This window comes from Ketobacter sp. MCCC 1A13808 (genome assembly GCF_009746715.1).
Lineage (GTDB): Bacteria > Pseudomonadota > Gammaproteobacteria > Pseudomonadales > Ketobacteraceae > Ketobacter.
The window spans coordinates 1-57,671 of sequence record NZ_VRKW01000015.1; the positions used below are offsets into that span (position 1 = coordinate 1).

Sequence of the window (57,671 nt, forward strand, 5' to 3'; positions counted from 1 at the left end):
AACAAGGTAATACTTCAGGAAAAGGCGATGATCCAGGGGCAGTTTAAGCAACTCCAGGGCTCGCTATGATCGTGTTAGAGCCAAACTTGTCAAATTTGTCGGTTCTTCCACAGAACCCCTATAATTGATCCCACTTGGGTTGAATATGCAGTAAACGAGCTACGCGGTAACAGTCCTACGTAGTTCATTACAGTTATTAATCCTGCCAGAAGCAATACTGTCCAGGCGAGGCAGAAGTAACGAGCTTGAGCAAAGCCTTTGAACCAGGCCCAGTACCCACTAATTAGAGCTAAAATGCAAACGTAGCAAACCAGCAAACAAACAAGCACCGCCGCAACATGAATGCTGACTGCATAAGGTATAAAGAAAGTCGTCACCATAAGAAGTATTGACGCGTAGACTGCCCAGTTACAGAGCTTATAAAGCCTAGGGCTGTGGGAACGGTGATCCAGAAAATGCATTTGAAAAAGCACTATCCCAAACATCATTAACCCGACGAAGAAAGCTCTGCAGACGGAGTTCCACCAGACACTGTCTGGCCACAGATACTGGAACGATAAACCCTCTATGGAAGCCTGAAAAAATGCAAATGCAATTACATAACATACATACCAAAGATAGGCCTGATTGCGAACCGCGAAGAATATAATCAAGTTATAGGCGGCCATTACCATCAATACCCCAAAGTACATTCCATACCAGGCATGCCGGCCTATCTCAGCCTTGTAATAGGCCTCGGGTTTCCAAATCTTAAGCGGAAATTGCATAGCGCTGTCAGTTTTTATACTAAAAAAGTATGTAATTTCCTGATTTGGTGTCAACTTCAAGGGGATAATAAAGGTTCGTTTATCCATAAGGCGACTCCCGAAGGGCTTCAGGTCCCCCAATGATAAAACATGAGAGGTAGCAGCCAGACTCGATTTGTAGACCTCTACACTGTCGAGCAGCGGATAGGTAATTTCGAGCATAACAGGCAGTTCAGAGTGGGTATGGTTGGTTATTGCAACACGGAAGACATAACAATCAGAAGTCAAACCAAAGCTATTAGAATGCCCTTCCATCGTCAACCATTCTGAATCGTCTATTGCAGAATGGGAAGTGCAATCTGGTGGTAAAGTTATATAGTGAACTTCATAGGAGAGCTGCGCAGCACTATAGTTTTCCACAGCGCTAGCTACACTCCACGGCGAGAACAATAATACTATGACAAACATTCTAGATAAGCGGGCTAGAAGTATTGCCAATGAGCAAACGTTAGGAACGACTCGAGTCTTCAGTCACATCAACTCTCTTTGAATTAGATATTATCTTAGTGTAGGCCAGATTCTTTATCGTATCACGCCGATAAAAGTGAGCTGCCAATGAACCAAGCTATTAAATTAGTATAGACCGCAACCATCCGCACGCACAGGCCCAGCAGATTCATAGCCGTAAAAGCCACCCCTCGCTTATCTTTAAGAAACCTGTTAGGGTCGACGGGCGTGTTACCACCTGCATTATGAGCCTTGTGAATCGGCTTATATGGCACTCATCCACACTCGGCGATGAATACCACCCTAAGGAACGAGTACTGAGATGAATGTAGATACCCACAGTTACCTGGCAGGGAGCGACTTCATTGACATCCAGGCCTTTGCCCGAAATCGCGCCGACCAGCTCTACTATGCCGTACGCGATGACATTCGCTATGATCCCTACAAGATCCCGCTTGACCCTACACTCTTCGCGCCAGAGCAACCCTAGTCGGCGGGTAGTGGCTATTGCGTGCCCAAGGCCTGCCCCCTAGCCCGAATATTTCACCAAATCAAGCAAGGACATCAGGATCTCAAGTTGTTGGCTAACATTGCCTAAGTTTTTTAGATTGAGCGTATATCATACCGATTTATAAATTTTGGGCGTACTTCCCCTTACCCCATTCATTATTCCGTGCCGGGCCAGCACCCTTTCTTCTATCCACTATTTAAATTGGCCAGCGCTTTCTCAAATTGATCCCTATGCGGATAACGACTCTGCAACATAAAGTTAATTCGTCGAGTGTTCTGCACTACAACGGCTGCAACTTTGAATAACTTAGTTCGGACGGTGTTAACCTGAGCACTACCCAATTCCGTTCCATGCAGTGCCAAACGACGCAGCCTGTAAACCAATGTATAGGCCATAACAGAGAGTAAGAGCCTGAATTGGTTAGGCCACCAGTGGTGACAGGACGTTCGATCAGAAAATAAAAACTGCTGTTCTTTGATCCGATTTCCCATGTCGCCCCGGGCGCAATACCATTTTCTATAAATGGCTTTTGGTGTGTCAGACAGGCTGGTGACGACATAGCGAGGGTTTTCGCCAGGATGTGGTTTAAGGTTGTTTTGGAACCCATCAAACTACGTGCCCAGTTGTGTTTCAACAACTGCCATGAACTAACCATGCTAAACTCTGTAGTTCAATTAGCCGCGCGGTAAGGTGCCCGTTTTCTTGCAGCTTAAACGCTGATCATGGTAGACGCAGGACACTGGGTTATCCCACATGAAGCCCATACCTCCCCAATACTGCATACAGGCGTCTGTGACTTCACGCACCAAACTCCCCCCTTTCAACTTCGCCATGGAGGCTTTCAAGGTCACTTCCATGCCATTGATGTAGTCCTCTACCGCCCCATAGGTCAGCGCACGCAGAGCTTCTACTTCGGTTTGCAATCCCGCCAGATGGAAGTGAATTGCCTGCTGATCCAACAGCGGCTTATCAAGTACATGGGCTCGCGGGTATATTCAAAGGAGATTATCGTCACCGCTTACACTGTAAAACGCGGGCGAGAACTCGTTTTTTCAGAAGTGAACATCAGCGAGGAGAATTCTGGGAAACTGCTTACAAACGGCACGATGATTTACCGCATTACCTGAAACCATAATCAATCTAAAAGAAATGCCTTCAATATCACGGTTGCGTCGCATCTGTCTCGGTCTTGTTACACTTTTGATTATCTGAACGGTGACCGATGATCAACTTTAAAGGATACGCCTACCCACACAGGATGTCATTTTGCAATCAGTTCGACGGTATTTGGCCTACTCGCTGAGCTACGGTGATATCGAGGGAATGCTTCGGCATCATTTGATGTATTTATCAGTGTACTTAAAAACTATATGACACATATCAATTAAATGTTCATTGAATTGTGCAAGAGTTTTATTGGTTGGGTGTACATACAAATAATTTCAGGCACTTGGTTTTAGCCTTCTACTCAGTAGTCTAGCGGAGAAAACATATGAATATTAAACCGTTGCCGGTGAACAGCAAATTCCATGACAATTTCGAAAAATTTGAGCGTGTGTTAAATAGCGCGATTCGTAACTACGACAAAGCTAAGGGTTTGATTGGTATCGGTGGAAGAAAGGGGCGTTATGACGATTATAATTTCGAATTTGTAGGCGGGGCTAATGATAAGCTTCGAATTAAACATTATGACAAGAGTTTGCGCATGCTTTGGAAAGCTGAGCAGCATGCCCCTCATACTGGAACTGATTTTAAAGATTTAACAAAAGATGAAAAAGCGTTTCTAACTCAAGCAAAAGATTCGTTAAGTGTTGCTGAAAAGAAAGAGCTGGACCGCTACTCAACAGAAGAATACAAGGCACTAATAAACGCTCATTACACTCAAGAGCAAAAGCAGGCGATCGTTAATGTCTTGTCACTGATTGCTCATGGCGAAGCGTATGCCTGGATGGTGTCAGCGGAAGTGTTGGTTGATGCGGAGAGCACGGGCGGTAAGGCTGCTGTTACTATGCAAGTTCTTGAGGAGGCGAAACACTTTGTGGTTTTGCGTGAGTTGCTATTGGCTTGGGATTGTGAAGTGCCAAGATTCCTTGTTTGGGAATACTTAGTAATGGAGCGTACGCTAAAGTCCAAGGGGCTCGAAAAGTTCTTTGGCATGAACGTCCTTGTTGAAAATATAGCAATGGGTCTTTTTGGTATGTTTGGAGAGATGCCAGGGCTAGAAATTCTAAAAATGTTCCACTTGGACGAATCCAGGCATTGCGCACTGCCAGTTAATTATTTTGATGAGTTGCCGATGTCCTGGTGGCAAAAATACAGCCCTTATGCTCAGTTGCGCCGATTATCTATGGTGCTTCCTGCTATTCCTTTGTTGGTTTCGATTGAAAAAGACATGGCAGTATTAGGTGTAGATTCTCTAGAGTTTGGAGGATCGTTGGTTCGAAAAGTTTTTCATATGACGGATCGAGTTGGATTTCATATGGTAATTCCTCCCGTCGTATTAACAGAAATGCTAAATGATGCCTTCAACATGTACGCTAAACTTACGCGGAAAGGCCATGATTACATTGATTTTATGAGTTCGGAATCGGTTACTGGTGATGAGATGGCAAGGATCGAAAAGGAGGTGTTCGATCTTTATAGGGCGGGTAAAAAAGTCACCTCTGAGACTGGTGGAAAAATTCTAAATTGGGGCCGTAAGGTGGCATAATCTAAACTGCTTTATATAAGTCTAATGATCGTTTTTTGTGCCACTCTTTAGAGTGCATTTTCTGAAGCCTCCTTTAGATAAAGGAGGCATTTTTTGTAACAGAAAAACCATAAATGCTAGTTTGGTTGAGCGGAATGCAGCGGCATTTGATTTTCTCACCATGTATATGTTGGCAATTACTACAAGTAAGTTAATGAATTTTTCTATCAACAATTCCCATGAACTAACCCTGCTAATAACCCTGTTGCTAAATTAAGCGCGGTAAGATGCCCATTTTCTTGCAGATAATGCCAAGCATTACTTCGTCGGCACCACCACCAATAGAGCTCAAACGCTGATCACGGTAGGCGCGGGAAACTGGGTTATCCCACATGAAGCCCATACCTCCCCAGTACTGCAGGCAGGCGTCTGTGACTTCACGCACCAAACGCCCCGCTTTCAACTTCGCCATGGAGGCTTTCAAGGTCACTTCCATGCCATTGATGTAGCCATCTACCGCGTCATAGGTCAACGCACGCAGAGCTTCTACTTCGGTTTGCAACTCCGCCAGACGGAAGTGAATTACCTGCTGATCCAACAGCGGCTTACCAAACGCCTGGCGCTCGCGGGTGTATTCAATAGTGGTGTTAATGCAGTGTTCCATGGACTTCAGTAATCCCGCAGCGCAATACAAACGCTCTTCCTGGAACTGAATCATCTGATAGGTAAAACCCATGCCCTCTTCACCAATCAGGTTCTTCTGTGGGACGCGCACCTCGTCGAAGAAAATCTGTGCAGTATCGGAAGAACGCATGCCCAATTTGTCGAGCTTTTCCGAGAATGAAATACCCGGGGTGTTGGTAGGCACGACGATCAAAGATTTGCTCTTATGAGGCTTGTCACCACCGGTATTGGCCAGCAGGCACAGATAGTCCGCTTGGGTGGCGTTGGTGATCCACATTTTGGTGCCGTTGATGATGTAGTCGTCTCCGTCTTTTACAGCGGTGGTTTTAATATTGGCCACATCAGAACCGGCGTGAGGCTCACTCACAGCAATTGAGCATACTGCATCACCTGCAATGGCTTTTGAAAGAAACTCTTCCTTGATGTAGTTGCTGCCAAACTTGGCCATGGCCGGTGTAGACATATCGGTTTGCACACCGATGGCCATGGAAACACCGCCACTGGCAATGCGACCTAGCTCTTCAGAGAACACAATTTGATAACTGTAGTCCAATCCCATGCCGCCGTACTCGGCTGGCTTGGCGATCCCCAGAAGACCAAGGTCGCCCATTTTTTTGAACAGCTTATGAGCTGGGAAGATACCGTCTTTTTCCCATTGATCACAGTAGGGGTTGATTTCTTTATCAATAAACTGGGCAATGGTATTACGTATTGCTTCGTGTTCTTCAGTAAATCTCATAATTATTCTCTCTCGCTTAATTGTCTGTGGCTACCTGCTCTACTTACGGGAAAAAACAATTACTTAAATGTAGGCAGTTTCATTGTCATTGTTGTTATCCTTTATATTTTTGTGTGCGCTTTAGTTATCTGCGTTATTCCGGTGTTCGCGGGAATGAGGGGCCATTTATAAGGCTTTTCGTGATTAAAACCCATACTGACGTGACGCTAGATCACGCATAATTTCTTCCGATCCCCCGCCAATGGCATTGACGCGCACTTCACGGTAAATACGCTCCACGCGATTGCCACGGATATAGGAAATACCCCCCATAATCTGCATGGCCTCACGAGCACAAAATTCCATGGTCTGACTGGCCTGCACCTTACACATTGCGATATCGCCAGCATTGGGCTTACCATCCATCAACTGTTTTGAGCATACTTGGATATAGGCTTGAGTGGCGTTTATGCGTTGTTTCATATCAGCAATTTTGTGACGGATCACCTGATGCTGGGACAAGGTCTTGCCAAAGGTCTTACGCTCCTGGGCCCACTTTACCGCATCTTCGAGACAGACGCGGGCGAAGGCTTCCATGGACACAATCAACTGCATACGTTCCAGATTGAAGTTGCCCATAATGGCTTTAAAACCTTCGTTTTCATTGCCCACCAAGTTGCCTACAGGCACTCGCACATTGTCGAAGTATAAGGTCGCGGTATCGGATGCCCACCAGCCCTGTTTTTTATCCAGCTGCGTGCGGCTAACGCCCTCGGCATCGAGAGGAATCAACAACAGAGAGATACCGCCCAACCCTTCTCCACCGGTACGAACGGCGGTGGAGGCCCAACTGGAGTACATGCCGCCAGTGATAAAGGTTTTGGAGCCGTTAACAATATAGAAATCTCCATCGCACACAGCAGTGGTGATTAATTGCGCCACATCAGAACCTGCACCGGGCTCGGTCACCGCCAAAGAAATACGCTTTTCACCACTGATTACAGCGGGGCCAACCTCTTGCTTAACTTCCTCGGAGGCCAGTTTCAAAATGGTAGGCAGTGAAATACCATGCACGGTGAGAGCGGCACCGACACCACCGGCACCAAGACGCGCCAACTCTTCATAGATGATATTGCCGTGCCATACATCCAACCCTTCAGTCAGGCCGCCGTAGGCCTCGGGATAACCCACGGCAAACATGCCCACTTCAGCAGCCTTGGGGAAGATCTCATCGGGAACCTTATGATCCTCCTCCCATTGATTGGCATAGGGCATCAGCTCGGAATCAATAAACTTACGCAGCTGATCGCGCCAGGCCTCGTGATCTTCGGTCAAATAGGGGTTGGGTAAACGTGCTCCATCGAAATCCAGGGACATACTGACCTCGTTTATTATTTTTCCACCGATAGTAAAAGGAGAGTATTGGTTAAGGGAAATAACCGCAACACCACTACATTAACCGTATACTTAAATAGTAAAGCCACCATGAATTTCCATTACATCGCCGCTTAGATAGCTATTTTCAAATATAGATTCTACTGCTTGAGCAATATTTTCTGTGGCTCCAATTCGACGTAGTGGAACCATCTTCGCAAAGCCTTCCAGAATATCCGCGGGCATACTTCTTAATAATTCAGTTTCAATAGTACCCGGTGCAACAACCATAGAGCGAATATTGTATGGACCAAGTTCTTTCGCCCAAACACGACTCATGGAAACAATGCCAGCTTTGGCTGCAGAATAATTTGTTTGACCAAAATTACCGCGATAAGCGATAGAAGACATGCTAACAATACAGCCTTCGTTTACGCCTAGTTCAACCATGTGTGCAGCCGCTTCGCGGGCACATAGGAAAGTGCCTTTCATATGCACATCTACAACAAATTCAAAATGGTCAGCACTCATCTTATTAACCACTTTGCCTTCTTTAACTTTGATCAACTGAGCGTCACGAAGAATACCTGCATTATTCACTAGGCCTTCAATGGAACCAAAATCCGCAACGATTCGATTAAAAGTGGATTCTACTCGTTCTTCGTCAGCAACATTACATTGATATACACGGGCTTCGCTGCCCGCTGCCTCCACTAATGCCTTCGTTGTAGCCATAGCATCTTGATCCAAATCTAGGATAGCAATCTTGGCACCCTTCTTAGCCAAACCCACTGCTACTGACTGGCCAATGCCGCGACCACCACCTGTAATTGCCACTATCTTACCGTTTAATTCCATAATATACCTTTGATTTGGGATGCCGTTAAACGAGTCACCGATATTCAATTATCAAATCACATGGCGTCCCAAAGAATAAAACCAGCCGCTTTCTCTCCAATCATCATAGTAGGCGCGTTCGTATTACCACTGATTAATAACGGCATAACGGATGCGTCGGCAACGCGCAAAGCAGATACGCCTCTGACCTTTAACAAGTGATCTACTACGGACAGATTATCCCTTCCCATACGGCAGGTGCCCACCGGATGATAGATGGATTCAGCACGCTGACGTATATCAGCGTCTATCTGGGCATCAGTGACGACATTGCTAGCCGGCAGATCATCACCTCCATAAGCTCTTTCGAAAGCTTTGGTGTGGAATACCCGGCGAGCAAACTTGACACCCTCACGTAGAATTCGGAGATCACCATCGTCGGACAGATAGCAGGGATCGATTAGGGGTGCGCTGCGAGGATCGTTATCGATCAGACGAATCCATCCTCGGCTTTTGGGTCGCAACTGGCAGACGTGGATAGTGCAACCAAAGCCAGGGGTCAGCTTTCTACCGTGATCACGTAAAAACGTAGGCAGAAAATGCAACTGCACATCCGGACAAGAGCCGCCACCCACATTGACAAACGCCCCCGCTTCCGCTGCATTGCTGGCAAGAAACCCGCGCCGATGGCGGAAGTAATCGTAGAACGCACGCAGCAAACGCGGTACGAAGTAAGGGGAAAAGCCAATCGACTGCCGGCTGCGATCATGAATCGATATAGTCATGTCGAGGTGATCCTGGAGATTGCGACCCACTTCAGGGGAATGAACTAGACAATCAATACCAACACTTTGTAGATGGTCACGATCACCAATGCCAGAAAGCATTAGCAACTGAGGGGAGTTGATAGCGCCCCCGGCAAGGACAACCTCACGCTTCACCCGCAGCATGTGCGAAGTACCCGACGCATCAATATATTCGACCCCCACCGCACGCTCTTTCTCGATTAAAACTCGGGAGACCATTGCACCGGTCAGAATACTAAGATTCTTTCGTTCCTTCGCCGGATCGAGAAACGCCCGTGCCGCGCTCCAGCGTCGCCCGTCTTTTTGCGTCACTTGGAAACGACCAAAGCCGCGCTGGGTTTCGCCGTTGAAATCATCGTTACGTTTTTCGCCCAGCTCCTGGCCAGCACGAATAAACAGCTCAGTCAGCGGGTTCGGATCCCTGACGCGGGTGACATTCAGCGGTCCTCCGTTACCATGCCATGTGTCAAACAAGTATTCCTCATTATGCTCGTGAGCATTAAAGATCGGTCGCACATCCTCCCAACCCCAACCTTCCAAACCTAAATCGCGCCAGGCATCGTAATCCTGAGGTTGACCACGAATGTAAACCATGGCATTGATCGAGCTACTCCCACCAAGGGTTTTTCCGCGAGGCCAATAAAGTTGTCTGTTATCAAGCGAATTCTGCGCTACAGTATTATAACCCCAGTTGCGCTTTCCCTCCTTGATCAGTCCGATGACTCCGAATGGCACGTTCACGAACCCGCTATTGTCATGTGGACCTGCTTCCAGCACGCATACCGAGAACTTCCCCGACTCACTCAATCGATTGGCTAAGACACAGCCGGCGGACCCCGCTCCGACTACGATGAAGTCATAATCATCCAAGACCATTCACCTCGCTCAAGGAGGCCAAACGATCAAGGTGATAGTCACGATGACCATGAGTCAAGGAACAGTGGGTCATAAGACGAAAGTAGTGACCTATGTCCAGCTCTTCGGTGACGCCAATACCACCGTGAATCTGGATGGCTTGCTGAGCGATCTTTACCGCCTTGTCGGCATAGTAGGCCTTCGCCGCCGAGCACGCACGATCTCGTTCTTGCGCATTTCCTAGCTCGGCTTTCACTGAGACCATGAATAACATTGACTCCAATTGCTGGAGGTCAGTAAACATATCCACAAGATAGTGTTGAATAACTTGAAAACTACCTATGGCTGCGCCGAATTGCTTACGCGTCTTTGCATATTCAAGGGTACGCTGGTAAAGCGCATTCGCAGCGCCATACATCCGCGCACAATCAAGGGCCTGAAGCCAAGCAACAACCTGGCTGATAACACGGCTAGTCTCCGCGCCACGCAAGAGAATCATTCCGTCCTCAAACACGATATCATGAAACACCAGATCTACGTATCGACTACCGTCTAGCGCCCGATAACGCGTGATCTTGCAGCTTTCAAGCGGCACGACGAGCAATACTAACTCTTCTCCGAGCCTCGCCGTCACTAGAACCTTGCTCGCGCAGCCGCCATCCGGAACAAAACTCTTCTGTCCTGACAGCTTACCTCCTCTGATGGACGAAGTCGGTTTATGAATGTTGTAACCGGCACGACACTCATAGAATGCGCACGCCACCTTTTCATTGTTTTCGACAATGGATTGCAATAGCCCGATCGCGCGCTCGGATCCAATATATTCGAGCAATTTTCCAGGGGCGACCACCAAATCAACATAAGGATCCAGACACAAGGCCGCTCCAAGCTCCCTGACAATCATCGCAACATCAATCAGCTCGCCACCGTAGCCTCCAACGGTCTCGGGAAACGGGAGACCCAACCACCCAAGCTCCATCATTAGCCCCCATCGTGCCGGATCACAATGACTGGTCTGGTTTAGCTGTTCATTATAAGTGACAAAACCATAGTGATCCTTGAGATAGCGCCGCGCTGTATCCGCAACCATTGTCGTGTTTTCAGAAAGATTGAATTCCACTATCGCCCCCTATAATCCCAATAGCATTTTGGCAAGCACATTCTTTTGAATCTCATTTGAGCCGCCATAAATCGTACAAGCACGCAAAAAATTGTAACGCCGGGGAGCATTATTGAAGCTTTCGTTACCCACCTCCATAGGACTATCCCAGGCGAGCGACATCAAGCCTCCCATTTCAACCATGGCTTGAGACATTTTTTGCTGCAGTTCCGTACCCTTAATTTTCAATCCAGAGGACTCCGGTCCGAAGGGTTTACCCTCGTCTGTGGCTGCAACGGTTCTAAAGTTGGTGTACTCCAGCGCCATCAATTCGACTTCGAGTTCGGCCATACGCCGCCTTGCCGATGGTTTGTCGGTATAATAAGGTACATCTTCAATCGCCTGCTTCATCCGTGCCAGCGCATAATAGCTGTCGGCCACGCCAGCTATCGTGGTACGCTCATGTGTCAGTAGAAACTTGGCTATGGTCCAGCCCATACCCTCCTGGCCAACCAGGTTTTCCAGAGGTACCTCGACATCGGTGAAATATACTTCGTTGAGATGATGGTGCCCATCAATGGAATAAATGGGGCGAATTTCGATGCCCGGTGTCTTCATGTCAATAAGCAGAAAAGAGATGCCCTGTTGCTTCTTTGCCTCGGGGTCGGTTCTGACGAGACAGAACATCATGTCTGCCCAATGCGCTTGCGTGGTCCAGATCTTCTGTCCATTGACCAGATAGTGATCCTGTTTGCGTTCAGCGCGGGTTTTAAGCGACGCGAGATCCGACCCGGCATTGGGCTCAGAATACCCCTGGCACCAGAGAGTCTCGCCGCTGGTAATCCCAGGCAGCCATCTCTCCTTCTGTTCCGGCGAGCCGAATGTATAGATAACTGGGCCAACCATGGCGACACCGAAGGGGCTGGTTGGCGGCGCTCCGGCCATCGCCCTTTCGATATCGAAGATATAGCGCTGCGTCGCCGTCCAGCCTGGCCCTCCGTACTGTTCTGGCCAAGTTAGCGCCAGCCAGCCCTGTTTCCCCAATTTCCTTTCCCATAGCTGCTGCTGCGACTTGGTTGGCATATTACCGAGTGCTGACACGCGTTCAATTTCTTCAGGTACGTTTTCCCGCATCCAAGCGCGTATGGACTTTTGAAAATCCAACTCTTCCTGTGTAAATTCAAGATTCATGGTTTATTCCGTGCTAGTAATTGATCTTAGCGAAAGCAGTGGCTCAGTTGACCCCCCGCACCTTCTGCTGCCAGTAAGGTGCTCGAAGTTCGTTTTTGAGAATCTTACCGGCACCACTTATGGGCAATGGTTCGCTTCGAAACTCGACGCTTCGAGGGAGCTTGTAGCCGGCAATCCGTTCCCGGCAATGGACCAACAGCTCGTCTTCCTTAAGAGTATGACCTTCGCAAAGCACCACGATGGCATGCACTGTTTCACCCCATTCGTCGTGAGGAATCCCTACTACTGCACATTCCTGCACCGCAGGATGGCTGTAAATGGCGCCTTCCACTTCGACAGAAAAGATATTCTCTCCACCACTGATGATCATGTCCTTGCTACGATCGACGATAAAGACAAACCCATCTTCATCCATATAGCCCAGATCACCGGTATGCAACCAGCCGTTGCGCAGAGTTTCGGCCGACGCCTGCTCCATTCCCCAGTAACCGAGCATAACGTTTCCACCTCTGGCACAGATCTCACCGACTTCGCCACGGGGTAGTTCAACATCATTTTTGTCAAGAATGGCAACCTCGACACCCAGCGCAGCCCTGCCCGCACTTCGTAGCTTGTCGCCTCCTGGCACATGGAACTCCGGGGCCAACGCGGTAATGATGGGTGAAGCCTCCGTCTGCCCATAACCCTGGGCAAACATGGCGTTCGGCATCTGCTCCATAGCACTGATCAATACTGCCTCTGGCATCGGCGACGCGCCATACAGCATACGCTTTACGCTGCTGACATCGAAATCCTTTATTTTTCCGGACGACGCGAGAAGGTTGATCATTGTAGGTACGAGTAGCGTGTGTGTGACTTTCTCGCACTCAATGAAGCCCAGTACATCGCCGACTTCGAAACGTGGCACAATCCCGTGGGTTCCACCGGCCAGGGTTACTGCAAAGGTGCTTGCCATATCAGCCAGATGAAACATCGGACCCGCATGCATATAAATAGTGTCAGGCCCGTAACTCATTTCCGGCACCACATTAAGCGCGTTGAAAACGAGGTTGTCGTGACTCAGCATCACCCCTTTGGACCGGCCGGTGGTACCCCCGGTATAGAAAAGTCCGGCGAGCTCCTTTCCGCCTTCGCTGAGATCCCGTAAAGGTTTTGACGCGTCAATCAACGCCTCGTAGCTAACACAACCTTCCGGTAACTCCCCGTCGCCCATAAACACCACATGTTCGACACTATCAAGCAGCGGACGCAACTTCGGTAGCATCACACTGAAGGTGTCATCCACAAACAAGATTGACGAGCCTGAATCATTAAGAGTAAAGGCGATTTCTGGGGGAGCAAGCCGAATATTGACGGGATTTAGGGCCGCGCCAGCCCAGGGCACCGCATAGAAATATTCGAGATAGCGGTCGCTATTAAGAGACAAGATCGCAATGCGGGTGCCCCTTTCTATCCCCAATGACAGCAGGCCTGCAGCAAGTCTAGCCACGCGGTCTTCAAACTCCCGCCATGACTGCTTTCTATCTTTATAGATCGTCGCAGTACCATTGGGATGTTGCTGCACGGCACGGCGCAAAGTCTGTGATATAATCACAATAAGCTCCTTATATTAACGGGTGTAGATAAAACGTCCAATCGAGACAAGTTTCTTGTCCAGATAGATATCGACAGAAACAACGATAAAACGTCTGCCGGCACGAATAAGGCGAGGCTCGGCACGAATGCTCCCAGCAAACGCGGGACGGAGATAATCAAAGGTCATACTGTTACATGAAGGTTCTTTATCCAGATCAAGCGATTGCACCAGATAAAGGGCTGCTGTGATTTCCCCAAAACTAGCAAGAATGCCTCCGTGAAAAGTGCGTAGCAGTGTATTGCCGATATGCTCCTCGCGGAAAGACAATTGATAAGCAATACCTTTATCCGAATCCACCGATTCAAGCCCCAGAAACTCCACAAAAGGGGTATTCTCAAGCATCTCTTTCTGCACTTTATTCATTCGTGGAGCTTCAAACACAGTTGGTTCACCCATTTTTTAGCTCCTTTCTTTCATCGCTGAATCAAACGCTGGACCAAGAGTACCAACAGCAAAGGAGCCTGACACCGTAGCTAACAAAGAGTGATCAGAGCACGCGTAAGCGCGCCCGCGGACGTAAGCTATATCACCCTGCACCGCATAGCACTCCACCTCACTGAAAATACCCTCCCCGCTAGGCACTTCCTTGATAAAGTCGACGCGAAGATCAATAGTGGCAATCGGGCGCATATCACCGAGTCGCGAAAATATCGCCAGCCCACAATTGGTGTCTAGCAACGTGACCACCACTCCGCGATGAACACCCTCAACTCGATTACAAAGGACAGGACGGCAGGCAAGACTCATCACTGCTCGCCCCTTGCCGATTTCTTCCACCTGTACACCAAACGCATTGAACAAGGGATGAGATGTTCCAAAAAATGTTTCCGCGATGGTCATATTACGATCCGCCGCCAAAGAATCTTCCTCAATCATTGGTAACTTCTTATATAATTAATTGCATCCAAGAACCTACGGATTTGCTGTGACTTAGGCCAGGACATCCAGCGCATACTTCACGTAATGTGACTCGCGCATCTTTACATGATTAATGGCGCTCTTTATTTCAACTAAAGGGAAGACCATTGACTCGGAGCCCTGTTTCAAAGTCTCAGCCAAACCAGACCAGCTCGCTGCCGCGCTGCGCATTAATTCTACTAAATTCGCATGAATTACAGCGGGGAGCATTTCCCCCGCCTCTTCCAAAAAATCGGCATACATGGCACGGAATCCAGCGCCACCTGTACCGCGCTTTTCGATCACCTGATAGGCAAAGCGCAACGACCAGCGCCAGTTTTCGTCCGCTGACCAGCGTGGTAGCGCATCAACCCAGGTATCCAAAGCCGCAAGCCCGCTAAAACGGTTTCCATTAGCCAACGCGTAGGCATTGTCGAAGATTGCTTGCCGCACACGTTCTGGAGATACACTGGAATCAATGGCGTGAGGCGCGAACATGTTACCGTGATGAATGAAGGGTGGCGCGGTCGAGAAACGTGCATCAGCCAGGTTCTTCGCCGCAACAGCAATTAAGTCCGGGCGCTCCGTATCGCTAACCAGCACCTCGTTACGCTCCTCGTCGAGGTGCCATGCCACGATGGCATGTCCAGGAAAATGCGTGCTACTGCCAAAATAAGGCAGATGATATATATCCGTTAAAAGCAATGCAGGCCGATTTTCATGCAATGCCTGATATAAATCAGCGCTGGCGGACGGCTTGTCGCTGTAACTGGTCCAACAAAAAGGAACCTCTAAGGTATTAAACACCTTCTCCTCGAACCCCATTGAGCGCACATGAACAATGAAAGGGGTGCTGGTACCTGGTATCTCCACGTAAGTAATACCGAGTCCAGCCCCGAGACCGAAACAACATGCTTCGCTCATCAATAAGCCATGGTACTCAAGTAAGTCACGTATTGCTGAACTGCCACAGTGCCTGCCCGGCCTATGGCAGTGAGTCATAACCGCCTTTTCGCCATCCACTCAGGCTGCCTCGCTCATCGGCGAGCTTCCGTAAACGGCAGCGGATGCACGCATTGGGTCGCCATGATCCCCATACTCTTCCAGCCATGCCGCCACTTTCTCTGGCATGCCCGTATCCCAAGGATGAAAGCCGGGGCGAAACCAGGCCAAGAATTCAGGCAACATTCGAGTTAGAATACCGCGTCGGCCATAGAGACGATTCAGCCCACGCATCAACACCCCAGGCTGGCGCATGGCGCCATCTAGACGCAACATGTTCACGAACACTGGCCCGACCACCAGATGAATCATTAGCATGGTCACTACCAACGCCGAGACCCGTGACAGATAACCGCCGCCCGCCGCCGTTTGGTAGACGTCGTAAGCTACTGCCTTATGCTCAACCTCTTCCACACCATGCCAGAGAAACATCGCCCTCATCACAGGGTCTGCTTCGGTAAACATGTCAGTTTCATCCTTAAGCATTGCCTCGCCCAGAGTGGCCGTAAAATGTTCGAATGCCGCAGTCATCGCCAGCTGATACTTCTCTGGCAAGTACTTTTGTGACGAGCGAATGAAACGCCGCAGATTGCTGGTAATCTTGTCAACATCAACACCCTGCCCAACCATCACCTCATTGAAGCGATCGTGGACAATACCATGCTGCCCCTCTTGACGAATAAAGTGGCGAATATCCTCACGCAAACCTGGCTCCTTTACCCGATCCTGGAAATTCCGTACCGACTGGATAAAAAACCGTTCACCCTCGGGAAAATGCACTGACAGGGCATCAAAGAAACGAGTTAGCACAGGGTCTCCACCATTCCAATGTCGTGGAACAGTTGATACATCAAAGGTTACTTTTCGTGGTTTTATTGGTATCGCGTTCATAAAGAGCCTCCGTACAAGCCTTCACAGGGTGTTAACCTTTGAGGGTATATTATTGGCTAGCCAACCAAACTTCAATACTATACCAGGACATTTTAGTAAGAAACAAAATTCCTCTGTCAGACTCTGCGACGGCATAACGGACCAGCGGGGGTGGACATCTGAACGAAAACATACGGCTTTGAGCCAGGTGGCCTTGTAGCGTAGGTGTCTGCTTATTTGCCCCTTCTTCTCCTCATCCTCAACACTATAGACTTGTTTTGCACGGACATTGGGTGGTTGACCAACCTATGGATGTGCGCTACTTTACGTTTATCTTTAAAGGGGGATCATTGTGCTTGAGTTCATTGCTATTCTGGGCTGCTTAACAGCGATAAACGTATTTCTTGTTAGTGTTGTGAGTGAATCAAATGATTCGAAGCCAAATAATGTATATTTAACCAACCGGCAATTAGTGGAGGACCCCCTCTTAGAGCTAGAGCTTAAGGACGCTAATTGTTCCTCGATGTCTGATATTTCACCTTATTGCCAATAGCGGCAAACATGAAAGTTAATGCGCATTATTCAGATCGACCTCCCAGGATGATTTGCAATTATTAACGCATTCATGGCGGCACGGCTATCTGTGTGTGTTTTCTCTGCTTACCATGGCCCGTTATGCTATGTGTACGCTTACGTTCATTAATTGCCGGGGTTTTACTCTTCATGCGTCTAGCTCTCTTTCTTACGTTATTAACACTGTATGGCTGTCAGGAATCGTCTCACTTAGATACTGTACTGAACAGACCCCATCCAGTATACACTGCGGTAGTGTCAGAGCATTCTACGACCGTGCCTCAAGGTATTACAGGCACAGTAGAGGCGCGTACAGAGGTTGCTATAGCCTTTCAAGTAAGTGGCCGAATTCTGAAGCGGTATGTGGACTCCGGTCAAATTGTAGCAACCGGCGAGCCATTATTCTTGTTGGACGCAAGGGAATTTGAACAAAGCCTGGAGGCTGCAAAGGCCCAATTGACAGCTGCTGAAGCTGAATTGATACACGCGGAATCCAAACTCGCTCGGGACAGCCGCTTGATCGAACAGAACAGTATTAGCCAAAGTATATTTGAAGCGTCCTTATTGTCCAAACGTGCAGCGCAAGCGCGAAAAGAGGCTGCCCAGGCTAGACTTCGACAAGCAGAAATTGCGCTTCAGCATACGTCCCTAACCGCCACAAGGCCAGGCATCTTGGTGAATGTCACAGGGATGCCGGGGCAAGTGGTAACGACTGGTCAACCCCTAGGAATATTGGCTGATACTCGCGAGTTAGAGATCGAAGTTTTCCTAGCCAGGAGCGTTTTTCCGCCGACAGAAGCGCTGGCCTATATCGATGATGCCCGCATACCACTAAAGCTTCGTGAAACCGCTGGCGCCGCTAACGAATACAGCAGAACCTGGCGTTCTCGTTATCAGATTGAGTCCTCTGGTAGCGAGTTAAAGTTGGGTATGCTGGTCAGGGTCCGCATGGTGGTCCCTGATTCTCCCACACAGGTCTATTCAGTTCCACTGTCGGCTCTGGATGAGCGAGGAAGTGATACCCAGATCTGGCAAATTGTGGATCAACAGGCCCAACCCCAGACCGTTGCGGTGGTTGGGGTTACGCCTATCTCAGCTCAAATTCATGGGCAAGACCTTAAGACTGGTGATCGAGTTATCGCCTTAGGTACTCATCTGCTAGTACCAGGGATGCCTGTTAAAGAATACGCACAATGAGCTTTCCTAATCTATCGGCACTTGCAGTACGAGAGCGATCAGTTACGCTGTATTTCCTGATTTTATCCGTGTTCGCAGGGGCTTATGCTTTTGCCTCATTGGGACGTGCGGAAGACCCTTCTATTACTCTGCAAATGTTGATGGTTTCCGCAGTCTGGCCTGGTGCCACTCCTGCAGAGATCGAACAGCAAGTGGTTCACCCAATCGAGAAGAGCATCCAGAGAATTGAGTATCTTGACGAAATCAAAACGACGGTCCAGGCAGGCCGGGCTGATATCCAAGTCCAATTTCATAGTTATACACCACAGGAAAAAATGCCGGAACTACAGTTTCAGGTTAGAAAGCGCATGTTGGATCTATCCTCACATTTGCCTGAAGGGGTTGTAGGGCCCATCGTCAATGATGACTTTTCCGATGTGTATTTCAGCCTATTTAGCCTTTCTGCGCCCGGCCTTCCGGTGCGAAAATTAACACGTTACGCCGAGCGGCTCCGAGATGAATTACAACTCATTCCCGGTACCCGCAAAGCCGATTTGATCGCCGAGCGCGAAGAGAGAGTCTATGTCGATTTAGACAATGTTGTTATGACTAACAGCGGCATCTCATCCCAAGCCGTATTCGAGGCGATAAGAGCATACAATACGCTTATCCCCGCCGGTCAGATCGACACGACTGGTCCGCGCCTAAGGTTTCGGCTCGATTCAGATCTGTCTGATCCTCAGCGATTGGCACAGGTCCCTATCCGTGCCGGTGACCATCTAATCCGGCTGGGAGATATTGCCGTCATTACCCAAGGTTACGAGGAACCACCGTCGTATTTTGCTCGAGTCAATGGAGAAGATGCAATACTTGTCGGCGTAGTCATGGGCAAGGGTGAAAACGGATTAGTATTTGGTGAACGCCTTGACGCGTTTCTAAGCAAAACGAGAGCTGAGCTTCCCTTGGGTATGGAACTGGATCAAATCACCAATCAGACGGATGCCATTAAAGCGGCAGTTAATTTGTTCCAGGTGAAGTTTTTGGTGGCCGTAATCGTGGTGATGAGCATTGGATTTTTATCATTAGGGCTGCGCGCCGGTTTGATCGTGGGTATCGCAGTTCCGATCACCCTTGGGTTAACGTTTGTGCTGATGAAAGCCGCCAATATAAATCTGGATCGTATTACCTTAGGGGCACTAATCATCGCGTTGGGTTTATTGGTCGATGATGCCATCATTGCGATTGAAATGATGTTGGTAAAGCTGGAAGAAGGTTGGAGTAAAGTAAGCGCCGCCACTCATGCTTGGAATGCGACAGCTTCGCCTATGCTTTTCGGCACTCTGGTTACCATGTTCGGCTTTGTTCCGATTGGATTTGCCAAATCTGGGGTAGGTGAATACGCTGGAAATATATTTTGGGTTTTGGCTTTTTCACTCATTATCAGTTGGTTGGTGGCCGTTACTTTTACACCTTATTTGGGCGTAAAGATTTTGCTTGCACCCAAGCTGAAACCCGGCAATATGGGCGATCACTACAAGTCATCCCTGGTGTACGAGTATCTACGGGCCTTGATTACGTGGTGTGTTCGCCATCGGCGGACCGTGGTCTTCATTACCTTTGCGATGTTGGTGCTAAGCGTCGCAGGCATGGCGGGGCCGGTGGAAAAACAGTTCTTCCCAGGCTCGGATCGGCCCGAAATTTTGATTGATGTGAATCTAGCACCCGGTACATCGGTCACGACAACGGACACGACCGTCAAGCGCCTTGAGGCACTATTAGATTCAATGGGAGGTGTTGAAAATTACGCCAGTTATGTAGGTGGCGGGGCGCCACGTTTTTTCATCTCGGTTAACCCTGAGCATCCGGACTCTTCGTTTGCTAAAATAATCGTAACAGCGACGGGGCCGATTGAGCGTGACCGAATTATTGCTGCATTAGACCAACATGTTGCCAATGGTGCTTTTGCCGAGGCGCGTATTCGTGTCACACGCCTGTTGTTCGGGCCGCCAGTTGACTGGCCTGTCAGCTTCCGTGTCATCGGACAAGACCCTGCGACCTTAAGGAAAGTGGCCCACCAAGTCAGGGAGGTCATGTCCCACAACCCTCACGTTGTCAATCCTCATTTGGAATGGGATCAACGTGTACCGACATTGAAGCTGGAAATGGATGAACAGCGCCTTCGACTAATGGGATTGACACCACTTTCAGTTGCTCAACAAATGCAATATCGAACAGATGGAGTTCCAATAGCTGAGGTCAGACAAGACATCAGAACTGTTGATGTCTACGTTCGCGGCCAGGGTGCCAAGCGAGCCCAAAACGAGCCACCCATTTATGAGCTCCGCAATGAACAGGGTCAAAAGATACCACTTTCACATCTGGGCGAGGTGAAAATTGCTTACGAAGATGCCATGATTCGACGCCACAATCGAGAGCTCTTTCTGGCTGTTCGCGGGGAGGTAAAGAATGCGCAGCCACAAGATGTCACCAAAACATTATGGGCGGATCTGGAATCAATTCATGCAGCGCTCCCTGATGGTTACAGGATTGATATTGCAGGTAGTCTGGAACGTTCACAAGAAGCAGAGGACTCTATAAATCAGGTTTTCCCACTGATGATTGCCCTGATGGTAACTTGCGTGGTGCTGCAAATGCGAAGTTTTCCTGGTGTTGTGATAGTGCTTTTAACAGCACCCTTGGGCGTCATTGGCTCTGTCGTAGCACTGCTGGTTTTCAAGCAGCCTTTCGGATTTGTCGCCTTACTTGGGCTGATCGGATTGGCAGGCATATTAATGCGCAATACTTTAATTCTAACTCAGCAGGTCAGAGATAACCTTGAGGATGGCATGCTGCCGTCAGATGCGGTCGTCGAGGCGGCTGTCAGACGCGCAAGACCGGTGGTGCTAACCGCTTTGGCTGCTGCGCTTGCGTTCATCCCTTTGACGACCGATATTTTCTGGGGGCCGATGGCGTATGTTCTGATTGGTGGTGTCATTTTAGGCACCGCCATTACGCTTTTGTTCGTGCCAGCGCTTTACGCATTGGCGTTTCGTTTGGAAAGTAGATGAGGAACTATGCACCTAATCCTTAAGCACCGCGTCGCGAATCACTCGCCAGACGAAATCACCTATCTCCTCAAGCGAATAGCGACCATCTTCACGAAACCAAGTTGCTACCCAGTTGAGTGCTCCAAGACCAATAAGGCGCAGCAAATCCTGATCAACGTCCTCACGTAGCACCCCTACATCTGCAAGAGACCTAAGCATAGCGCCCCATAATGCCTCGTAGCGGTCACGCAGTTCGATCATTTCCGCTCGTGCTTCACCGCGCAAGGAGCGCCATTCGAACAGCAGCACGTAGACCAAATCCGAGCCACTGACTACTAATTCCAGGTGCGAATTTATGCCTAGCCGTAATTGCTCTACAGGATCTGTTACGCTTGTCACCGCTCTGTAGACAGCGCTCGAAGCATGCTCCAAGCCCAGTCGCATCAAATCAACAAGAATGTCTTCCTTGGCTTTATAGCGATAATGAAGGCTTCCGGGCAGTAAATTGCATGCTTCGGCAATTTCTTTCACCGTCGTCCGATCATAGCCCTGCTCTCGAAACAGCCGAGCGGCTGAATTTAACACAAAGTCGCGGTCAGACACTTTTACTTGCTGGGGTTCATTTTTCTTTTTCACTTAATCCTCCTGCGTATGCAAGTCGATGATATTAGTCGATATGTTTCCGTGGCGCACCTTTTTCAATTCTACAACCCAGCTCCGACTTGATCAGCAACTCTCAAAGCGATCCTTCTTTTGTGCCAAATACATACATCTTCCACCCTTTTGTTTAACACCTGCTTGACCATTAGGTCACCAAGACACATAATATGGTTGGTTGTCCAAACAAATAGCATGAAGAAATCTACTAGGAGAACAGACAAATGGCGCTGGCAAGTCGAAAGATCGGTTATGACGAAGTTGTAACGCGCGACATCCATTTCCCAATGAACCGTGAGACGGTCGCGCGCCACTGGTTTAACAAAGACCCCTGGTGTACGCATTGGATGAATGCCATTCTGGCCGCAGTGCCGGATGGTGAGCGCTGGGTAATGAATTCAGCACGGCGTCAGCTCGATAAATTGCGCGACCCGGAAGTGCGCAAGGCCGCGCTGGAGTTCATCCGCCAGGAGCGCATCCATGCCCGTGAGCATGACGAGATGAACGCCATATGCGTGCAACAGGGCGTCCCTATCGACAAGGTCGAGGGGATCTTCAAGCACATTCGCAAGGAGCTCCAGCATCGCCTGAGCGATGACATGCAAAGCTCTATTGCGGCGGCGTTCGAGCATTTCACTGCTATCATTTCCGCGGTGATGCTGGAGCACCCGGAGCTATTCGATGAAACACACCCTGAATTACGTGCCATGCTGTACTGGCACTTCGTTGAGGAAACTGAACACAAGAGTGTAAGCTTTGATGTGTTCGTCGACGCAAGCGGTGGCGGCCTGCGTAGTTATCGACTGCGCACCAGCGGCATGCTTCTGGCTATCGCTCTTGGTTTTCCCCTCATGCTCGGTAATCAGGCATTCTTGCTCTATAAGGACAAGCAGATCCTCAACCTGCGTTCAGCGGCCTCTATGACCAGGATTCTGTTCCTTAAACCAGGCATTCTGTCCAAAGTGCTGGCAGGCATCTTTCCCTACTTCTCCCCCACCTTCCACCCTTGGGATGATGACAATCGTGAGATCATCAAGGTCTGGAAGCGTGTTTACGAAAAAACCGGCGACACCCACAAGGCGTTCGAGGCGGTACGGAAGCACCAGTCCGGCCCTCGGATAGGCGACGGTCTACATCCAGTGGCGCAACCCGCCTGAGGAGTTCTTATGACGAAGCAACCTTTACCACCTTCCCGCAACGCAGCCGCTGTTGTCACTGGAGCTGGCAGCGGTATTGGCCGTAGCTTTGCGTATGAATTGGCGCGCCGTGGAGGTGTGGTGATCTGCTCAGACATCAATGAGGCACGAGCCGAACAGGTCGCCGCCAGCATACAGGCGCTAGGAAGTAAGGCCATTCCCCATCGCTGTGACGTCGGCGATGCAAAAGAGATGGCCGCCCTCAGCGATGAAGCCGAGAAACTACTCGGCCGTCCGGTGACGCTGGTAATCAACAATGCCGGCGTGGGCCTGGGGGGTCCCATCGGTGAGGTGCTCTTGGACGACTGGCGCTGGTGCATGAACGTCAACCTTTGGGGTGTCATTCACGGCTGCCATTTCTTTGCGCCGAAACTGCGGGATCTCGGCTATGGCGGCATCATTAATGTCGCTTCCGCCGCCGCATTTGGCGCTGCGCCGGAGATGAGCACCTACAACGTCACCAAGGCAGGTGTACTGGCGCTGTCGGAAACACTGGCCGCCGAGCTGGCTGGCACTGGCGTAAACGTCACAGCACTGTGTCCTACAGTGGTACCCACCAACATCGTCAATGATGGCAAACTGCCGGAAAAGCGCCGAGAGTTTGCCCGTGCCGCCATGACCCGCTTCGCCCTGACCACAGCCGACAAGGTCGCCCGACAAACACTCGATGCGCTGGATCGAGGGGAACTTTATATGCTGCCGCAAATTGATGGCCTCATGGCTTGGCGTTTCAAACGCCTCATGCCTCGCTTGTACACCCGTATCGTGGGTGAGACCTATCGCCTGCTGGCCGACTGAATTAGGAGACACTAATGGCATCCCTTCCTGCAAAAATTATTAAGCCCCTTTTCCGCGTTATGATGAAACGCGATATTCTGGATCCCGAACATCTGGTTCGTCATTTGCGTAAGGTTATGAATGCGCCTTTGTTACCCTCACTGCTGCCAAGCGGTGTTAGCCTTAGGTATGCGCGTGTCGCCGATATCCCAGGACAGTGGCTGACCACCGCCACTCCGACCGTAACGCTGCTTTTCCTGCACGGTGGTGCTTTTGTCGGTGGCCGCCTCGACACCTACCACAATTTTTGTGGCAGGCTGGCCCAGGCGCTGAACGCGCGTATTTTTCTTGCCGATTACCGGCTAGCCCCGGAGCATCCCTATCCGGCCGCACCGGACGATGCCTTGAGCGTGTACCGTGAATTGATTGATGACTCTCGGCCATTGGTCGTGGCCGGTGACTCTGCCGGTGGTAATCTGACGCTGGTGACACTTCTGCGCGCCCGCGACGAGGGACTTCCGATGCCGGTATGTGCCATCGCCATCTCTCCAGGTGCCGATGCCACCGGCGAGTTGATGTCCCGGCAAGCCAACAACGACTCCGATCCGATGCTTTCCCAAGCAATGATCGATGGTGCCACAAAGCTCTATCTGCAGGGCGCCGATCCGCTGCACCCCTACGCTTCCCCGTGCCGTGGCGATTACCGACAGCTACCACCATTGATGCTGACGGTGAGCGAGGAGGAATGCTTGCGCGATGATGCCTATGCCGTGGCCGAACGCGCACGCCAGGCAGGCGTGCCAGTGAAACTGCTATCGCGACCAGACATGCCGCATGTCTGGCCGATCTTGCGGCTACTGCTGCCGGAAGCACGAAAAGACACCGAACGGCTGATCAACTTCGTACAAACGCAGTTACGCAGTGCCCCGGTTAAAGCTCAAAATCGCCACGATTTTGGTAACGACATTCCGGCTTGCTCCAACGTACAGGAGACCGTCGCATGAACATGACTGCCTTTGCACCTGAGGAATCGATGCATTCGGCGCGCCCTGACCACGAAGTCATCATCGTAGGCGCAGGGATCTCTGGCATTGGCACCGCTGTACAACTCAAAGCGGACGGTATTGACGACATCCTTATCCTTGAGCGCAGCATTGATGTTGGTGGCACCTGGCGTGACAATCGATATCCGGGAATTGCCGTGGATATCACCTCGTTCACTTACTCATTCTCATTCGAACAGAACCCCAACTGGTCGCGGGTATTCGCGCCGGGCAGCGAACTTTATCAATACACTCGCCGGGTAGCGAGCAAATATGGGATCTACCCGCACATCCGCTTTGGCGTCGAAGTGCAACAGGCCAGATTCGATAAGCACAATGACCTATGGGTGCTGACATTAAAGCAGGGCAAAACCCTGCGGGCACGACATCTGGTTTCCGCAGGGGGGGGGCTGATCTCGCCCAAACTACCCGACATCGAGGGTCTCGACAACTTCGAAGGCGATATCATCCATACCGCCCGCTGGCCAAAGGGCATCGACCTGAAGGGCAAGCGTGTCGCGGTCATCGGCACCGGAGCTACCGCCGTGCAACTGGTGCCAGAAATTGCTCGACAGGTCCGCCAACTTGATGTTTACCAACGAACACCTATCTGGGTGCTAAAAAAGCCGGATCGAACCTTGCCGGGCTGGCTAAAAACCCTATTTCGCGCCTCACCTGCTTTACAGCAAGGTATTCGCAGTGTAACGGACGCTTCCAGCGAAACCCTGATGGTATTGTCCGCAATCTACTACCGCCAAGCTCCCTGGATCGTGCGTGCCTGTGAGAAGGCTGCCCTCCAAAACATGTACGAACAACTTCCTGATCGGCAGGATCTCTGGGAGAAGCTCAGCCCTGCCTATGGCTTTGGCTGCAAGCGCCCCACCTTCTCCAACGAGTATTTCAAAACCTTCGCGCAGGACAACGTCGAGCTGGTGACAACACCGATTCGACACATCACCCGCAGGGGAATTACCACTAACGACGGCAAGTCACGCCCCATTGACGTACTTGTGCTCGCCACCGGCTACAAGACATTCGAGAAAGGCAATATCCCCTCCTTCGAACTGATCGGGAGCAACGGCACCGACCTTGGACAGTTCTGGCATGACAATCGCTACCAAGCCTACGAGGGATTGACCATACCGGGCTATCCGAACTTCTACATCATGCTCGGCCCTTACGCCCTGATCGGTACGTCTTATTTCAAAATGGTGGAGGGTAACGCAATTCACCTGTCGAGGTGTATTCGTGAGTCCCGAAGGCGCGCAGCAACGCGAGTCGAGGTTCGGCAAGAGGCGCATGATAGTTACTTCCAGGACATACAGAAGCGCCAGCAGGGGACTGTTTTCCTGAACCACAACTGTGCTACCTCGAACAGCTATTACTTTGACCGCCACGGTGATGCACCCATGCTGCGACCCTCAACTTCGCTGGAGATGCTTTGGCGTGCGAAGCACTTGCCGATGACACACTACAAATTCAGTGGAGGTGACGATCAACAAGACGTGACCCAGCCTGAGGCCGACTCGGTGAAGGGTAAGCTGGAACTAACCGCATTTTGAGCGGCTGGAACCGAAAATATCTACCTAATGGGGAGCCTTCCCCTCATTAGCCCTAAACTGGGACAATTTTCTTAATTTTGCCGCGATCGTAGATAGGCACAAAACCTTCGATGTGCTTTCGAATCGCTTGTAACGCGACATCGATTTTTTACTATGCTCAATCTTCTGAGTATAACTATGATCTTGCGTAAGGCCTGCGATACCTAGAGCCAGCGTCCTACTTGAATTTATTGTGACTTTATTGACGCCATGAACTGCGTAGCTTTTTCCAGCAGGTACAGAAGAAAAGGACATCGGCGAAATTGACCACTCTGCTCTTGCCATTATTTCTGTGAAGGAAGTTTAGTATTACAGTCGCATAAACCTCAATGCTTTTGTTATTTTTAATACTATTGATGGCCCAACTTCCCTTTTGCTCAATTAGGGTAAAAATAGGAATCTCGAAAAAAGCAATATCCTCTGGAGGCCACGGATGGCGAGGCTTATAGGGTACTTTGTCGTTTTTGGACGGAAAATCCCTAGAACCTCTAGGAGAAATAAATTACTTTGAGCAACGTAGACCGGAAGATAACTTTGGCCCGGCTGCAGGTTTTAGTTGAGCAGCTATGCCGAATCAGTAGATCCTGATTTAGTGTGACTGTAACAACGTCTCTTATTGTGGTGCTGATAATAGCAAAAACACACTTGCTTGACATTTGTTTGTGCGACCAAATACCATCTGGATTGTTTATTGCCAGTGAGTACGCACAATGAATCAAGCTGCTAAAAAAAAATACCGCCATATGGATGGAATTGGTCCCTATGACATTCCTCTAGAAGATTATGACATGAGCCAACGGGAACCCTTTCAAAATAATACGTTTTGGAGTTTCTTTGATCGAATGAGACAAGAAGATCCGATACATTATTGCAAGGATTCCAAGTTTGGTCCCTTTTGGTCAGTTACCAAATTCAAAGATATTGTGGAAGTTGAGAATAAACCTGATATTTACTCTTCAGAACCCACAATCGCATTCTTGGATCCCAATGAGGATTTTAACGTACCAATGTTTATTGCGATGGACGAGCCCAAGCACGGTGTGCAGCGACGCACAGTGCAGGGTGCAGTCGATCCACGTAACCTTGCGGGTATGGAGAGCCTGATACGCGAGCGCGTATGTAATATACTAGATGATCTACCAATTTACGAAACCATTGACTGGGTAGACAAAGTTTCAATTGAGCTGACGGGACAAATGTTGGCCACCATACTCGATTTTCCCCAAGAGCATCGTCGAAAACTAACCTATTGGTCCGATGTGGCAACCGCTGTTCCAGGCCCTATGTCGATCGTTTCTTCGTATGAAGAATCCAGGAAAATCCTGATGGAAGAATGTGTGCCTGCTTTTTTTAACCTATGGCAGAAAAAAAAGAACTCCCCACCCGAAACCTCGCTTATCTCCATGCTGGCACACGCTGAAGAAACCAGCCGCATGGCGGAGGAAAACCCGATGGAATTTCTGGGTAACCTAATACTACTGATTGTCGGCGGCAACGACACTACTAGAAATTCAGTTTCGGGAAGTGTTCTATTCCTTAATGAAAACCCGAAGGAATACGATAAACTTCGTGAAAACCATGGCCTTGTTAATACAATGGTACCAGAAATTATCAGGTACCAAACTCCCCTAACGCACATGCGAAGGACGGCCACGAAGGACACCATTCTCGGTGGAAAGCAAATTCACAGGGGCGACAAAGTGATTCTCTGGTTTGTCTCAGGAAATCGGGATGAAGAAGCAATTGACAAGCCTTATGAATTTATCATCGACAGGAAAAATCCGAGGTACCATCTTTCATTTGGTTTTGGCATACATCGCTGTATGGGCAATCGCCTTGCTGAAATGCAACTTAGAATCGTATGGGAGGAGATACTTAAACGCTTCCATAAAATCGAAGTAATGGGTGAACCTCAACGAGTTTATTCAAACCTCATTAAAGGGTATTCAGATCTACCAGTACGCCTTATTCCAGCTTAATAGACTAACAGCCTGTTGAAAATAAAAATCACATTCGGTATTGAATCGGAAAATTCTGGAGAGAAATAATGGTTTCCGTGAGGGTGTTCAAAATTCTGTGTCAGCCTAGTGGCTTTAGTAAGCTGATGTATTCTTCTAGCCGTTCCGGGAAGTGGATCGTCAGTTGCGACAACGTCTAGACGAACCCGTCAGATTCTAGTTCTGAATCGGATGGGTCCAGCGCTCAGTGGCTTTCAGTATACCGGCATACAGCAGCTTCAGTAAGCTGTTTTCATTGGCGAAGCCACCTTTGGTTTTTGTGAGCTTACGGAACTGGCGATGAAAGGCCTCGACCGCATTGGTGGTATAGATCGCTTTCTGCACATAATCCGGATATTTGAAGTAGGCCGACAACGTGTGTCATTTGCTGCGCCAGGACTTTAATTCCGTAGTAATATTTACTACCGTTTGGATAGAGTAATCCACAATGCTCATCCTGGTGCAGTATAGTTGTACCTTTGTCCATGAAGAATCTTGCGACAGTTTTCAAAGAGTAGGGCTTTAATTTTACCTGTAGAATTCGTTCTCTAAAAGTACAGAAGAATCCAGATAGAGGGGTTCTAGGTACTTAGCCGCAAAATATACCACAGAACCCCTATAGCTCTGTTGCGGCGGCCTCTAGCTCGATTTCACTTTTCTAAATCCGTGTCGAGAATACCGATCGTTGACGTGGTGGCACGAAATGCCGCAAACGGATCGGTGCCATCGATATAGCGTAACGCTGATTGCACGTCGCGCCATCCAACATACTGCATCAACGTTTTCACATCCCATTGATTAGTATTGGCCCATCCGGCAAATCCGCGGCGGAGCGAATGGCTGCTGTACTGCTCGTATTCCGGTAACCCTGCCCTGGAAAGCAACTCGCGCAGCCATTTATTGATGCTACCGGGATTCATTGGAACTTCTGACAAGCGCCCCCAGCGGTCGAGACGCGGAAACATTGGCCCCTCAGTTTTGTCGATCTTTGTCAGCCAGGTATTGACTGCTTCCACCGGACACAGCGCTCGTAATGCTGGTGCTCGAAAGGTGCGACCCAGGTTGTCCCTATCGCCTTTACTGGATGGGAGAAAGAGCGTCAAACCTTCACCTGGTGTCAGCTCGACATGTTCAATCCGCAAGCGACACAGCTCATCGCTGCGAAAGCCCCGCCAGAAACCCAGTAACAGCAGTGCCCGATCTCGGAAATACCGCAACTGCATCACCGCATCGTTTTCTGAATTCTCCGCCTGGTGACGCAGCCACCTATCGACAATCTCCAACTGCTCAAGCTGCAAAGGTTTGGCCTGTTTCTCAACGGCGGGGTGCAGGCGCCGAATGCCCTTAAGTATGGTCTTCACCAGTGGTGCCTTGGTGGGATCAGGGAAGCCTTGATCGTTATGCCATTTAGCCAGCGCCGCCAGACGCTGCTTGAGGGTGTTGACGGACAATGTATCCGCATGATCGGTCAGGTAGCGACTGATGCTGTCAGCGGTCGCGGGCAGCAATCCGCCCCATTCCTCTTCGTAATGCCGAAGCGAGGCTCGGTAGCTCCGCCGGGTTATTGTCCCGCGTGGCGGCTTCAATGTACTGGGCGCGGGTCGGCATGGGGCCCCCCTGTTCAGGCGCTGGAAAACCAGGTTTCGTAATGGTAGCGCCCGAGTTTACCGTGAAAAATTGGCAACCGATAGGATAAATCATCATTACCCGATCTATGTATAGTACGGTTATTGCGGGAACAAACCCGTCTATATAGAATGTACTTACATGGTATGTAATATATTATCTTAAAATAGGAGGCCGGGATGGCGCGGGCGGGCTTGAACAAGTTCAATGTGCAGCAGGCACGGGACACGCTGTTGGCGCGGGGTATCAACCCATCGGTGGATGCGGTGCGCGTCGAACTGGGCAATACCGGCTCGAAAACCACGATCCACCGCTATCTGAAGGAGTTGAAAGCGGAGGATGCTACCCAACTGGGCGATGAAGCTTTATTGTCTAACGCCCTAAAGGACATGGTTGTCCGGATGGCTGCCAAGTTACGGGACGAAGCCCTGCAACGAGCGGAAGCCGCCAATCATGCCTGGCAGAACGAGAAAACCCAGCTGGTGGTCCAGTTCAGCGCTGCGCAGGATCGGCTCAAAGATCTGGGTGCTGACAATGCTGCCCTTACGAGCCGCCTGGAACGCGAAAGCGTCACGCACGACGAGACCAAAGACCGACTCCACCATGCGGAACTACGGGCTGGACGCTGCGAGCAGCAAGTGAAAGGGTTGGAACAGCAGCTCGACGAAAACCAGAAACACCGGGCATCGTTGGAAGAAAAGCATCGATGCGCGGGACGCATTAGAACACTTCCGCACGTCCTCTCAGGAGCAACGGCAACAGGAACAACTGCGCCACGACACCCAGGCCCAGCAGCTCCAGGCCGAGTTACGCAACCTCAACCAAACCTTGATCGTCAAACAAAGCGAACTCACCCAACTCAATCGGGACAATGCCAGCCTGGTCGGCGAAGTGGGTGAACAGCGGAAGCAGGCGAAGTTGTTGGAAAAGCAACTTCGCGAAGAATCCAAGATAGCGGAACTCGCCAGTGAAACCAACGCAAAGCTCATTGCCGTGACCGAGGAAAAGAACGCGCTTGATGCTCGGCTTCAGTCGTTGTTACAGGCACATGACGCCGAAGTCGAAAAAGCCAGGGGACTGGAACTGACTCTGGCCAAATTATAGACGGAGCTGGAGGTGAAAAACGGGCTGCTTGAGAAGCTCTCCATCCGATGAAGTATCGAACCCGGTCGACTGCAAAAGGGCGAAAAGCGGCCCTTCCCTTTGGAGAGAGCTGAATACAAGCTGGGCATTTAAAACAGACGATCAGCCTGTAGGGTCTGACTCCTATTCGCCATCACTACGCAAACATTTAGCCATATAGCTGCTTTACCCGAGCCAGATCTGAAGTAAACATTGTCTCCCGCTTCACGCGGTTTAGACGTAAAAAATCAAATCTGGGTACTTAGCCTAATATGAGTACCAAGAAAAACCACTTACCAGAACGATAAAAACGCGGCACGAACATACCAGCACACTTTGCAGGTTATCACGCACCAGGCGAGAGTGTAGGTTAAATCCGGCGGCAGAAATGGAGTCATTTTGATTTCCTGCGAAGCAACGTATGGAGCAGCAGCGGCACGACTATCAAGGTCAGCACCGTCGCGGCAAGGGTGCCAAAAATAAGTGAGATGGCAAGCCCACTGAACATGGGGTCCTTCAGCATGATGGCGCTGCCCAGCACAATGGACAAAGCGGTCAGCAGGATGGGCCGCAACCGCAAGGTCCCTGCTTCCAGAATGGCCTGCGCCAGTGGCATGCCCTGACGCAGGTGTTCCTGTACAAAATCGATGATCAGCAGGGAATTACGCACCACAACCCCCGCCAGTGCGATGACGCCCACCATGGACGTAGCGGAAAATTGCGATTGCAGCAGCCAGTGGCCGGGAAATATTCCTGCGATACCCAGCGGCACCGCCGCGAGCGCCACGATGGGCAGGCTGAAACTCTGGTAGTACGCCACCAAACACAGAAAAATGAACACAATGGCAATCGCCAAAGCGCCCAGCATGTCCCGATAGGTGTCCAGCATCTGCCGCTGGGCGCCATCCCACAGCAATGTATAGCCGTCCAGGGGATTGGGCTCCTGAGGCATAATCGTCAGGTTGCCGGTGAGCAATTGGCTGCCATCCGGCAAAGCGAGGCCGTCCAGTTTGTTGTTCATTACCAGCACAGCATAGACCGGGGCGGTGCGCGTCATTTCGCCAGTGACATAGGTGACGCGCGCGCCGTTTTTATGGTGAATGGGCCGATCCACCACGTCAGACTCAACCTTTACCAACTCAGATAGGGGCACTTTTGCACCTGCCGGATTGCTGACGTAAGCGCGGGAAAAGTTGCTCATATCCAGTTGATGGCGCCGGGGGATCAGCAGTTGCAGCGGCACCGGATTTTTTTCCCCATGCGCTTGCACGCGCCCCATATATTCACCTTCGATAAGGCGCCGCAGTGCCATTGCCACATCTGCAGTGGTTAACCCGGACAGGGCTGCCTTTTCCCGGTCCACAACCAGACGTTTGCGGGCAACGTCTTCCGGTTCGGAATCATTCACTTCTGCCACATCCCAGGTTTCGGCAAAAACCGCTTTGACCCAGGTCGAGAGCCAGCGTAGCGTATCTGCGTCGGGGCCATAGATTTCCGCCAACAAGTTGGCCCGCACCGGCGGCCCAGGGGGATCTTCCAATACCTGCACAGTGGCACCGGGAAACGCCGTCGCCCGCGCCTGCAAACGGGGTCGCAGATCCCGTACGATGGCCATCGAGGTGAGCTCGCGGTGATCCTTGTGACGCAAGTTGACCCGCACTTCGCCTATGTAACTGCCCGCGCGTTCGGCGGTGCCACGAAACAGGCCGCTGAAATCCGCGACACCGGACTGACCGATCCAGAGCTGGTAATCGGCAACCTCCGGATAGCGACGAAGCTCTTCTGCCAGCTCACGCATCAACTGGTCAGTGGTCTCCAACGGCGTCGACTCCGGCATGTCCAGCGTGATCAGAAAACTGTTTTTGTCATTGAGAGGCATGACGGTGGTTTCCACTCCAAACCAGGCCTGCGGCCCTTCGATCCCGGACGGGCGCAGGAACTGCCAGGCCGGTTGCAGCAACGCCAGCAGGATACTCAGCACCACCAAGAACATTGCCACCACACGCCGTGCGCGCCGAGCCAGCAACCAGGACAACAGACGATGGTAAAACCCACCCAAGCCACGATGATGACCCGGTTCGTCTGAGTCGTCGTGACTCGCATGGGAAGGTAACCAGTGCCAGGCGGCCCAGGGCACCACCGTGTAGGCGATCACCAGCGACGCGGCCATGGCCACCGGCACCGCGAACGCCACCGGGTAAAAGTACTCGCCAATCATACCGCCCACTGTTAGCAGTGAACCGAACACGGCTATAACGGCCAGGGTCGCCAGGTTAGTTGGATTACCAATTTCCCGTGCCGCTTCCACCGTGGCAGCGCGCTTGTCTGCCTTACCAAGACCGGCGTATTTGCGGTGCACGTTTTCGATCACCACAATGGCATCGTCCACCAGCAAACCCAGGGACAGTATCAGGGCAAACAGCGACACCCGATTGATGGTCATGCCGGCGAGGTAGAGTGCTCCCAACGTCAGTGCCAGCACCAGCGGAACGCTGAGCCCCACGATCAACGCTTCTTTGCGGCCTAGAAATACCAGTGTCACCAGGAACACCACCAACACGGCGATACCCAGGTGGTGAATCAGTTCATTGGCGGTATCATCGGCGATCTGGCCATCATTGCGGGTTACCACCAGATCGATGTCCGCCGGCACGAATTGCTGCCGCATGGATTCCACCCGCGCCAACACATCCCGCGCGACTAACACGGCGTTGGTGCCCCGCTGTTTGGCGACCGCCAGCGTCACCGCCGGCACATCGCCATCCACATAGCGGCCAAAGCGGGCATCCGCCGGGCCGAAACCAAATCGACTCAGATTCTGGCGTTCCTGTTCTGGACCATCGACGATCTCGGCAATGTTGCCCAGGTACAGGGTTCTGCCCTGCACCTGATCCACCACGAGGGTTTCCAGCTCTTGAGCCGTTGCAAGATAGCCCTCCAGAAACACCTGCTGCCGCTCACCGGCCTGCACGACATCGCCCAATGTCACCGATACATTGGATGCGGCCAAGACTTGCCGCACCTGATCCAGGGTAATACCAAACGCCTGCATCCGATCTGGATTGAGCTCCACCCGGATCTGACGATCCCGCCCCCCTTTTACATACACCGCCGAAACATCCTGCATGGTTCGCAAGCCATCGGTGAGGCGATCGGCCACCCGTTTGAGAGCGTAGTCGTCGTATTTTTGAGAGGCCAACGTCACGGTGACAATGGGCACATCGTCCACATTCATACTACGAATGATCGGGGCACCGGCGTCTGCCGGCAGCAAGGGTCTCACCTCTGCCAGGCGATCGTGGAGTTTTACCAGCGATTCCTCCTGATCCTCTCCCACTTCAAACTGTACAGTGAACCGGGCCACTGAATTGCTCGCGGTGGAGTAGAAGTCGTCCACGCCGGAAATAAGCCGGATTGCACTTTCCACCGGACGCACCACTAACTGCTCGACTTCTTCGGAGGAGGCACCCGGCAATGTCACCTGTACCGATGCACCGGGAATGACAATTTGCGGGTTATCCTCCCGCGGAGTTTTGCTCAAGGCCAGCATCCCCAGGAGCAGGCAGGCCAGTATCATGAGTGGTGCCAGCTTGGAGGTCACGAACATATCCGCCAGCAGGGCGGCTAGGCTGAAGGGCGGTGAGGAGCGGTTTGCCATACTTACTCCCTGCCCTGCCCGTTATCCTTAGGCTGAATCCGATCCCCTTCTTTCAGGCTGGCCGCAGGGGATGCCACTACCTGTTCGTCCTGCTGCAGGCCAGCAATCACTTCCACCTGTGCTGGCCACTCACGCCCCAGCCGCAGCCAGCGAAAATGCGCCAGATCATCCTTGTCCACTACGAACACGCCTTTCAAACCACCCCGCTCCACCACGGCGCTACGCGGCAACAAAATGTTGTCCGTCTGCCCCAATTCAAACAGCGCCCGCCCAAACATGCCGGGCATCAGGTCCGCGTTTTCCGGCACGGATATCTTCACGGGATAACTGCGGGTCACCGGGTCGCCGGAGCGCACAATCCGGATCACGGCACCGGTCAACGGATGGCTCAACGCATCCAGTTGCAACTGCACCGGCATGCCGATGTCGATCAGGCCAACCCGCTGCTCCGGTATAAAGGTTTCAAAGATCAGGGCTGAATTGGATTCCAGGGTGAGAATCGGTTCTCCCGGCACCAGCATGTCTCCGGCCCGCACATTGAGAGCCACCACGCTGGCAGCAAAGGGACTGCGAATACTGGAGTAGTCGCGCTGGGCAACGGCAGTGCCCAGTTCGGCCTGCGCCTGATTGTGTGCCTCGGTAGTGGAATCCAGCCGTAGTTGCGCCTTCCGCAGGTCGCTCTCGGAAATGCTGTTCTGCTGATACAGTTTTTGAAAACGTTGCAAATCGGTCTGCGCATCTTTCTGTGCGGCCAGCGCCGCGCTTACTGCCGCCTGCGCCTGCCGAATGGCGCCTTCCACATCGGCCGCATCCATCTGCGCCAACAAAGCGCCTGCCTGCACCTTGTCACCTTCTTTTACTTTGAGCTGGCGCACATAGCCGCTCAGGCGGGACGAGATTTCGATACGCTGATCGGACACGACGGAACCGGTACTGATGAACTGACGGGGTGCTGCCTGATCCAGCGGTAACAGGTCACTTTGGTAAATGTGTGGTTCCGGAACTGCCACAGGATTGCCGGACTCCCCCTGACACCCCAGCAGCACTATCCCGCATGCCATCAACAGGCTCGTTGCTATCCCCTTCATCCCGTCACGCCCGCTTTTAACAGTTTCAGAATGTGCTGTACCAGTTGAGTTGATACTTGGGATGGGGGCTTGTAACCGGGTAGCCACTGTCGCGCCACCTGCGTTTCAAACGGGAATACCATCAGGCCCATCACCGACACTGTCAACGCATGTCGCTCCTCTTCGCCCAACGTCACGGGCAAAAGATCGGCAACGCCAAGAAAGAAGGGCTCAAACACACGCTCAGTCATCTGGCGGGCACGGGTTTCGTCTCGATCCAGCGCCACCCACTGCATCAGGCGTTGAAAACTGGGAACACGCACCAACAGCGAAACGAACGCAGATACGAATGCTTCCAGGTGAGCCCAGGGATCATCTCCAGGGGACTTCGGCCCTGGCATCAACGGCGTCACCCGCTGAGAAAAACAATCTTCCACCACCGCCAGGAACAACTGCTCTTTGTCTGGGAAGTGGTAGTACAGCGCCGCGGTGGTCAATCCCGTTGCTGTCGCCACCTGGCGCATAGACACCCCATCGAAACCTGCAGCTGCGAATAGCGGCAAGCACTGGTGCAAAATGCGCTGTCGAGTTACGTCGGCGCTTTCTTTGGCCATACCCGGCTCCCATAACAAATCTTGGCTATATACTTAACGAACGTTTAATAGATTTCAAGTGCATAATTTGAAGGCTGGCGACAAAAGGCTCGGGAGTCAGCCGATTCCAACGTAACCTACTGTTTTAATGCGAAATATATGGATACCCATTAATCGAAAAGTTGCCTAACGTTTCGTTTCAGTGGCAAGTTAATGCAACAGGACTTGTATCTTGCGTATAGAAGAATCTTTGGGCTAACACCCGGCACTGGAAATCAAATAAGAGGGGTTTCCGGGATTCCTGCGCCATTCAGCTAAGAACGATATAACTAATTGAATATAAAAATTTATTTTAGGTAATTATTGTTAAGCCACACTGACTTCAAGGTTAAATAATGATCTCATTTAGAGCAACCACTTCTTCAAATAGATCATCCACGACATTATCAAAGCGGGCATACCGGGGAGCGAAGGTCCAGCCTGCCAAATCCAGTAAGGCAAAATTAAAACGGTTCACGCCATGGGTATCCGTGGACAGAACATCCGGCTGCAGGTCCGACGTATTGTTGTGCAGCATATCGAACACGTAGTGGGATTCGTGTTCATTTAAGCCAATCACCCCGGCATTGACGGGCACGTGATGGACGTTCAGCGTCACACCAGACAAACCGGGGCCGGTCTTGATGTATTTGGTGGAAAAGCGGGTGCGAATGGTATTGCGGCGACTTTCGAATTTCTGACCGTCGAAACTGCCGTGGATCTTGTCCGGCTGAATCGCATAATGCTGAAAAATGGGTAACTGAGCGATGGCGTTGCTGATCACATCATTGGCTTCAGCCAGGGTTTCCATCCGCAACAGGTTGGCCTGAATGGAGTTCAGTTTATCTAGTTTGATATTACAGATCTCGGCCATCTTGTAGTGACCGAATCGGGTGGCATTGGCAATGATGCAGGCCACCAGGGCGGCAAAGTCGCTGTCCTCCACCTTGCCCCTTGGCCGGATATGGCGGAACTGTTGAAAAAAGCCGGTCTGGTGATTCACGTAGTTCAGCAGATCCGCGATATGCGTCTGAGACATACGGGCAAAGAAAGGATTGTTCACTTCTTCTTTTTTGTGGGTGTATTTGATGACCCAGCGGATCTGGCCATTTTTGGTTTTCAATACCACTGACTCATTGGCGCCGGTATTGAGGCGGTCAGATACCAGTGCCAGTTTATCGTGGAGCGCGTCCAGTTTTTGCTGCACCAGTAACTCCACAGATATCTGTAGCGCGGACCAGCGGGACTCCCGAATCAGCCGGTCTTTATCCAGCCATTGTTCGTCGCTGACCACCGGAATATCCTGCTCACCCAGCAGCTGATAAGCACGTTTGCGAACTTTCTGGAACGGCGTGTCACCGGCGATCTTCTCATCCACAAACAGTCTCAGCACAGGACCGGCTTGTTTCACTTTCTCCTCAATGGAAGCCAGAGCTTCAAACACTTTGTCCCGGCTCGCCGCTTTGCCCTCGGCAGCCAGTTTGCGTACCTGAAAAATAAACGCCGCCACCAGCGTATCCTGAATCTGGCTGAGACGGGATTGAAGATAGCAGACCAGATACAGTGCAACGGTCTCAAAATTCTTTGCTCGCAATTGGGTGATGCTGTAGTACTCCACCATGGAGCCGTAGTAGGCCACATTCCCTTGCGACAGATTCAACTTCTCCATCACGGAGTGGGTGTCAGCAGCGATATCCCGCACCCAATCGAACAGTTTGATCTCGCGACCGATCTCGGATTTGCTGAAATCTCTGGGCAGCTTCTTGAGACTAGCCAGTGACTGTGGTCCCGTAGCGGCCAGCAATTGGTGCAGCTTGGTGTTGAGCATAGGGGAAAGATGACGTTGCAGCAGCTTGGTGAGTCGATCGGCTTCCACGTCTGCAGCGTGGGAAATCAGTTTCTGAAACTTGTACAGTGGTGGAATCACCGCATTCAGGTGCTGCAAGTAATCGATCTATTCATCAAAAATCGCCAGCTGATCGGCCTGGCGGGCGGCAATCTGGATGGCTTCTTTCTGCAGCTTGGATTCCACCTTGTCCGTAAAAGGACTTAACCTCAACAAGTCCAGCACACGGTCATAAAGCCGCTTTTTTCGGTTGGGGGTCAGGGCAATCCTGCGAACCTTTTTACCCTGAAAATGCCGTTGCAAGATGTAGGCGATATCGACCTTACAGGTTTCCCATTCAATATCCCGGATCACATTGCTGTGGCGGGTATACCCCAACAGCAGGACAAAATAGACCTGGATGCCGGGGACGCGAAAACTGTCAAACACCTCCTGCTCCAGGTCATTAAGGTTAAAGTAATGATCCTGTTCCTCGGGTCCGAAAACAGGCACTCCATACAGCGCGTCATACTGCACGTCCGTCAGCAGTTGCCGTCGTTTGCCCTTGTTGGTCGTCGCCATCTTCCTGCTCTCCAGTTGGCCCGAAAGTTGGCGAGTTTACCAAGTGGCTGATTTATAAGGCGTTACATTGCCAGGTGTTCCTGTGTCGTTTTGTTTCTAATATTTCGCCTGTATTCGAATATTGCGAATATGTACCTAAAGGGTATAATTACCTGATGAGTACACAGCGACACGAGGTGTCCGCCATGGCGACACAACAGAACCATTTTTACGACATGCCCAGCGAACAGGAAGCCGAACTTGCAGCGGCCAGTGGACGCATTCTGGCAGCCTGCACAGGCCAAGGCGACCAGACCACGCTGCGGCTGATTGATGACAACCAGGAAATCACAGTACCGATCAAGGCCATCCATATGCTGGCGGATATTTTGAATCAGATGGCGTTGGGCAATGCAATTTCCATCATCCCGATCCATGCGGAACTGACTACCCAGCAAGCGGCGGCTTTTCTGAACATCTCCCGCCCGTATCTGATCAGTCAGGTTCTGGATACTGGCAAGCTGCCATTCCACATGGCGGGCAATCGCCGAAAAATCTATTTCAAGGATCTGATGGAATACAAAGCCCAGCAAAAGGCCGAGAGCAAAAAGACCATGGCGCGGCTGGCGCAACTGTCTCAAGAAATGGATTTAATGGAATAGATGGCAACCTTCACGGTCATTTACGATGCCAATGTGTTGTACCCGGCACCGCTGCGCAGCGTGCTCATGTTCCTGGCGCAAACTGATCTATTTCGTGCCCGTTGGACGTTGGATATTCACGAGGAATGGATTCGGAATCTACTGCTTAAGCGTCCGGATCTGAGCCAGGAGAAACTGGAAGGGCTACGGGATATGATGATCGACGCCATTCCGGATTCGCTAGTCACCGGTTACGAACCTACAATCGACGGTCTGATATTACCGGACCCAGATGATCGCCATGTGCTGGCAGCTGCTTTACGCGCCAACGCAGAGATCATCGTGACAGCCAATCTGAAAGATTTTCCGGCTGAAAGCCTGATGCCTTACAACGTTGTTGCCCAGCATCCTGATGACTTCATCCTGGATCTGATCGACTTACAACCGCCGCTGGTGCTGACCTGTTTCGAGGAAGACAGAACTCATTACCGGAATCCACTGTACACGGTCGAAGAATACCTTGAAAACCTGCAACGGCAGGGGCTCAGTAAGACCGTTGCGTACCTATCTGAATACCATCATTTGATTTAACCAAACTAAGGGTCACCAACAATATAGGGAGGTTTTTGCCACACTTTGGCCTCTAACCCTATGATATCGTTAAATATCTCTCAGTCGTTTTTCTCGCCCTGAAGCATGTCTTTCGCGCAAATCGGAATCAATATATCGATCTGTGGTAGCGATGCTGGCATGGCCAGCATCATCTCTTACATGCTCTCTCGGGCGAAACTTCACGTCCTCTGAAATGCCCGTGTGGCGTAGCCAGTGAACAGTTGCCGAACGCAGATCAGCCGCGTCTTCTTCCAGCCCATCCGCTTTCATTTTCTCATAGGCGGCATCGAAGCAATCTTGCACTAACCGGCGTATTTGACGTGTACTCGTGACCGGGCCTTTACCTTTCAGCTTCGCAACCAACGGTGTTTGTTCATTAAGGGTTGGATAGGTAGAAAGTCCAAGGTATTTACGATAATGTTTTAAGGCACGCAACATGGCATTACATACCGTAATCGTCCTGGTTTTGTTCCCTTTACCGGTTACATGTAACCACCAGTACCATCATGGTCTTTTCTGAAATCACCCATTACAGGGCTTGAACGTTCATCTGCTACCAATTCTGAAATTCTTAAGTACATCGCAAACAGGCAGTTCATCACAAATAAGGTGCGTTCATATTGTTCCGGATCTTCGTCTGCTAGCACTTCAGCGACTTCTAACACATAATCCCATTGCAAATTGCTGATGCGTCGCACCATAGATTTGGTTTGATCTTTCCCGATGAATTTGTTCTTTTGCTTAATAAGGGCCACAGGATTAGACTCAACCAAGCCCTCTTGCATTAAGTATTCATAGTTTTCATGGATGATTGCGATGGACAGAAGTCTTTCGTATCCGATAGTTTTCCTGTTTTGATATCTGATTTTGAAATGGCGACAACATATGGATGCCAATCGGAATTACTAACACGCAAGCCGTCTTTCGATTTAAAGCGAGAAACGTTTTTGGTATCAATCCACGCTTTCGGCGGGTTAAAGCAAAACCGGATAAACTCTTCGATATGCTCCCGCTTTAACATCATGACCGAGCTTTCGTTGATCCGCCAGCTCCACTGCAATAACCTTTCGATTTCACGCCGATAGCTATTGTACGTTGTTGAATTGCGTTATAGCTGAAGAGAAATTTCAAGGCGTATTCTAGATCCAGATCTGCGCCTGGTATCTGGGTTTCGAGATAACAAGATGACGAGAACCCGTTTGTTTGAACGGTTGCCCAATATGATCCAGGTTATCGATGTTGGGCTTTGGTGGCTTTCTTTTAGGGTTCATTGGGATCGTGGTAAATCGATTTCGGCCGGCGGGTGTTTTCCAGGGTGCTTGCAGGTTTCATCGATGATTGCCCTAAGACGTAACTTTAATACATCACTTTCGGTTTTATCTAAATGAAAACTCCGGTGATTCAGTTTGATATCTTCCGGAAACACGCCGGAAAGCGCGGCAATAGAATCAATAAAGGGCCTTCTGGGCATCGTCACGCCCATAGTGATTCGACTTTTCGAATGAAAATGAAAACTATCCGAATCACCTGTCATAAAAAAGAAAATTGGCTCTCGTTGATTCCACCCCGAATCCGTTTCGAAGCATGCCGATACTACCAACTGTCGCCATTCGGAGAGCTACTTCGTGGTCCCCCCGTCCAATCTGGATTAAATGAGATTCTTAGCCCGTAGATCATCACCGCGTAACCATAACCGCTCATCGCAGTCTTCAGATCCCGCCCGTGATCAGCGTACAGCACTGGCGCGAAATGCAACTGCAGTGCAGCAGACCCCGCAGCCCAGTGAGCCATGGCGGCCGCTCTCGGAGAGCCGATTGGCAACAGCGCAACCGGCCGAACCCGCACCGACCACAACATAGTCGAATTGTTCGGACGACATACTGGTTACATGCTGTCTCAACGTTTAGGGGTCAGTTTGACCATCAACTTGGAATAGCCCCGCACGAAGTTGGACTGCACACGTTCCGGCTCGCCAACAACTTCAATATTGTCGAATCGTTTCAGCAGCTCCTCCCATAAAATGCGCAATTGTAGTTCGGCCAGACGGTTGCCCATGCAGCGGTGGACGCCGTAGCCAAATGCCATATGATTTCGGGCGTCCTTACGATCAATAATAAACTGATCTGGGGCTTCAAATTTCCGCTCATCCCGATTGCCCGAGGCGTACCACATCAATACGCGATCACCCTTTTTGATGGTCTGCCCGCACAGCTCCACGTCCTGCGTGGCGACCCGGCGCATATACGCCAGCGGGGTTTGCCAACGGATGATTTCCGAAACCATGTTCGAAATCAGATCCGGATTTGCTTTCAATTTTGCGAATTCCTCGGGGAACTGGTTCAAAGCCAACACCCCGCCGCTCATGGAGTTACGCGTGGTGTCATTGCCGCCCACGATAAGCAACGCCAGATTACCAATAAACTCCAACGGACGATTAATCAAATCTTTGGTGTCTTCGTTGCTCTGCAGCATGCTGATCAAGTCGAAACCGGGTGCCTCGCCTGCCTTGCGACGTGCCTCCTTGTCGCGCCAAAGGTCGGAGAAAGCTCGAGCCATATCTGCAGCGTCATCAAAAAACACATCTTCACTGGTAAACTCGCCACCAGTTGCCGATGATGCGCCAGACATCCGATCAGACCAGTCGACTAATTTATGGCGTTCTTCATAAGGGAAATCCAGCAGTGTAGCCAGCATACGCCCTGTGAGTTCCTTTGATACTGCTGGCACCCAGTTGAAGGGTTTATCCAAGGGCAGGCTACTGAGCACCTCTCTAGTACGACTGCGAATCAGCTCTTCCATTTCCTTCAGGTTCTTTGGCGCCACAACGCCCTGAACCGCCCGACGTTGCACGTCATGCTTGGGCGGATCCATGGCGATGAACATTTCTACCGCCAGCCCCTCCGGGGGATCACCCAGGATGATTTGCGGCTCCGAGGAAAAAAGCTCATGACTCTTGTCCACGAACAGAATGTCTTCATAGCGTGTCACCGACCAAAATGGCCCGAAGGGACTGTTCTTCTGATAGTGAACCGGCGCCTCGTCACGCAGCCGGGCGAAGTAAGCACCCCATTGGCCTTGCCTATAGAGAAAAGGGTTACTGGTGTCGATGTCTTCGAGCGCCAGTGTTTTGACGTCAGGCAAAGGTTTTTCGACGAAGTTGATCTGGGGGCGCTTTGTGCCGATGATCTTCTTCTTGGTCTTCATCAGCACCTTTAGAGCCTTGATTTGCGAGTACATCGGCACCACTTTAGACGTGGTGTTGATCACTTTTTTCTGAATGTTATCAATTGTAATTATTTCTGTTGACATAGTTCGTACGCTCCGAGATTACATCTGAAATTCTGGCAAGTGAACGGTCATACCATCCATGGCCTCTTTGGCCTTGACCTGGCAACCCAAGCGTGAGGTTTTCGCCCTCTCCGGAGTCATGGATAGCATTTGTTCTTCGGCATCGGCCATCGCACCGGTCTCGTCAAACCACTCCTCCGCAACGATCATGTGGCAAGTACCGCAAGCACACTCCCCACCGCAATCCCCGTCAATACCCGGAACTGCATTATTAACGGCGATTTGCATCAATGTATCTCCTGCCTCCAATTCCACGACATGTTTGGTGTTATTATGTTCGATAAAGGTAAGCTTACCCATTAATTCTATTCCTCGGTTAATGTCTAGGCTTTAGGCTGACATTTTACCGCCACCTCAACGAGGACATTTGTTGACATGACGGGGACATTTAAAGACACTTAAACACGTTCCCTGGAAGCGCATATTACGTGGACTCAACAGGATGGTTTAGAAACTGTGGAAACTGGTATTCCGTCAAACTATTCACGACTTATTGCCCGCGAGCTAGATCTGACCTTCAACCAATTGCCCAGATTACTGCATGGCACCGGCCTCCCCATCAAGCAGTTCCTGAGTGAGGACAGCCTTCTTACGCCAGGCCAGCAGATACAGATTCTGCGCAACGCATTGGCGCTGTCCGGCCAGCCAGAATTCGGTTTACGGGTGGGCAAGCGCCTGACGCCAGCTACTCACGGTGCGATGGGGTTCGCCGCCTCCAGCAGCCCAGACTTGCTCAGTGCGCTCCAGGCGATACACACCTTCTTGCCTACGCGCGTCAGCGTTATTCAGCTGCATTTGCAGCAGATTGAAGACCACCTGGAATGCAGACTGGTTTTCCTGATGCAGCTGGACGACGATCTCCAGCGCTGCGTGGCAGAGACGATCATTATGACGCTGCTTGCGTTCGGCGAATTCATTGTGGGCCGCCCCCTGCACGAAGCTGAAATCGGCTTTGCCTACCCGCCTCCTCAGTACCAGGAGATCTATTCAAAGTGCATGTCCGGGCGGATTCGCTTTGGTTGCGATCACCTTATGCTCAGATTGCCAATGATGCTGTGCCGGGAACCCAACGCCTCTGCCAATAATGAAAACTATCGTCTAGCATTGCAGCAGTGTGAGTCCATGCTTGCGGAACTTCAGACCCAGAAGCCAAGCTACCAGACCCGACTCAAGAAGATGATGCTATCCCGACCACCCGGAACGCTTAGTGAAGAAGAGGCAGCGGCCGCCCTATTTATGAGCAAACGCACTCTGGCGCGCAAACTCAAAAAAGAAGACTGCAGTTTTCGACAGATTCGCGACGAGATTCTGTCACGACAAGCAGCCGACTATTTGAGTGGAAGTCAATTATCCGTCGAAGCTATCGCTTCTCTCTTGAATTATCACGACAACGCGAGTTTTAGGCGCGCCTTCAAGCGCTGGTTTGGTCGGTCGCCCACTCAGTACAGGCAACACGGCAATTCCTCGGACACCGCACCACGGTCAAGACACTGATGGTAGAGCACATGGGATGGCCTACGAGTTCTTGCTATATATGTTGTCTCGCGCATTCACTCATATTGTTCCTACAACCAACCAAAAATTGGTCTACACTCTAAGCAATAGAAGCATGAAGGTGTGGAAAAGTGAATTGGTTCAGACGCTTATCGATTCAAACTAGAATCTATTAGATTACTAATGTAGCCACTGCTGGCTTCATTATTTGTTTTCCATTGAATTCACTGCGTTAGCATCCGGTTCCAAACTGATGACAAGTAAACTAAATGCATCAATGAATCTGCTAGAGTTTCGCGACACCAGTCAACGTAATTTTGGCAAGTTGGTTGTCGATACAGAGTCCAGTAGCGAGCAAAATAAACGCTAACCAGACTAGTGCTACATACTGCCAAATGAGACAGCTAGGGCAGGAGAGCAAGGCCGTGGGTTTGCCGTCGTGGCATAGGAGGTTCGTTATTTTGCATCAAAAACACAATATTCTACGGAGGAAATCCACAACACAATTAACAACCTGAATACAGCTTAGAAAGATGCTGTAGATGTAATGGCATAAAGCACCGACAGGGTTCAATCTGGCGTGGCAGCACTAGCAGTCTAAGAGACATTGTCTGAATTAGAGTAAGCTATTTCTTATCAAAAAATGGAGATATATAGATGGCTAGAACGAAATTTACTATTGCGCAAGTAATCAGCAGGTTAATGTTGGCTAGTTGCTTCATGACACCGGGATTATCCTATGCTGCTGATATTATATGGAGCGGTTTTGCGTCGGTTGCTGCCGGACAAACATTGGGAAGCGATGATGCAGAGTATGTTGTTGATAACGTCACCGGCGGTGCATACGATAATACATTGCGCTTCTTGCCGGAAAGTACAATGGCCATACAGGCTTTCGCCCAAGTAAACGAATCGGTTTCAGCAACGGTACAAGCGGTAGCAAAAGGGTCAAATGAGAAAAGCTTTGATACTTCGTTTGAATGGGCATATGCCACGCTTGCTGTAACTGACAATACAAAGATCAACTTTGGACGATTCCGCGCACCACTGTTCTATTATTCCGACTTTTTAGATACATCCTATGCCTACTATTGGTTAAGAGCCCCGACAGACATGTACGTTGCACCATATTCAACAACGACGGGTGTTTCTCTGAACGATTTTCGCTATCTAGGTGACTTTGAATTATCCACACAGATTTGGACGGGGGAGGAGCAAATCGAGTTCCTGGGATCACCCGGTGAGCTGACTGACATGATAGGTATTAACTTTATGCTAGCTTACGATTGGATAAAGTTACGTGCTGTGTATAACACGATGGATTCAGCAATTGAAGGATTGGGCGTAGATACTAAATTAATTTATTCGGCATATGCCGTGATCGCAGACTATGAAAATTTCAAGTTTAGAAGTGAATACGGAAATCTTGAGGATAATGACACCGGCTTAGAGGATAAATTTGGGTATGCTTCGGTGGGATACACTATGGGCAATTTTACACCCCATTATACCTATTCTGAGCAAGATAGAGCCGCTTTCTTTCTCGCAGAAACGGAAACTCACACAATAGGGATACGCTGGGACTATTTGCCCGGTACAGCGTTTAAATTGGAGTACTCAGAATCTACAACTGAAGCAACTCCATGTGATCCTATGAGCGGGATGTGCCTTCCTCCGCAAGAAACCAAAATTGAAGTAGTCGCCGCAGCAATTGACTTAGTATTTTAGAGAGGGGATTAATATGATTAGATTCAATATAACGGCTACTTTAGTAGCTTGTATTATATCATTTCTTTCTTCCCATTCCTTTGCCGATGTAGTCGTGATTGTAAACCCAAGTAATTCTGTATCAGAGCTCAATGATAAGTGGCTTGGTGCCATATTCTTAGGGAAGAAAACGAAATTTCCGGACGGTAGCTCGGCTGTACCTATTGAACAGCAACCGGGTACGTCAGCCCGGGATAAATTTAATGAGAAAATTCTTGAAAAGAATGAAGGACAGTTGAGAGCATATTGGTCTCAGCGGATTTTTACGGGTAAAGGTCAACCACCCAAAACTGTCAACGGGAGCGCTGACGTAAAGAAGCTGGTATCGGAGAATCCAGTATTCATTGGGTATATTGATGCATCAGAAATTGATGATACGGTAAAAGTTATCCGAAAGCTTGAATAGAAATTTCCATTCAAACTTTTATAGCTCACCTTTGGAATATGAATTTAAGGTATACCTACAGAAGCGGTCCTAGATTCCCATCTTCAGCTATAAGTTACTGTAATATTTGAATAATAGTTGTTTTTTGAAAAAGCCGATAATGAGGAATATCGGATATATCATACGTCTCTAAAACCGGACTAATCGCGCTGTGCGATACGCATCTAATCGGCAATCCGTTCAAAACGTAATAACGCATACTCTCTTAGTCGATCGATAAAGCGTTGGTCAAACACGGTGGCAGGCGTCCAAAATCCACCTTTGCGTCCAACCTTGATATTGTCTTCAACATGATCCACTGCGAGACTGATCGCCGCCTGTCCCAGCATTTTGCTCGTGGTCCCATAACCAGGGTCCCGATCTCCGGTTACTTTAATTTTAATTACTTCTCCCGTTTCCGATTGCCCCCAGAAACGTAAATCGAAGCGCCCTTCTTTCCGCTCTTTGCGGCTCGGGCCTTCACCCGATTTTGGTAACCAAACTCGTTTCATCAACCCCCGCAGCGGCTTTATCGCCGCGCTAACAAATAGCCCGCCTATACCGGCAACAACCGCGATGGCCCTTACTCGACCGTTTATGCCCTGCCCCGTCAACATGGCTTCATTATACGAAAAGCCTTTCCCATAGCCGTTGTCCGACAGAGCATTGCTGCGGTGAACCACACTTTCATTAATCGACGCCATTACAAAAGGAGCGATCCAGCTATTAAAATCCTCGTCAAACTCAGCGTTTTTAACTCTATGTTGGCGAACAGTGAACCCGTGGTTTTTCGGGCACAGTGAATAAGGATCGTTTAGCTCGCGTTGTATATTTTCATCTTTCGACGCCCTTTTAAACACGTCGATTAAGCTCGCCACTGTGCCACCCGACATCCCGCCTTTAAGAGATTTAACCCGCATTTTAATATGGGCGACTGGCACGCCTGATTTCTGAAGGGCTTGTTGTTGTAAATAGTAGACCCCCATATCCGACGGAATAGAATCGAAGCCACAACAATTAACAATCCTGGATCCGGATTTTTGCGCCTCGGCTTGATATTTTTCCAGCATCTGCTTGATCCAATGTGTCTCACCACTCAAATCGCAATAATCTGTGCCACTTTCAACACAACTCTTTATGACTGTTTCACCATGCAATGCGTAAGGGCCCACCGTAGATATCACGACGCGAGTCTGCTTACACAACGTGGTTAATTCGGCTTCATTGCTTGCATCAGCGACTAGAATGGGTAGAGTCCTGCCCTCTTCCCCCAGGCTTTCCCTCAAATTTTTTAGCTTTTCCAAAGACCTGCCGGCTATAGCCCAATGCAGGGATTCCCGGTTATTCGAAAAGTACTGTACCAGGTAGCTCGTGAGAATTTGACCGACAAAACTGGTCGCTCCAAACACTACGATATCAAACGTTTTGTTCTCCATACTCGGTGCCTATCCATAGATTAATACGAAAAGTGAATTTGCATACTATCTTCGCTCTGCGAAATCTGAGCCAATCTGAGTTCATCGTAGAGCGATCTGGATTCATTATCGAAATCTGAAAATTCAACGCTGCCATCTCTACTCAAGGCAGAACCGAAAACCGAACAGAATAGGCCGATGCGATTCGTATAACCCTTACTTTCTGCGATCGTCAAACTGCGATCAAAATAGAAACAATTTGCGCCTCACTCTTTATAGTTTTTTCAAATTTTTGAAAATATTTCAGATAGTAGGACGTGGTCTCAGGTAAATACGTAATCAATATAGTGCCATTAGCAGCGCCATAGAATTGGCCCCAAAATTGCGACTAAATAAACGAGAACAACAAACTGGAAGTAAATCTAAACAATCGGAGGTTTGATATGAGTAAGTCTACAAGAAAGGAACTTTGGGAAGCTTTGGATGATAGTCCCTTCATCATGATTGGCCTCAACGCGAACGACGAACATAGCGAGCCAATGACCGTGCAACTGGATAAAAACGCAGATAGCGAATTCTGGATTTTCACGACCAAGACCAACCGGATAGCGCAAGGCGGGCCCGCGATGGCTCAGTTCTCTAGCAAAAATCATAAAGTATTCGCCTGTATATCAGGCACTTTGAAAACGGAAGATAACCCACAAATAGTCGATAAGTTCTGGTCAAATCCCGTCGACTCCTGGTATGAACTTGGCCGCGATGACCCGAGCCTTTGCGTAATGCGTTTTGAATTAAAGGATGCCGAGGTTTGGACCGTCCATCCCGGTATTAAGGGCATGTTTAAATTGTTCACAAATAACGACGTGCAGCCCGAAGAAATGGGTAAGCATGAGAAAATCGCCTTGTAAATTTCCATATGCCCATTGAATAGAAAAAGGCACCCTAGCGAAATTATCCTGGAGCCGCAACAGCAAAGACAGACTTTACTGATGCGGCTACTCATTTAGTTTCCATTTATTAGGGTAGGTGACCTCCCCCAGTAACCCCCATCACTTCTGCAGTAACGTAACTCGATTCCTGAGAAGCAAGATAGACGTACATAGGTGCGAGTTCCGCTGGCTGCCCGGGACGACCCATAGGAACACCCTGACCAAAATTTTCTATCTTTTCAGGGCGCTGTCCCCCACTTTGCTGCAATGGTGTCCAAATAGGGCCGGGGGCGACAGCGTTTACCCGTATTCCCTCGTTAATTAGCATTTTTGCGAGGCTTTTGGTAAAACCGGTAATCGCGCTTTTGCTGGACGCGTAATCAAGCAAACCGGCGGAGGGCTGGTAGGATTGGATAGACGTCGTATTAATGATACTCGACCCTTTTGGCATGTGAGGCACAGCAGCCTTAGTAATCCAAAACATTGAAAATACGTTGGTAGCGTAGGTTTTTTGAAATTGCTCTGAGGTTAAATCAGCCAATTTTTCTACGTAGTATTGTTGAGCTGCATTGTTAACGAGGATATCGATAGATCCAAGTCTATCTACAGCAAAATGGACCAGCTCTTTGCAAAATTCTTCATTAGAAATATCGCCAACAATTGAGCATACCTTCACTCCGCTATCTGCTAAATATTGCTCGGTTTCTTTGCCGTCGGTTTCCTCACTCTCCAGATAAGTCAAAACCAAATCCGCTCCCTCTCGGGCAAAGGCAATTGCCACTGCCCTTCCAATTCCAGAGTCTCCGCCTGTAATTAAGGCTTTACGTCCAGTTAACCTGCCCGACCCTTTATACGATCTCTCTCCGTGATCCGCTTTAGGTTGTAACAGCGTATCAAGCCCTGGATCGGGTTGTGATGAATCGTATTTTGTCTCAGATAAATCATACTGAGATCGGGGGTCCTGCATAAAGTGTTGATTTTTTCTGTCCATGATTACGTCCTGTAAATTGTATCAATTAATATCGTAAATAGTTTCATTGTTACCGTGGAATCACGATAACAGCTGACCGCTTTCAATCTCCATACCAATTCGCACGCGTGATGAATAAATTAATTCCTTGGGAGAGAAGAATCCTTAAGTTTCAGAAAGCAAAAAAGCATCGGATCAGGAGTCCGGAATTTGTTGGCACATTACTTGTATCGCCATAGCTATCACCGAGCGCCACATGACGAACCGACATGGTTCGCTTTTACCAGCAACGCAAACAAGAAAACCAAAGAAGGATAATGGGTTATGGAACTACTATCTTTTAAGACGCCAGAAATAGCGCACTTCGCTTATCTACTTTCAGATGGCCATAATGCCGCTCTGATTGACCCGAGACGCGACACGCAAGAATACCTAAAAGCAGCAAGAGAGCGGGGAGTGCAAATCCGATACATATTTGAGACCCACCGCCAGGAAGATTTCGTCATGGGTTCTACCTTTCTAGCTCAACAAACAGGAGCACAAATTGTTAATGGCACCCATGAGCTCTTCGGCCACGGGGATCTCCGTCTAGAAGATGGCGAGCACGTCACACTGGGTTCTTTAAAACTACGTGCATTGCATACGCCGGGGCACACTCCAGAAAGCATGTGTTATGCAATATACGAATCTGAAGGTAATAAGCCCGCCTGGGGAGTTTTCACAGGCGACACCTTATTTTTCGGAACAACAGGACGAACAGATCTAACCGACCGAAATAAATCCGTTGAAAATGCAGCCATTCTTTATGATTCAGTTCATTCTAAATTATCGGGGTTGGGGGATACGGCTTTAATACTCCCGGCCCACGGTCCAGGTTCCGTCTGCGGTAGTGGGATGGCTTCGCGCCCTTCTTCAACCCTTGGTGTTGAAAAAAAAGAAAACGATGTGTTCACACTAAGCCGGCAAGAGTTCGCCAACAAAAAAGGAAGTGAACAATTGTCCCGACCTCCCTTCTTTCGGCATATGGAAAAAGTGAATCTGGAAGGTGGAATAGCACCGGTAAACAGCACAGGTACAATTCAAATAGTCGATGTTGATACTATTCGAGAAAAAAATAAGGAAACACTTGTCTACGATACGAGAGAACCGGAAGCTTACGCGGGTGGCCACGTTAGCGATAGTTATAGTATATGGCTAGGCGGGTTACCCGTTTTCGGTGGGTGGGTGGCGGATAAAAATTCTGAGATTTATTTGATTACCGACCGCGAGAGCGATATCGATACCGCCGTCACTTATCTTTCCCGAATCGGGATCGACAATGTGAAAGGTGCATTGGCCGGCGGATTCGGAAATTGGCGAAAATCTGGAGCGCCAATATCGACTAGCGGCACTATCTCAGCACAGGAACTAAAGGATGATCCGCTATCATTCCAGATTCTGGATGTCCGCGAGAAAGACGAATTCATCAAGGGGCATATTCCCGGATCTGAAAATATTTTCGTCGGCCATTTACTCCATAAACTGGATGAGCTTGATTTTGATAAAAGTCGTCCAGTGATAGTGACCTGTGGCGTGGGACACAGGGCTGGGCTTGGCGTCAGTATTCTTCGCCGCGGAGGTTATAAAGATGTCCGCAACCTGTTGGGTGGAATGTCTGCATGGAATCAGTTGAATTTAGCCACGATTCAGTAACTAAAAACGCATTATAGAAGTGAATAAACGTGAACGACATAACTATGGAAGACACGTCAGCGCGCCCGATTGATGGACCGCTGAATAGCCTCAATAAACAGTTCCATGATCAGTTACTCATTGTGACTGGCAGTACACGTCAGCGACTGGACAACGGGAGCATACCGGTCGTTGTCCGTCTCGACAGCCGGATTGTTCTTGCCAAAGGTAGGAGCCGTTCGGTCTTTACTATTAATGACACTTACTACCATCAATTAAAGGCTCTAGCCCACATTCCGCTTTTTTTATTTCTAAGCGCGCTAAATGGAAACACAAGCGAGCGTGAAAAAAATCAAGTAATGACTGCCCTGTCTGACATTCGAACGGATGAAAATTTCACCGCTGCGGACCTTTCCCCCATTCAGGACGCAGTGCAAACTTTAGTCAACTCTTCCGAATGGCCGTTAATGGAGTACGTAGCTGTCAGGAAATTTAACCGCACGTTACAGCCCGCGTTTCAATCTCTCATCGCATTAGCTGCGAAAGACGAAGCGGAACAAACCCTGAAGGCACTACACGATATCGACAATAAATTGAATGACCCGTACTTGTCTCAACAATGTTTCTATGTCGTTTGTGCTGGTCACCAGCCTAGATATAAATTGCTGGGTAAACAGATGTTTGAGCGTTGGATTTTTGAAAAGACAAAGTCTCATGAAGAAGTCGAAAGACGTGTGCTATACGGGGAATCACTGGAGTCTGTTGACGCAGCGCGGGAGTTGGTCGTGACTCGATTGGTAAACGAGCTTATCGGGGAGGCATTCCTGAATAGCCCTTTAAGTATGAATCAAGACGTTCTTGGGCAAGCAGGTGAGTTAGCGGTGGAAGCCGTTTTTCGTGAATGAATATTAAAAATAGTCGGCACACTACACGCATCCTGTTCCAGCATAACCTCAACATAGTTGACAAACAAAGGTATAAAACGATGGCAGCGAAAACAGTCAGTTCCATAATCGAAATGAGCAGAACACTTCATAAAGATTTACTGAAAAAAATCCAAAATAAAGAAAGCGCGGTAAACGACACCCGGTTAAGTGCTGCACTTGAGTACTTGGAAACCCTTGAATCCAAGACCACAGAAATGATTGAAGAGGTTCCGAAGTCAAACAGGAAGAACATCATGGATACTTATATACGATACTACCCTGTCGATGAAGAGGATGAAGCCCAAGCCACATTAGAAAATGTGAACGCCAGTGATATCGATTCCTTAATGTTCGCGATGGTAAAAGTCCGTCAGAAACTGGTTAACATTTATGACTTTTGCACTACCGACGCCCAGATTCCAGAGGTAAAAAAACTAATGGAAAACATACGTGACTTTGAAGTTTCCAAACTCCATGAGATAAGCCGCCAATTGAACGAGTTTGAAATGCAAAGATAACCCGGGATATTCCCGAAAGGAGGATAGTAAAATGCCGTATCAAAACAAAACCGACCTTCCTGACCAAGTAAAGCAGCATCTCCCCTCACATGCCCAGGAAATTTACAAGGAAGCGTTTAATAATGCCTGGGAGCAATACGCCGACAAGAAAGACCGCAAGGGTGATGATTCCCGAGAAGCCACCAGCCATAAGGTAGCTTGGTCTGCGGTGGAGAAAAGCTATCGCAAGAATTCATCGGGTAATTGGGTTAAAAATTAATTCATTCGGCAAACTGGCCCACGATCTGCTGAATCTGGGCAGCAGAAAGTGCCCCTGCCTGATCAAATTTCAATTTACCACCCACAAATAATTTGAAATTGGGGATACTGCGAACACCAAAGCGGGCAGCCAGTTGTTGCTCGGATTCTGTGTTGACCTTTAACAAAATCGCCTTGCCTGCCAGGTTGGCGGCAGCCTTAGCGAATTCGGGCGCAACCATCTTGCATGGACCACACCACTCAGCCCAAAAATCCACTAAAACCGGTACAGCTGCATTATTAATTATGTCATCAAAATTGACAGCGTCCACGCTTACAGGACTAGCCTGGGGTGGTAACGGTTGCTTGCAGCTTCCACACTTGCCGGTGGCAGCAATATACCGAGCCGGAATACGGTTCTTTGATCTACAGTGGGTACAGGTTCTGATCACGCGTAGCCTCGTTGTTGTCTGTGTACTAAGCTCATGATATTGGGCCTTTCTACCTTGAATACAAGTTAATAGCTCGATGCCGGCTTCGGCTACCTGATTCTATTACCTTTTTGTGGCCCTTGTGTTTCAGCTTAAACATCCTGTATAAAAATGGAGGCGAACGATGATGAGTAAACCAGAGAGGTAAACGTGCTTTATTTAAAAAATATTTTGTCTCTGGTTGCCTTACTGATGCCTGCGTCCGTATATGCAGAGTTTGAATGGGTTTCATTCACGTTGGACAACGACCTGTTTCTAGGTGACGATGGGGGCTATACCAACGGACTCTATTTGGCATTCTATGATTCCGAAAAACAAGCAACGCACCCGGAACCGTCTTGGTTACTGACGCCCTTGCAATGGAGCATTAGAGACACCAGCACCGTCACTGCGATTAGTGCATACACCCTTGGGCAAACCATGGTGACACCTGCGGATATTACCGTCACGCTGCCCGACAAAAATGATATGCCCTATGCCGGCTTACTGTTCATCAACAGCACGTTTTTGTCAGTCAATACGAACTACGCTGACAAAATTGGCGTCACCCTGGGCGTGCTCGGCCCACTTTCATTGGCAGAACAATCTCAGAAATTGATACATAAAATGCTTGGGTCAGAAGAACCTAAGGGCTGGGACACACAACTGGAAAACGAATTGGTATTTCAGTTAGATCGGGCCAGGGCTTGGCAATTCTGGCAATCCAACGATCAACGTTGGGATCTGGTGACGCTGGCTGACCTCACACTCGGCACTATTTCCAGCGCCATCAACGCCGGTGCTATGATCCGGTATGGAACCCGGTTATCTGATTCCTATGCAACCACACTTTTTGGGAATACCAGAACCACCAATCCCATTTCCATTGCTGGAAGTTGGAACCTCTACGCGGGGATCAAAGCCGGCTACAAATTCAATGACATTTTTATGGATGGCAATACCTATCGCGACAGCCATTCAATCGAATATAAACACGAAAGTGTCGGCGTCATACTGGGGTTTACCTTTAGCTGGGACGGCTATTCTCTTGCATTGGCTGCAACGGACTCCAACCTTTTGGTAGGTAAATCAGGATACCCATCCGAAAGCGATGCAAGATTCGGTACCCTGACTCTGGCTATTCAGCTGTAAGTCTACCTCTCAGCAGAAAATGACTTATTTTGCCGAGGTTTCACGAACTTTAATGTCATTCGATCGCTTTCGCCGATGGCAAGATACTTCTTCCTATCCTTTTCACCTAATCGCAATGAAGGAGGCAAAGTCCAGACGCCCTCAGGGTGCTGTGTGCTATCTTTTGAGTTTGCATTGATTTCAGAACTTTCCAGCAACTCGAAGCCCGCCTTTTTGGCAATATTAACAACATAGGATTGCTGCATATAACCACTGGATTCCATGTCGTCAATCGGCCTGGATTCAGGCAAACGATGTTCGACGACACCCAGAATCCCACCGGGTTTGAGTGCGGTAAAAAACGCTTTAAATGCGGATATTAACCGTTCCTCACCGCCCCCCCGCATATACCAATTGTGGATATTGCGAAACGTTAACACGCGATCAACACTGCCGGCCGGCGCAATCGCACCCTGTGATGGTGGATCAAATGTTGTAATCTTCATACCGCTGTAAAGCGCCTGCTGAGAGGCTGTCTTTTCTTCAAACCGCTGACGCGATTTACGAAAGTAATCGGAGCTTGAGTTCTCATTGAATTGGGCGGCATAAAGCTGCCCATTGTCTTTTAAATAAGGGGCAAGGATTTCGGTATACCAGCCACTGGCGCCGGGCCAAATTTCAACGACATGATGACTTGGCTCCACTCCAAAAAACATCAGAGTTTCATAGGGGTGACGATATTCATCCCGAGGGCTGCTCTGGACGCGATGGCTGGCCTCAATTGCGCTTTTCAGCGCCTTGTTTTCTGCGTAGGCTTGATATGGCAGCACTAGTAAAAATACACATAACAATCTGATTATCATGATTTTCAATCCTTTTTATCCAACGTAAGTTCGATTGATTTGCTGTTCCCTGCAAACCATTTTTGTACATACAGGGTTCCGACTATGGGGGCGGTTCCCTCATCCGGAATTTCTTTGAATCGAACGCTGTTTTTAGTTTCCTTTTCGTATTCGAATTTCACGGTTTTCTTGGACATCTGACGAACTCCTATTGCAAGATACGCTTGTTTAATTTTTATACACAACAAGACCCACACAGACATACTATGCGGTTCTTCATAGTGGGGATAGTATTCTGAGACTTTGCATGGGAAGAAAAGTGCCGGTTGAGCGCACGGAAGGGATTGATGTTGAACTGGGGAACGAAGCGGCTTCTTAATTACTCATCAATATCGTGATCCGTCGGCTCAAAAATCTGAAAATGATTACGTCCCCGCTGTTTGACTTTATACATTGCTTTATCCGCTTGGTTTATCAGGTCAGATAGCTGATCGCCGTGTTGAGGATACAAGGATATGCCAATACTGGCGCCCACATAATCTTCGCATCCTGCGGCAAATTCAATGGGTTTGGTAATGTAATCCAGTAATTTTTGGGCAATCACGGAGACTGAGGCAATTTGAGTGCCCGGGCAGACAAAAACCAAAAATTCATCTCCTCCCCAGCGAATCACCAAATCCCCATCACGCAGCGCCTCTTTCATCCGCTCGGCAATTGAAACCAGTACCTTATCGCCCGCCTCATGCCCATAGGTATCATTGATAGGTTTAAAGCGATCCAGGTCGATTAACATTAATGCACACATCTGATCTTCGTCATGAGCTTTTTGCAACGCGTCCTCTAGTAAACGTTCACCAGCTCGACGGTTGTATAGTTGTGTCAATGAATCTCTTTCCGCTTCTTGCCGAATGCGTTGCTCGCGTCTGGCGCGCTCTGAAATATCGTAAAGAATACATTCAATCAGTAACTCATCCTGTTCATCGCGAACGGGAGAAAAAAGTGCATGCAGCCAGCGGCGCGAGTTCCGTTGTGGACTGGCTAACTGAAGATCCTGACTCAAGGCTGAACTGTCTCGTGCCCCCTTCAACAACTCTCCCACCAAATGCACATCTTCAAACAGGTCCACAAACTTCAACGTGTCTTTACTTTCATCGCCAACAATAGAGGACATAATCGCATCAAATGAAGGGTTGGATAAGGTTATTCTTCCGCTATCATCAACCAATGCAATACCACAGCTGGCTTCTTCGAATATGAGCCTGAACCGCTTTTCAACGGATTCGACATACAATCGTA

General features: G+C 49.6%; 51 protein-coding genes and 4 pseudogenes (1 of these 55 running past the window's edge). 22 read left to right on the forward strand and 33 right to left on the reverse strand.

All coding sequences use genetic code 11. The features are described 5' to 3' along the window. Positions 1–89: 89 nt before the first annotated feature. Positions 90–1,166, reverse strand: a complete 1,077-nt coding sequence (locus FT643_RS19490) for a 7TMR-DISM family protein (protein WP_198043721.1) — start codon at positions 1,164–1,166, stop codon at positions 90–92. Between the two features lie 409 nt (positions 1,167–1,575). Between FT643_RS19490 and FT643_RS19495 the strand changes: the two genes are divergently transcribed. Further along, a complete protein-coding gene (locus FT643_RS19495; protein WP_156873100.1) occupies positions 1,576–1,743 on the forward strand; it encodes a hypothetical protein in 168 nt (55 codons plus the stop codon). A 206-nt stretch (positions 1,744–1,949) separates the two neighbouring features. Here the strand turns inward: FT643_RS19495 and FT643_RS24105 are convergent. Both FT643_RS24105 and FT643_RS19505 read right to left on the reverse strand, forming a co-directional pair. Then, positions 1,950–2,339 (reverse strand): annotated as a pseudogene (locus tag FT643_RS24105) (transposase); the annotation flags it as partial. Between the two features lie 99 nt (positions 2,340–2,438). After that, positions 2,439–2,732, reverse strand: a pseudogene (locus FT643_RS19505) (acyl-CoA dehydrogenase family protein); the annotation flags it as partial. A 524-nt stretch (positions 2,733–3,256) separates the two neighbouring features. Between FT643_RS19505 and FT643_RS19510 the strand changes: the two are divergent. Then, complete coding sequence (locus tag FT643_RS19510) at positions 3,257–4,474, forward strand: hypothetical protein (RefSeq protein ID WP_156873102.1); 1,218 nt, start codon at positions 3,257–3,259, stop codon at positions 4,472–4,474. Positions 4,475–4,721: 247 nt separating this feature from the next. Here FT643_RS19510 and FT643_RS19515 read toward each other — a convergent pair whose 3' ends face one another. The 11 genes from FT643_RS19515 to FT643_RS19565 all read right to left on the reverse strand — a co-directional run bounded on the left by FT643_RS19515 (position 4,722) and on the right by FT643_RS19565 (position 16,443). Then, entirely contained in the window at positions 4,722–5,876 is a 1,155-nt protein-coding gene (locus FT643_RS19515; protein WP_156873103.1) for an acyl-CoA dehydrogenase family protein, read from the reverse strand. 183 nt (positions 5,877–6,059) lie between these two features. Continuing rightward, complete coding sequence (locus FT643_RS19520; RefSeq protein ID WP_101892389.1) at positions 6,060–7,232, reverse strand: acyl-CoA dehydrogenase family protein; 1,173 nt, start codon at positions 7,230–7,232, stop codon at positions 6,060–6,062. A gap of 90 nt (positions 7,233–7,322) precedes the next feature. Further along, the gene (locus FT643_RS19525) at positions 7,323–8,087 is read right to left on the reverse strand and encodes an SDR family oxidoreductase (protein WP_156873104.1); all 765 of its coding nucleotides are present in this window, start codon (positions 8,085–8,087) and stop codon (positions 7,323–7,325) included. Between the two features lie 56 nt (positions 8,088–8,143). After that, positions 8,144–9,742, reverse strand: coding sequence for a GMC family oxidoreductase (locus FT643_RS19530; protein ID WP_156873105.1), 1,599 nt, complete (start codon positions 9,740–9,742; stop codon positions 8,144–8,146). Beyond that, positions 9,735–10,847 (reverse strand): acyl-CoA dehydrogenase family protein, encoded by a 1,113-nt coding sequence (locus FT643_RS19535; protein ID WP_317622081.1) that lies wholly within the window; start codon positions 10,845–10,847, stop codon positions 9,735–9,737. Before FT643_RS19535 ends, FT643_RS19530 begins: the two co-directional genes overlap by 8 nt. A 9-nt stretch (positions 10,848–10,856) precedes the next feature. After that, positions 10,857–12,017, reverse strand: coding sequence for an acyl-CoA dehydrogenase family protein (locus tag FT643_RS19540; RefSeq protein ID WP_156873106.1), 1,161 nt, complete (start codon positions 12,015–12,017; stop codon positions 10,857–10,859). A gap of 43 nt (positions 12,018–12,060) precedes the next feature. After that, on the reverse strand, positions 12,061–13,611 hold the full coding sequence (locus FT643_RS19545; protein ID WP_317622082.1) for a long-chain-fatty-acid--CoA ligase: 1,551 nt from the start codon (positions 13,609–13,611) through the stop codon (positions 12,061–12,063). 15 nt (positions 13,612–13,626) lie between these two features. Next, entirely contained in the window at positions 13,627–14,049 is a 423-nt protein-coding gene (locus tag FT643_RS19550) for a PaaI family thioesterase (RefSeq protein ID WP_232340354.1), read from the reverse strand. A 3-nt stretch (positions 14,050–14,052) separates the two neighbouring features. Next, positions 14,053–14,529 carry a PaaI family thioesterase gene (locus FT643_RS19555; RefSeq protein ID WP_198043723.1) on the reverse strand — a complete coding sequence of 159 codons (477 nt, stop codon included), beginning with the start codon at positions 14,527–14,529 and terminating at the stop codon, positions 14,053–14,055. Between the two features lie 54 nt (positions 14,530–14,583). Then, on the reverse strand, positions 14,584–15,552 hold the full coding sequence (locus FT643_RS19560; protein WP_156873163.1) for a BtrH N-terminal domain-containing protein: 969 nt from the start codon (positions 15,550–15,552) through the stop codon (positions 14,584–14,586). Between the two features lie 21 nt (positions 15,553–15,573). Further along, a complete protein-coding gene (locus FT643_RS19565) occupies positions 15,574–16,443 on the reverse strand; it encodes a metal-dependent hydrolase (protein ID WP_156873107.1) in 870 nt (289 codons plus the stop codon). A gap of 807 nt (positions 16,444–17,250) precedes the next feature. Between FT643_RS19565 and FT643_RS19570 the strand changes: the two genes are divergently transcribed. Next, complete coding sequence (locus FT643_RS19570; RefSeq protein WP_198043724.1) at positions 17,251–18,192, forward strand: efflux RND transporter periplasmic adaptor subunit; 942 nt, start codon at positions 17,251–17,253, stop codon at positions 18,190–18,192. Beyond that, positions 18,189–21,239: an efflux RND transporter permease subunit gene (locus FT643_RS19575; RefSeq protein WP_156873109.1), complete on the forward strand. Its 3,051-nt coding sequence runs from the start codon at positions 18,189–18,191 to the stop codon at positions 21,237–21,239. Before FT643_RS19570 ends, FT643_RS19575 begins: the two co-directional genes overlap by 4 nt. Positions 21,240–21,251: 12 nt before the next feature. Here the strand turns inward: FT643_RS19575 and FT643_RS19580 are convergent, their stop codons facing one another. Continuing rightward, positions 21,252–21,854: a TetR/AcrR family transcriptional regulator gene (locus tag FT643_RS19580; RefSeq protein WP_317622083.1), complete on the reverse strand. Its 603-nt coding sequence runs from the start codon at positions 21,852–21,854 to the stop codon at positions 21,252–21,254. 245 nt (positions 21,855–22,099) lie between these two features. On the opposite strand from FT643_RS19580, the gene FT643_RS19585 reads away from it, so the two are divergent. From FT643_RS19585 to FT643_RS19605, 5 genes are all read left to right on the forward strand, one after another. Beyond that, positions 22,100–23,032: a metal-dependent hydrolase gene (locus tag FT643_RS19585; RefSeq protein ID WP_101892379.1), complete on the forward strand. Its 933-nt coding sequence runs from the start codon at positions 22,100–22,102 to the stop codon at positions 23,030–23,032. A gap of 9 nt (positions 23,033–23,041) precedes the next feature. Beyond that, positions 23,042–23,869, forward strand: a complete 828-nt coding sequence (locus tag FT643_RS19590; protein ID WP_101892378.1) for an SDR family NAD(P)-dependent oxidoreductase — start codon at positions 23,042–23,044, stop codon at positions 23,867–23,869. A 14-nt stretch (positions 23,870–23,883) separates the two neighbouring features. After that, positions 23,884–24,852, forward strand: a complete 969-nt coding sequence (locus FT643_RS19595; RefSeq protein ID WP_156873110.1) for an alpha/beta hydrolase — start codon at positions 23,884–23,886, stop codon at positions 24,850–24,852. Then, positions 24,849–26,453, forward strand: coding sequence for a flavin-containing monooxygenase (locus FT643_RS19600; protein WP_156873111.1), 1,605 nt, complete (start codon positions 24,849–24,851; stop codon positions 26,451–26,453). Before FT643_RS19595 ends, FT643_RS19600 begins: the two co-directional genes overlap by 4 nt. A 749-nt stretch (positions 26,454–27,202) precedes the next feature. Continuing rightward, positions 27,203–28,471 carry a cytochrome P450 gene (locus FT643_RS19605; protein WP_156873112.1) on the forward strand — a complete coding sequence of 423 codons (1,269 nt, stop codon included), beginning with the start codon at positions 27,203–27,205 and terminating at the stop codon, positions 28,469–28,471. Positions 28,472–28,571: 100 nt separating this feature from the next. On the opposite strand, the pseudogene FT643_RS19610 reads toward FT643_RS19605, so the two are convergent. Beyond that, positions 28,572–28,894: pseudogene (locus tag FT643_RS19610) on the reverse strand (transposase); the annotation flags it as partial. Positions 28,895–29,139: 245 nt separating this feature from the next. Continuing rightward, on the reverse strand, positions 29,140–29,997 hold the full coding sequence (locus FT643_RS19615; RefSeq protein WP_198043725.1) for a site-specific integrase: 858 nt from the start codon (positions 29,995–29,997) through the stop codon (positions 29,140–29,142). 297 nt (positions 29,998–30,294) lie between these two features. Here FT643_RS19615 and FT643_RS19620 point away from each other — a divergent pair, with 297 nt between their 5' ends. Beyond that, positions 30,295–31,014, forward strand: a complete 720-nt coding sequence (locus FT643_RS19620; protein ID WP_156873113.1) for a DNA-binding protein — start codon at positions 30,295–30,297, stop codon at positions 31,012–31,014. 22 nt (positions 31,015–31,036) lie between these two features. Continuing rightward, positions 31,037–31,219, forward strand: a complete 183-nt coding sequence (locus FT643_RS19625) for a hypothetical protein (RefSeq protein WP_156873114.1) — start codon at positions 31,037–31,039, stop codon at positions 31,217–31,219. A 412-nt stretch (positions 31,220–31,631) separates the two neighbouring features. Here the strand turns inward: FT643_RS19625 and FT643_RS19630 are convergent, their stop codons facing one another. The 5 genes from FT643_RS19630 to FT643_RS19650 all read right to left on the reverse strand — a co-directional run bounded on the left by FT643_RS19630 (position 31,632) and on the right by FT643_RS19650 (position 39,001). Beyond that, positions 31,632–34,895, reverse strand: a complete 3,264-nt coding sequence (locus FT643_RS19630) for an efflux RND transporter permease subunit (protein ID WP_156873115.1) — start codon at positions 34,893–34,895, stop codon at positions 31,632–31,634. A gap of 2 nt (positions 34,896–34,897) precedes the next feature. Further along, positions 34,898–35,956, reverse strand: coding sequence for an efflux RND transporter periplasmic adaptor subunit (locus FT643_RS19635; RefSeq protein ID WP_156873165.1), 1,059 nt, complete (start codon positions 35,954–35,956; stop codon positions 34,898–34,900). A 23-nt stretch (positions 35,957–35,979) separates the two neighbouring features. Then, positions 35,980–36,576, reverse strand: a complete 597-nt coding sequence (locus FT643_RS19640) for a TetR/AcrR family transcriptional regulator (RefSeq protein WP_156873116.1) — start codon at positions 36,574–36,576, stop codon at positions 35,980–35,982. A gap of 367 nt (positions 36,577–36,943) precedes the next feature. Further along, positions 36,944–38,539 (reverse strand): Tn3 family transposase, encoded by a 1,596-nt coding sequence (locus tag FT643_RS19645; protein WP_156873117.1) that lies wholly within the window; start codon positions 38,537–38,539, stop codon positions 36,944–36,946. 9 nt (positions 38,540–38,548) lie between these two features. After that, complete coding sequence (locus FT643_RS19650) at positions 38,549–39,001, reverse strand: DUF4158 domain-containing protein (RefSeq protein WP_156873118.1); 453 nt, start codon at positions 38,999–39,001, stop codon at positions 38,549–38,551. A 155-nt stretch (positions 39,002–39,156) separates the two neighbouring features. On the opposite strand from FT643_RS19650, the gene FT643_RS19655 reads away from it, so the two are divergent. Both FT643_RS19655 and FT643_RS19660 read left to right on the forward strand, forming a co-directional pair. Next, positions 39,157–39,642 (forward strand): excisionase family DNA-binding protein, encoded by a 486-nt coding sequence (locus FT643_RS19655; RefSeq protein WP_198043727.1) that lies wholly within the window; start codon positions 39,157–39,159, stop codon positions 39,640–39,642. Next, positions 39,643–40,212 carry a PIN domain-containing protein gene (locus FT643_RS19660; protein ID WP_156873119.1) on the forward strand — a complete coding sequence of 190 codons (570 nt, stop codon included), beginning with the start codon at positions 39,643–39,645 and terminating at the stop codon, positions 40,210–40,212. A gap of 69 nt (positions 40,213–40,281) precedes the next feature. Here the strand turns inward: FT643_RS19660 and FT643_RS23560 are convergent, their stop codons facing one another. The 4 genes from FT643_RS23560 to FT643_RS19675 form a co-directional block, all read right to left on the reverse strand. Beyond that, positions 40,282–40,671 (reverse strand): site-specific integrase, encoded by a 390-nt coding sequence (locus tag FT643_RS23560; protein ID WP_232340357.1) that lies wholly within the window; start codon positions 40,669–40,671, stop codon positions 40,282–40,284. A gap of 44 nt (positions 40,672–40,715) precedes the next feature. Continuing rightward, the gene (locus tag FT643_RS23565) at positions 40,716–41,018 is read right to left on the reverse strand and encodes a hypothetical protein (protein WP_232340358.1); all 303 of its coding nucleotides are present in this window, start codon (positions 41,016–41,018) and stop codon (positions 40,716–40,718) included. 1,111 nt (positions 41,019–42,129) lie between these two features. Next, positions 42,130–43,542, reverse strand: a complete 1,413-nt coding sequence (locus FT643_RS19670) for a cytochrome P450 (protein ID WP_156873120.1) — start codon at positions 43,540–43,542, stop codon at positions 42,130–42,132. Between the two features lie 18 nt (positions 43,543–43,560). Continuing rightward, on the reverse strand, positions 43,561–43,881 hold the full coding sequence (locus FT643_RS19675) for a 2Fe-2S iron-sulfur cluster-binding protein (protein ID WP_156873121.1): 321 nt from the start codon (positions 43,879–43,881) through the stop codon (positions 43,561–43,563). A 156-nt stretch (positions 43,882–44,037) separates the two neighbouring features. Here FT643_RS19675 and FT643_RS19680 point away from each other — a divergent pair, with 156 nt between their 5' ends. From FT643_RS19680 to FT643_RS19690, 3 genes are all read left to right on the forward strand, one after another. Next, positions 44,038–45,075 carry an AraC family transcriptional regulator gene (locus FT643_RS19680; RefSeq protein WP_317622084.1) on the forward strand — a complete coding sequence of 346 codons (1,038 nt, stop codon included), beginning with the start codon at positions 44,038–44,040 and terminating at the stop codon, positions 45,073–45,075. 657 nt (positions 45,076–45,732) lie between these two features. Then, positions 45,733–46,803 (forward strand): hypothetical protein, encoded by a 1,071-nt coding sequence (locus FT643_RS19685; RefSeq protein WP_156873123.1) that lies wholly within the window; start codon positions 45,733–45,735, stop codon positions 46,801–46,803. Between the two features lie 13 nt (positions 46,804–46,816). Further along, positions 46,817–47,248 (forward strand): type 2 periplasmic-binding domain-containing protein, encoded by a 432-nt coding sequence (locus FT643_RS19690; protein WP_156873124.1) that lies wholly within the window; start codon positions 46,817–46,819, stop codon positions 47,246–47,248. 203 nt (positions 47,249–47,451) lie between these two features. On the opposite strand, the gene FT643_RS19695 is transcribed toward FT643_RS19690, so the two are convergent. Continuing rightward, positions 47,452–48,702, reverse strand: coding sequence for a saccharopine dehydrogenase family protein (locus tag FT643_RS19695; protein WP_156873125.1), 1,251 nt, complete (start codon positions 48,700–48,702; stop codon positions 47,452–47,454). Positions 48,703–49,124: 422 nt separating this feature from the next. Between FT643_RS19695 and FT643_RS19700 the strand changes: the two genes are divergently transcribed. After that, positions 49,125–49,589, forward strand: a complete 465-nt coding sequence (locus FT643_RS19700) for a pyridoxamine 5'-phosphate oxidase family protein (protein ID WP_156873126.1) — start codon at positions 49,125–49,127, stop codon at positions 49,587–49,589. 109 nt (positions 49,590–49,698) lie between these two features. On the opposite strand, the gene FT643_RS19705 is transcribed toward FT643_RS19700, so the two are convergent. Then, positions 49,699–50,601: an SDR family oxidoreductase gene (locus FT643_RS19705; RefSeq protein WP_156873127.1), complete on the reverse strand. Its 903-nt coding sequence runs from the start codon at positions 50,599–50,601 to the stop codon at positions 49,699–49,701. 303 nt (positions 50,602–50,904) lie between these two features. Between FT643_RS19705 and FT643_RS19710 the strand changes: the two genes are divergently transcribed. The 4 genes from FT643_RS19710 (at position 50,905) to FT643_RS19725 (ending at position 53,954) form a co-directional block, all read left to right on the forward strand. Continuing rightward, positions 50,905–52,272 carry an MBL fold metallo-hydrolase gene (locus FT643_RS19710; protein ID WP_156873128.1) on the forward strand — a complete coding sequence of 456 codons (1,368 nt, stop codon included), beginning with the start codon at positions 50,905–50,907 and terminating at the stop codon, positions 52,270–52,272. A gap of 44 nt (positions 52,273–52,316) precedes the next feature. Beyond that, a complete protein-coding gene (locus FT643_RS19715; protein ID WP_156873129.1) occupies positions 52,317–53,156 on the forward strand; it encodes a hypothetical protein in 840 nt (279 codons plus the stop codon). Between the two features lie 80 nt (positions 53,157–53,236). Then, complete coding sequence (locus tag FT643_RS19720) at positions 53,237–53,695, forward strand: hypothetical protein (protein WP_156873130.1); 459 nt, start codon at positions 53,237–53,239, stop codon at positions 53,693–53,695. Positions 53,696–53,726: 31 nt separating this feature from the next. Then, positions 53,727–53,954 carry a ChaB family protein gene (locus FT643_RS19725; protein WP_156873131.1) on the forward strand — a complete coding sequence of 76 codons (228 nt, stop codon included), beginning with the start codon at positions 53,727–53,729 and terminating at the stop codon, positions 53,952–53,954. Between the two features lies 1 nt (position 53,955). Here FT643_RS19725 and trxA read toward each other — a convergent pair whose 3' ends face one another. Together trxA and FT643_RS24110 are read right to left on the reverse strand one after the other, a co-directional pair. Further along, positions 53,956–54,264 carry a thioredoxin gene (trxA, locus tag FT643_RS23570; protein WP_317622085.1) on the reverse strand — a complete coding sequence of 103 codons (309 nt, stop codon included), beginning with the start codon at positions 54,262–54,264 and terminating at the stop codon, positions 53,956–53,958. Between the two features lie 45 nt (positions 54,265–54,309). Further along, positions 54,310–54,384 (reverse strand): annotated as a pseudogene (locus tag FT643_RS24110) (hypothetical protein); the annotation flags it as partial. A gap of 231 nt (positions 54,385–54,615) precedes the next feature. Here FT643_RS24110 and FT643_RS19735 point away from each other — a divergent pair. Further along, positions 54,616–55,554 carry a lipid A deacylase LpxR family protein gene (locus FT643_RS19735; protein ID WP_156873132.1) on the forward strand — a complete coding sequence of 313 codons (939 nt, stop codon included), beginning with the start codon at positions 54,616–54,618 and terminating at the stop codon, positions 55,552–55,554. Positions 55,555–55,556: 2 nt separating this feature from the next. Here FT643_RS19735 and FT643_RS19740 read toward each other — a convergent pair whose 3' ends face one another. From FT643_RS19740 to FT643_RS23960, 3 genes are all read right to left on the reverse strand, one after another. Continuing rightward, positions 55,557–56,396, reverse strand: a complete 840-nt coding sequence (locus tag FT643_RS19740) for a class I SAM-dependent methyltransferase (RefSeq protein ID WP_156873133.1) — start codon at positions 56,394–56,396, stop codon at positions 55,557–55,559. A 5-nt stretch (positions 56,397–56,401) separates the two neighbouring features. Next, on the reverse strand, positions 56,402–56,572 hold the full coding sequence (locus FT643_RS23210) for a hypothetical protein (protein ID WP_198043729.1): 171 nt from the start codon (positions 56,570–56,572) through the stop codon (positions 56,402–56,404). A gap of 182 nt (positions 56,573–56,754) precedes the next feature. Then, positions 56,755–57,671: the 3' portion of a diguanylate cyclase domain-containing protein gene (locus FT643_RS23960; RefSeq protein WP_156873134.1), read on the reverse strand. It continues 697 nt past the right edge of the window; only the last 917 of its 1,614 coding nucleotides appear in the window; its start codon lies beyond the right edge, outside the window — the gene reads right to left on this strand; the stop codon is at positions 56,755–56,757.

Coding starts and splice junctions, on each gene's coding strand:
- FT643_RS19740 (WP_156873133.1), bottom strand. CDS start 56,396: ATGATAATCAGATTGTTATGTGTATTTTTACTAGTGCTGCCATATCAA.
- FT643_RS19705 (WP_156873127.1), bottom strand. CDS start 50,601: ATGGACAGAAAAAATCAACACTTTATGCAGGACCCCCGATCTCAGTAT.
- FT643_RS19725 (WP_156873131.1), top strand. CDS start 53,727: ATGCCGTATCAAAACAAAACCGACCTTCCTGACCAAGTAAAGCAGCAT.
- FT643_RS19565 (WP_156873107.1), bottom strand. CDS start 16,443: ATGAACGCGATACCAATAAAACCACGAAAAGTAACCTTTGATGTATCA.
- FT643_RS19695 (WP_156873125.1), bottom strand. CDS start 48,702: ATGGAGAACAAAACGTTTGATATCGTAGTGTTTGGAGCGACCAGTTTT.
- FT643_RS23210 (WP_198043729.1), bottom strand. CDS start 56,572: ATGTCCAAGAAAACCGTGAAATTCGAATACGAAAAGGAAACTAAAAAC.
- FT643_RS23565 (WP_232340358.1), bottom strand. CDS start 41,018: ATGCAAGAGGGCTTGGTTGAGTCTAATCCTGTGGCCCTTATTAAGCAA.
- FT643_RS19515 (WP_156873103.1), bottom strand. CDS start 5,876: ATGAGATTTACTGAAGAACACGAAGCAATACGTAATACCATTGCCCAG.
- FT643_RS19595 (WP_156873110.1), top strand. CDS start 23,884: ATGGCATCCCTTCCTGCAAAAATTATTAAGCCCCTTTTCCGCGTTATG.
- FT643_RS23560 (WP_232340357.1), bottom strand. CDS start 40,671: ATGTTGCGTGCCTTAAAACATTATCGTAAATACCTTGGACTTTCTACC.
- FT643_RS19685 (WP_156873123.1), top strand. CDS start 45,733: ATGGCTAGAACGAAATTTACTATTGCGCAAGTAATCAGCAGGTTAATG.
- FT643_RS19495 (WP_156873100.1), top strand. CDS start 1,576: ATGAATGTAGATACCCACAGTTACCTGGCAGGGAGCGACTTCATTGAC.
- FT643_RS19560 (WP_156873163.1), bottom strand. CDS start 15,552: ATGACTCACTGCCATAGGCCGGGCAGGCACTGTGGCAGTTCAGCAATA.
- FT643_RS19630 (WP_156873115.1), bottom strand. CDS start 34,895: ATGGCAAACCGCTCCTCACCGCCCTTCAGCCTAGCCGCCCTGCTGGCG.
- FT643_RS19640 (WP_156873116.1), bottom strand. CDS start 36,576: ATGGCCAAAGAAAGCGCCGACGTAACTCGACAGCGCATTTTGCACCAG.
- FT643_RS19525 (WP_156873104.1), bottom strand. CDS start 8,087: ATGGAATTAAACGGTAAGATAGTGGCAATTACAGGTGGTGGTCGCGGC.
- FT643_RS19650 (WP_156873118.1), bottom strand. CDS start 39,001: ATGGCGACGACCAACAAGGGCAAACGACGGCAACTGCTGACGGACGTG.
- FT643_RS19520 (WP_101892389.1), bottom strand. CDS start 7,232: ATGTCCCTGGATTTCGATGGAGCACGTTTACCCAACCCCTATTTGACC.
- FT643_RS19555 (WP_198043723.1), bottom strand. CDS start 14,529: ATGATTGAGGAAGATTCTTTGGCGGCGGATCGTAATATGACCATCGCG.
- FT643_RS19600 (WP_156873111.1), top strand. CDS start 24,849: ATGAACATGACTGCCTTTGCACCTGAGGAATCGATGCATTCGGCGCGC.
- FT643_RS19510 (WP_156873102.1), top strand. CDS start 3,257: ATGAATATTAAACCGTTGCCGGTGAACAGCAAATTCCATGACAATTTC.
- FT643_RS19715 (WP_156873129.1), top strand. CDS start 52,317: ATGGAAGACACGTCAGCGCGCCCGATTGATGGACCGCTGAATAGCCTC.
- FT643_RS19675 (WP_156873121.1), bottom strand. CDS start 43,881: ATGGGTAAGCTTACCTTTATCGAACATAATAACACCAAACATGTCGTG.
- FT643_RS19735 (WP_156873132.1), top strand. CDS start 54,616: ATGCCTGCGTCCGTATATGCAGAGTTTGAATGGGTTTCATTCACGTTG.
- FT643_RS19620 (WP_156873113.1), top strand. CDS start 30,295: ATGGCGCGGGCGGGCTTGAACAAGTTCAATGTGCAGCAGGCACGGGAC.
- FT643_RS19655 (WP_198043727.1), top strand. CDS start 39,157: ATGAGTACACAGCGACACGAGGTGTCCGCCATGGCGACACAACAGAAC.
- FT643_RS19575 (WP_156873109.1), top strand. CDS start 18,189: ATGAGCTTTCCTAATCTATCGGCACTTGCAGTACGAGAGCGATCAGTT.
- FT643_RS19585 (WP_101892379.1), top strand. CDS start 22,100: ATGGCGCTGGCAAGTCGAAAGATCGGTTATGACGAAGTTGTAACGCGC.
- FT643_RS19670 (WP_156873120.1), bottom strand. CDS start 43,542: ATGTCAACAGAAATAATTACAATTGATAACATTCAGAAAAAAGTGATC.
- FT643_RS19700 (WP_156873126.1), top strand. CDS start 49,125: ATGAGTAAGTCTACAAGAAAGGAACTTTGGGAAGCTTTGGATGATAGT.
- FT643_RS19635 (WP_156873165.1), bottom strand. CDS start 35,956: ATGGCATGCGGGATAGTGCTGCTGGGGTGTCAGGGGGAGTCCGGCAAT.
- FT643_RS19690 (WP_156873124.1), top strand. CDS start 46,817: ATGATTAGATTCAATATAACGGCTACTTTAGTAGCTTGTATTATATCA.
- FT643_RS19550 (WP_232340354.1), bottom strand. CDS start 14,049: ATGGGTGAACCAACTGTGTTTGAAGCTCCACGAATGAATAAAGTGCAG.
- FT643_RS19590 (WP_101892378.1), top strand. CDS start 23,042: ATGACGAAGCAACCTTTACCACCTTCCCGCAACGCAGCCGCTGTTGTC.
- FT643_RS19540 (WP_156873106.1), bottom strand. CDS start 12,017: ATGAATCTTGAATTTACACAGGAAGAGTTGGATTTTCAAAAGTCCATA.
- FT643_RS19720 (WP_156873130.1), top strand. CDS start 53,237: ATGGCAGCGAAAACAGTCAGTTCCATAATCGAAATGAGCAGAACACTT.
- FT643_RS19605 (WP_156873112.1), top strand. CDS start 27,203: ATGAATCAAGCTGCTAAAAAAAAATACCGCCATATGGATGGAATTGGT.
- FT643_RS19660 (WP_156873119.1), top strand. CDS start 39,643: ATGGCAACCTTCACGGTCATTTACGATGCCAATGTGTTGTACCCGGCA.
- FT643_RS19710 (WP_156873128.1), top strand. CDS start 50,905: ATGGAACTACTATCTTTTAAGACGCCAGAAATAGCGCACTTCGCTTAT.